The 56,847-nt window shown below is 72.2% G+C and carries 51 protein-coding genes and 1 riboswitch (1 of these 52 cut by a window edge); of the genes, 14 read left to right on the top strand and 37 right to left on the bottom strand.

The features are described 5' to 3' along the window. Positions 1 to 84: 84 nt before the first annotated feature. A complete protein-coding gene (locus E2B92_RS25420; protein WP_185923586.1) occupies positions 85 to 1,035 on the bottom strand; it encodes a 2-hydroxyacid dehydrogenase in 951 nt (316 codons plus the stop codon). Positions 1,036 to 1,082: 47 nt separating this feature from the next. Here E2B92_RS25420 and E2B92_RS25425 point away from each other — a divergent pair, with 47 nt between their 5' ends. The 3 genes from E2B92_RS25425 (at position 1,083) to E2B92_RS25435 (ending at position 3,568) form a co-directional block, all read left to right on the top strand. Beyond that, positions 1,083 to 2,105, top strand: a complete 1,023-nt coding sequence (locus tag E2B92_RS25425) for an aldo/keto reductase (protein ID WP_126885217.1) — start codon at positions 1,083 to 1,085, stop codon at positions 2,103 to 2,105. A 124-nt stretch (positions 2,106 to 2,229) separates the two neighbouring features. After that, entirely contained in the window at positions 2,230 to 3,372 is a 1,143-nt protein-coding gene (locus E2B92_RS25430) for a PQQ-dependent sugar dehydrogenase (RefSeq protein ID WP_126885216.1), read from the top strand. 13 nt (positions 3,373 to 3,385) lie between these two features. Then, complete coding sequence (locus tag E2B92_RS25435; protein ID WP_133087699.1) at positions 3,386 to 3,568, top strand: DUF6191 domain-containing protein; 183 nt, start codon at positions 3,386 to 3,388, stop codon at positions 3,566 to 3,568. Between the two features lie 330 nt (positions 3,569 to 3,898). Here E2B92_RS25435 and E2B92_RS25440 read toward each other — a convergent pair whose 3' ends face one another. The 15 genes from E2B92_RS25440 to E2B92_RS25510 form a co-directional block, all read right to left on the bottom strand. Further along, a complete protein-coding gene (locus E2B92_RS25440; protein ID WP_133087700.1) occupies positions 3,899 to 6,943 on the bottom strand; it encodes a helix-turn-helix transcriptional regulator in 3,045 nt (1,014 codons plus the stop codon). A gap of 70 nt (positions 6,944 to 7,013) precedes the next feature. Beyond that, positions 7,014 to 7,202, bottom strand: coding sequence for a hypothetical protein (locus tag E2B92_RS25445; RefSeq protein ID WP_126889302.1), 189 nt, complete (start codon positions 7,200 to 7,202; stop codon positions 7,014 to 7,016). A gap of 173 nt (positions 7,203 to 7,375) precedes the next feature. Further along, positions 7,376 to 8,080: a hypothetical protein gene (locus E2B92_RS25450; RefSeq protein ID WP_126889303.1), complete on the bottom strand. Its 705-nt coding sequence runs from the start codon at positions 8,078 to 8,080 to the stop codon at positions 7,376 to 7,378. Positions 8,081 to 8,129: 49 nt separating this feature from the next. Continuing rightward, positions 8,130 to 8,681 carry a GNAT family N-acetyltransferase gene (locus E2B92_RS25455; protein ID WP_126889304.1) on the bottom strand — a complete coding sequence of 184 codons (552 nt, stop codon included), beginning with the start codon at positions 8,679 to 8,681 and terminating at the stop codon, positions 8,130 to 8,132. Between the two features lie 18 nt (positions 8,682 to 8,699). After that, positions 8,700 to 11,024, bottom strand: a complete 2,325-nt coding sequence (locus E2B92_RS25460) for an MMPL family transporter (protein ID WP_133087701.1) — start codon at positions 11,022 to 11,024, stop codon at positions 8,700 to 8,702. Between the two features lie 203 nt (positions 11,025 to 11,227). Then, positions 11,228 to 13,291: a phosphocholine-specific phospholipase C gene (locus tag E2B92_RS25465; RefSeq protein WP_126889118.1), complete on the bottom strand. Its 2,064-nt coding sequence runs from the start codon at positions 13,289 to 13,291 to the stop codon at positions 11,228 to 11,230. Between the two features lie 461 nt (positions 13,292 to 13,752). Then, a complete protein-coding gene (gene gatB / locus E2B92_RS25470; RefSeq protein ID WP_126889117.1) occupies positions 13,753 to 15,264 on the bottom strand; it encodes an Asp-tRNA(Asn)/Glu-tRNA(Gln) amidotransferase subunit GatB in 1,512 nt (503 codons plus the stop codon). A gap of 16 nt (positions 15,265 to 15,280) precedes the next feature. Next, complete coding sequence (locus E2B92_RS25475) at positions 15,281 to 15,520, bottom strand: hypothetical protein (RefSeq protein WP_126889116.1); 240 nt, start codon at positions 15,518 to 15,520, stop codon at positions 15,281 to 15,283. Then, a complete protein-coding gene (gatA, locus tag E2B92_RS25480) occupies positions 15,517 to 17,010 on the bottom strand; it encodes an Asp-tRNA(Asn)/Glu-tRNA(Gln) amidotransferase subunit GatA (protein WP_126889115.1) in 1,494 nt (497 codons plus the stop codon). The genes E2B92_RS25475 and gatA overlap by 4 nt, the downstream gene beginning before the upstream one ends. 4 nt (positions 17,011 to 17,014) lie before the next feature. Beyond that, complete coding sequence (gene gatC, locus E2B92_RS25485; RefSeq protein ID WP_126889114.1) at positions 17,015 to 17,311, bottom strand: Asp-tRNA(Asn)/Glu-tRNA(Gln) amidotransferase subunit GatC; 297 nt, start codon at positions 17,309 to 17,311, stop codon at positions 17,015 to 17,017. Positions 17,312 to 17,602: 291 nt separating this feature from the next. Continuing rightward, positions 17,603 to 19,711, bottom strand: coding sequence for a putative bifunctional diguanylate cyclase/phosphodiesterase (locus E2B92_RS25490; protein WP_133087702.1), 2,109 nt, complete (start codon positions 19,709 to 19,711; stop codon positions 17,603 to 17,605). A 226-nt stretch (positions 19,712 to 19,937) separates the two neighbouring features. Then, positions 19,938 to 22,121, bottom strand: a complete 2,184-nt coding sequence (gene ligA / locus E2B92_RS25495) for an NAD-dependent DNA ligase LigA (RefSeq protein ID WP_126883564.1) — start codon at positions 22,119 to 22,121, stop codon at positions 19,938 to 19,940. 22 nt (positions 22,122 to 22,143) lie between these two features. Further along, a complete protein-coding gene (locus E2B92_RS25500) occupies positions 22,144 to 23,148 on the bottom strand; it encodes a methionine synthase (protein ID WP_126883563.1) in 1,005 nt (334 codons plus the stop codon). Beyond that, positions 23,145 to 23,843, bottom strand: a complete 699-nt coding sequence (locus tag E2B92_RS25505) for an SDR family oxidoreductase (protein WP_126883562.1) — start codon at positions 23,841 to 23,843, stop codon at positions 23,145 to 23,147. The genes E2B92_RS25500 and E2B92_RS25505 overlap by 4 nt, the downstream gene beginning before the upstream one ends. A 19-nt stretch (positions 23,844 to 23,862) precedes the next feature. Continuing rightward, positions 23,863 to 24,402 carry a TIGR00730 family Rossman fold protein gene (locus E2B92_RS25510; protein WP_126883561.1) on the bottom strand — a complete coding sequence of 180 codons (540 nt, stop codon included), beginning with the start codon at positions 24,400 to 24,402 and terminating at the stop codon, positions 23,863 to 23,865. Positions 24,403 to 24,453: 51 nt separating this feature from the next. On the opposite strand from E2B92_RS25510, the gene E2B92_RS25515 reads away from it, so the two are divergent. Further along, positions 24,454 to 24,789 (top strand): DUF427 domain-containing protein, encoded by a 336-nt coding sequence (locus E2B92_RS25515; protein ID WP_126883560.1) that lies wholly within the window; start codon positions 24,454 to 24,456, stop codon positions 24,787 to 24,789. A gap of 30 nt (positions 24,790 to 24,819) precedes the next feature. Next, complete coding sequence (locus tag E2B92_RS25520; protein WP_126883559.1) at positions 24,820 to 25,608, top strand: alpha/beta fold hydrolase; 789 nt, start codon at positions 24,820 to 24,822, stop codon at positions 25,606 to 25,608. 43 nt (positions 25,609 to 25,651) lie between these two features. Here the strand turns inward: E2B92_RS25520 and mnmA are convergent, their stop codons facing one another. Continuing rightward, positions 25,652 to 26,776 carry a tRNA 2-thiouridine(34) synthase MnmA gene (mnmA, locus tag E2B92_RS25525; protein WP_126883558.1) on the bottom strand — a complete coding sequence of 375 codons (1,125 nt, stop codon included), beginning with the start codon at positions 26,774 to 26,776 and terminating at the stop codon, positions 25,652 to 25,654. Between the two features lie 60 nt (positions 26,777 to 26,836). On the opposite strand from mnmA, the gene E2B92_RS25530 reads away from it, so the two are divergent. Next, complete coding sequence (locus tag E2B92_RS25530) at positions 26,837 to 27,496, top strand: N-acetylmuramoyl-L-alanine amidase (RefSeq protein WP_126883557.1); 660 nt, start codon at positions 26,837 to 26,839, stop codon at positions 27,494 to 27,496. Here the strand turns inward: E2B92_RS25530 and E2B92_RS25535 are convergent. The 3 genes from E2B92_RS25535 to E2B92_RS33060 form a co-directional block, all read right to left on the bottom strand. After that, positions 27,489 to 28,658, bottom strand: a complete 1,170-nt coding sequence (locus E2B92_RS25535; protein WP_126883556.1) for a cysteine desulfurase family protein — start codon at positions 28,656 to 28,658, stop codon at positions 27,489 to 27,491. The genes E2B92_RS25530 and E2B92_RS25535 overlap by 8 nt on opposite strands. Before the next feature lie 79 nt (positions 28,659 to 28,737). After that, complete coding sequence (locus E2B92_RS25540; RefSeq protein ID WP_126883555.1) at positions 28,738 to 29,010, bottom strand: DUF4190 domain-containing protein; 273 nt, start codon at positions 29,008 to 29,010, stop codon at positions 28,738 to 28,740. A 29-nt stretch (positions 29,011 to 29,039) separates the two neighbouring features. Continuing rightward, the gene (locus E2B92_RS33060) at positions 29,040 to 29,186 is read right to left on the bottom strand and encodes a hypothetical protein (RefSeq protein ID WP_185923501.1); all 147 of its coding nucleotides are present in this window, start codon (positions 29,184 to 29,186) and stop codon (positions 29,040 to 29,042) included. Positions 29,187 to 29,311: 125 nt separating this feature from the next. Here E2B92_RS33060 and E2B92_RS25545 point away from each other — a divergent pair, with 125 nt between their 5' ends. Next, complete coding sequence (locus tag E2B92_RS25545) at positions 29,312 to 29,929, top strand: TetR family transcriptional regulator (RefSeq protein ID WP_126883554.1); 618 nt, start codon at positions 29,312 to 29,314, stop codon at positions 29,927 to 29,929. A gap of 105 nt (positions 29,930 to 30,034) precedes the next feature. Here E2B92_RS25545 and E2B92_RS25550 read toward each other — a convergent pair whose 3' ends face one another. From E2B92_RS25550 to E2B92_RS25595, 10 genes are all read right to left on the bottom strand, one after another. Beyond that, positions 30,035 to 30,853, bottom strand: coding sequence for a thioesterase family protein (locus tag E2B92_RS25550; protein ID WP_126883553.1), 819 nt, complete (start codon positions 30,851 to 30,853; stop codon positions 30,035 to 30,037). Positions 30,854 to 30,879: 26 nt separating this feature from the next. Beyond that, positions 30,880 to 31,554 carry a trimeric intracellular cation channel family protein gene (locus E2B92_RS25555; RefSeq protein ID WP_126883552.1) on the bottom strand — a complete coding sequence of 225 codons (675 nt, stop codon included), beginning with the start codon at positions 31,552 to 31,554 and terminating at the stop codon, positions 30,880 to 30,882. Between the two features lie 178 nt (positions 31,555 to 31,732). After that, positions 31,733 to 32,917: an ABC transporter ATP-binding protein gene (locus E2B92_RS25560; RefSeq protein ID WP_235023973.1), complete on the bottom strand. Its 1,185-nt coding sequence runs from the start codon at positions 32,915 to 32,917 to the stop codon at positions 31,733 to 31,735. After that, a complete protein-coding gene (locus tag E2B92_RS25565) occupies positions 32,914 to 34,005 on the bottom strand; it encodes an ABC transporter ATP-binding protein (protein ID WP_126883550.1) in 1,092 nt (363 codons plus the stop codon). Before E2B92_RS25565 ends, E2B92_RS25560 begins: the two co-directional genes overlap by 4 nt. Next, the gene (locus tag E2B92_RS25570) at positions 34,002 to 35,009 is read right to left on the bottom strand and encodes an ABC transporter permease (RefSeq protein ID WP_126883549.1); all 1,008 of its coding nucleotides are present in this window, start codon (positions 35,007 to 35,009) and stop codon (positions 34,002 to 34,004) included. Before E2B92_RS25570 ends, E2B92_RS25565 begins: the two co-directional genes overlap by 4 nt. An 81-nt stretch (positions 35,010 to 35,090) precedes the next feature. Then, a complete protein-coding gene (locus E2B92_RS25575; RefSeq protein ID WP_185923500.1) occupies positions 35,091 to 36,842 on the bottom strand; it encodes an ABC transporter substrate-binding protein in 1,752 nt (583 codons plus the stop codon). Between the two features lie 85 nt (positions 36,843 to 36,927). Next, positions 36,928 to 37,926 carry an ABC transporter permease gene (locus E2B92_RS25580; RefSeq protein ID WP_126883548.1) on the bottom strand — a complete coding sequence of 333 codons (999 nt, stop codon included), beginning with the start codon at positions 37,924 to 37,926 and terminating at the stop codon, positions 36,928 to 36,930. 293 nt (positions 37,927 to 38,219) lie between these two features. Continuing rightward, positions 38,220 to 39,023, bottom strand: a complete 804-nt coding sequence (locus E2B92_RS25585; RefSeq protein WP_126883547.1) for an enhanced serine sensitivity protein SseB C-terminal domain-containing protein — start codon at positions 39,021 to 39,023, stop codon at positions 38,220 to 38,222. Between the two features lie 36 nt (positions 39,024 to 39,059). Next, on the bottom strand, positions 39,060 to 39,800 hold the full coding sequence (locus E2B92_RS25590; protein WP_126883546.1) for an enhanced serine sensitivity protein SseB: 741 nt from the start codon (positions 39,798 to 39,800) through the stop codon (positions 39,060 to 39,062). Between the two features lie 80 nt (positions 39,801 to 39,880). Continuing rightward, on the bottom strand, positions 39,881 to 40,552 hold the full coding sequence (locus E2B92_RS25595) for an AAA family ATPase (RefSeq protein WP_126883545.1): 672 nt from the start codon (positions 40,550 to 40,552) through the stop codon (positions 39,881 to 39,883). A 190-nt stretch (positions 40,553 to 40,742) separates the two neighbouring features. Further along, positions 40,743 to 40,835: riboswitch (glycine riboswitch) on the top strand. Positions 40,836 to 40,978: 143 nt separating this feature from the next. On the opposite strand from E2B92_RS25595, the gene gcvT reads away from it, so the two are divergent. The 5 genes from gcvT (at position 40,979) to bla (ending at position 46,348) form a co-directional block, all read left to right on the top strand. Further along, on the top strand, positions 40,979 to 42,094 hold the full coding sequence (gene gcvT, locus E2B92_RS25600; protein ID WP_126883544.1) for a glycine cleavage system aminomethyltransferase GcvT: 1,116 nt from the start codon (positions 40,979 to 40,981) through the stop codon (positions 42,092 to 42,094). A 58-nt stretch (positions 42,095 to 42,152) separates the two neighbouring features. Next, positions 42,153 to 42,530, top strand: coding sequence for a glycine cleavage system protein GcvH (gene gcvH / locus E2B92_RS25605; RefSeq protein WP_126883543.1), 378 nt, complete (start codon positions 42,153 to 42,155; stop codon positions 42,528 to 42,530). 13 nt (positions 42,531 to 42,543) lie between these two features. Further along, positions 42,544 to 43,803 carry a serine hydroxymethyltransferase gene (gene glyA, locus E2B92_RS25610; RefSeq protein WP_126883542.1) on the top strand — a complete coding sequence of 420 codons (1,260 nt, stop codon included), beginning with the start codon at positions 42,544 to 42,546 and terminating at the stop codon, positions 43,801 to 43,803. A 188-nt stretch (positions 43,804 to 43,991) separates the two neighbouring features. Next, entirely contained in the window at positions 43,992 to 45,362 is a 1,371-nt protein-coding gene (locus E2B92_RS25615; RefSeq protein WP_126883541.1) for an L-serine ammonia-lyase, read from the top strand. A gap of 53 nt (positions 45,363 to 45,415) precedes the next feature. Further along, on the top strand, positions 45,416 to 46,348 hold the full coding sequence (bla, locus tag E2B92_RS25620) for a class A beta-lactamase (RefSeq protein WP_126883540.1): 933 nt from the start codon (positions 45,416 to 45,418) through the stop codon (positions 46,346 to 46,348). Here the strand turns inward: bla and E2B92_RS25625 are convergent. From E2B92_RS25625 to E2B92_RS25655, 7 genes are all read right to left on the bottom strand, one after another. Beyond that, positions 46,341 to 47,285, bottom strand: coding sequence for a CopD family protein (locus tag E2B92_RS25625; RefSeq protein WP_235023974.1), 945 nt, complete (start codon positions 47,283 to 47,285; stop codon positions 46,341 to 46,343). The genes bla and E2B92_RS25625 overlap by 8 nt on opposite strands. Continuing rightward, on the bottom strand, positions 47,282 to 47,497 hold the full coding sequence (locus E2B92_RS25630; RefSeq protein WP_126883538.1) for an EF-hand domain-containing protein: 216 nt from the start codon (positions 47,495 to 47,497) through the stop codon (positions 47,282 to 47,284). The genes E2B92_RS25625 and E2B92_RS25630 overlap by 4 nt, the downstream gene beginning before the upstream one ends. A gap of 87 nt (positions 47,498 to 47,584) precedes the next feature. Further along, positions 47,585 to 48,766, bottom strand: coding sequence for a YncE family protein (locus tag E2B92_RS25635; protein WP_126883567.1), 1,182 nt, complete (start codon positions 48,764 to 48,766; stop codon positions 47,585 to 47,587). Between the two features lie 403 nt (positions 48,767 to 49,169). Continuing rightward, positions 49,170 to 49,673: an ATP-binding protein gene (locus tag E2B92_RS25640; protein ID WP_126883537.1), complete on the bottom strand. Its 504-nt coding sequence runs from the start codon at positions 49,671 to 49,673 to the stop codon at positions 49,170 to 49,172. A 243-nt stretch (positions 49,674 to 49,916) separates the two neighbouring features. Further along, on the bottom strand, positions 49,917 to 50,684 hold the full coding sequence (locus tag E2B92_RS25645; protein ID WP_126883536.1) for an enoyl-CoA hydratase/isomerase family protein: 768 nt from the start codon (positions 50,682 to 50,684) through the stop codon (positions 49,917 to 49,919). Positions 50,685 to 50,768: 84 nt separating this feature from the next. Continuing rightward, the gene (locus E2B92_RS25650; protein ID WP_126883535.1) at positions 50,769 to 52,001 is read right to left on the bottom strand and encodes a L,D-transpeptidase; all 1,233 of its coding nucleotides are present in this window, start codon (positions 51,999 to 52,001) and stop codon (positions 50,769 to 50,771) included. Positions 52,002 to 52,164: 163 nt separating this feature from the next. Beyond that, positions 52,165 to 53,400: a L,D-transpeptidase gene (locus tag E2B92_RS25655; RefSeq protein ID WP_126883534.1), complete on the bottom strand. Its 1,236-nt coding sequence runs from the start codon at positions 53,398 to 53,400 to the stop codon at positions 52,165 to 52,167. A 563-nt stretch (positions 53,401 to 53,963) separates the two neighbouring features. Between E2B92_RS25655 and glgX the strand changes: the two genes are divergently transcribed. Continuing rightward, positions 53,964 to 56,240, top strand: a complete 2,277-nt coding sequence (gene glgX, locus E2B92_RS25660) for a glycogen debranching protein GlgX (RefSeq protein WP_185923499.1) — start codon at positions 53,964 to 53,966, stop codon at positions 56,238 to 56,240. Positions 56,241 to 56,320: 80 nt separating this feature from the next. Further along, positions 56,321 to 56,847 carry the start of an ABC transporter ATP-binding protein gene (locus E2B92_RS25665; RefSeq protein WP_126883532.1) on the top strand. 1,255 nt of this gene lie beyond the right edge of the window, so the window shows 527 of its 1,782 coding nt (coding positions 1-527); its start codon is at positions 56,321 to 56,323; the stop codon falls past the right edge of the window.

The raw sequence follows: 56,847 nt of genomic DNA on the forward strand, positions 1-56,847 counted from the left end.
ACTCAGGGACAGGGGTGCTCTACGCTCCGTGACGATCATCAGTGTTATGGGCACGGAGGGCGGCCAGATCGCTGCGGAGCGTGTTCAGCCGGTGGTGAGGACGATGTTCCGCAACGGCGTGCGCTCGGCGAATCGGGTGAGTTGTGCGGCGACGAGACGCTTCGCGCGGGGCATGAAGGCCGATGTGCGGCCGCCGGCGTGGGGGCTGATCAGGACACCTGGAGCGTGCCACAGCGGGTGCCCCTGGGGCAGCGGTTCGGGGTCGGTGACGTCGAGCGCGGCCCTGATCCGGCCGCTCCGGGTCTCCTCCAGGAGCGCCTTGGTGTCGACGACGGGGCCGCGCGCGACGTTCACCAGGAGGGCCCCGTCCTTCATCCTCGCCAGGAAGGCGGCGTCGGCGAGGTGCTGGGTGTCGGGCGTCAGCGGCGTGGACAGAATCACCACGTCCGCGTGCGGGAGGAGGGCGGGCAGGTCGGCGAGCGCCTGCACCGGACCGCGCTCAGTGGTGCGCGCGGAGCGCGCGACGCGCGCCACCCGCGCGCACTCAAAGGGCGCGAGCCGGTCTTCTATCGCCGCGCCGACCGATCCGTACCCCACGATGAGCACGGACTTGTCGGCGAGCGCCGGGTAGAAGTCGGCCCGCCACTCCTCGCGGTCCTGCCCCCGGACGAAGTCGGGGATGCCGCGCAGGGAGGCGAGGACCAGCGCGATGGTCAGCTCGGCCGTGCTGGCCTCGTGGACGCCCCTGGCGTTGCACAGGGTCACGCCGGGCGGCAGGACGCCGAGCCCGGGGGTCACGTGGTCGATGCCGGCCGACAGCGTCTGGACGACCCGCACGGAGGTCATGGCGGCCAGCGGGCGCACCGAGATCTCGCTGCTCTTCATGTAGGGGACGACGTAGAAGACGCAGTCGGCGGGGTCGGCCGGGAAGTCGGGGCCGCCGTCCCAGAAGCGGTAGGTGAAGCCGGACTCGGCGGGCGAGGGGAGCCCGTCCACCTCGTCGGCCGGAATGGGGAGCCACACGTCAGCAGTCATGGTCAGGAGGTTAGTTTGGGGAGCGGCACGAGGAGGGGTACGGGGAGTTGGAGCGCAGGACGATCGGGGCGACGGCGCTCGAAGTAGGGGCTGTGGGACTCGGCTGCATGCCGATGAGCTGGGCCTACAGCGCGTCGCAACAGCGCGGTGACCGCTCCGTGCGCACCGTGCACGCCGCGCTCGACGCCGGGGTGACGCTGCTGGACACGGCCGACATGTACGGACCGTTCACCAATGAGCTGCTGCTGGGCCGGGTGCTCAAGGAGCGGCGGGCGGACGCGTTCGTGTCGACGAAGTGCGGGCTGCTCGTCGGGGAGCAGCACATCGTGGCCAATGGGCGGCCCGGTTATGTGCGGCGGGCGTGCGACGCCTCGCTGCGGCGGCTCCAGACCGATGTCATCGACCTGTACCAGCTCCACCGCGCCGATCCCGAGGTGCCCGTCGAGGAGACGTGGGGCGCGATGGCGGAGCTGGTGACGGCGGGCAAGGTGCGGGCGCTGGGCCTGTGCGCGATGGCCGTACGGTCCCCGCGCCGGATCGCGGCGGGGGCGGTCCGGGCGGATCTGTACGAGGGAACGATTCGGCAGCTCGAGCGGGTGCAGCAGGTGTTCCCGGTGAGCGCGGTGCAGGCCGAGCTGTCGGTGTGGTCCCGGGAGGCGCTGCCGCGGCTGCTGCCGTGGTGCGAGTCGCGGGGCGTGGGGTTCCTGGCGGCGATGCCGCTCGGCAACGGCTTCCTGACCGGGACGCTGACGCCGGGCGGCGGGTTCGAGCCGCAGGACCTGCGGGCCCGGCACCCCCGGTTCACGGCCGAGATGATGGCCGCGAACCAGCCGATCGTGGTGGGGCTGCGGCGGGTCGCGGAGCGGCACGGCGGGCAGACGGCCGGGGTGACACCGGCACAGGTGGCGCTGGCGTGGGTACTGGGGCGGGGCCGGCACGTCGTACCGGTGCCGGGGACCAAGCACGAGCGGTGGGCGGTGGAGAACGCGCGGGCGGCCCGGCTGTCGCTGACGGACGAGGACCTGGCGGAGATCGCCGCGCTGCCGCCGGCCAGGGGGTCGTGGGACTGATCCACGCCGCCCGGCCGGGATCTTCGGCGGGACACGGGAACCTGATCGGCGTGGGCGGTGTATCAAGAGTGAACAGGGAGCTCGCACCGCCGTTGAAGGGATCGGAACTGTGCAACGTCCTGCTGTGACGGCCGTGTTGGCCGCCGCCCTGGTGCTGGCGGCCGGATGCTCGCCGGACGGGGGCGGCCCCGCCCCGGACGGCCCGAGCGCCGCCTCTCCGCCTGCCACGTCCGCGTCGCCCACGGGCTCGCCCTCGCCGTCCGCGCCGCCCGCGAAGGGGGCGGTGACGGTGGTGTCCACGCTCGCCGAGGGCCTGCCGTCCCCGTGGGGGCTGGCCGCCCTGCCCGACGGCGACCTGCTGGTCTCCTCGCGCGACGAGGGGACGATCACCCGGATCGACGGGGAGAGCGGCGCGAAGACCGTGATCGGCTCGGTGCCGGGGGTGGCGCCGGCCGGCGAGGGCGGCCTGATGGGCCTGGCGCTCTCGCCGTCGTACGCCTCGGACCACCTGGTGTACGCCTACTTCACCACCGAGTCGGACAACCGCGTCGCCCGCATGCTGTACGACGAGAGGAGACCGGCCGGCCAGCAGCTCGGGGCTCCCGACACGGTCCTGCGGGGCATCCCCAAGGGCACGGTCCACAACGGCGGGCGGATCGCCTTCGGCCCGGACAAGATGCTGTACGCGGCCACCGGCGAGACGGGTGAGACCGGTCTGGCGCAGGACAAGGAGTCGCTGGGCGGGAAGATCCTGCGGATGACGCCGGACGGGCAGCCGGCGCCCGGCAATCCCTTCGCCGGCTCGGTCGTCTACTCGTACGGGCACCGCAACGTTCAGGGACTCGCCTGGGACGCGGACAAGCGGCTGTGGGCCGCCGAGTTCGGCCAGAACACCTGGGACGAGCTGAACCTGGTCGAGCCCGGCAAGAACTACGGCTGGCCGGAGGTGGAGGGCAAGGGCGGCAGGGCCGGCTTCGTCGACCCGGTCGCCCAGTGGAGGACCGCCGATGCCTCCCCCAGCGGCATCGCCGTCGCGGAGGGCTCGGTCTGGATGGCCGGGCTGCGGGGTGAGCGGCTGTGGCGCGTCCCCCTGGCGGGGGCGGAACCTTCGGCGGACCCCCAGGCGTTCCTCGAAGGGCGGTACGGCCGGCTGCGCACGGTCGTGGCGGCGGGCGGGAACAAGCTCTGGCTGGTGACCAGCGAGACGGACGGGCGGGGCACACCGGAAGCGGGCGACGACAAGATCCTCCGGCTGGAGGTGAAGTGAGGGGCGGAAGCCAGTGTTCAACCTGTTGGAGCAGCTCTTCGCGCCGGGGCGCAAGCACACGCACGACGAGCGCCGGCGGCTGGAGCTGACCCGGGAGGACCTCGGCGACGCCGACCCGGCGCGGGGCCCCATAGACCTCGCCTCGGGCACGGTCACCGTCCGCGCCCCCCGCACCCCGGGCGCCCCCGCCGCCTGACACCCGGCGGGGTGCCGGTGGCCGGACGGTGCGGGTGGGCTCCCGGCGGGTCGGGTGCCGGTGGCCGGACGGTGCGGGTGGGCCCCCGGCGGGTCGGGTGCCGGTGGCCGGGCGTCGGGCTCGGCCGGACCTGGGTCGGGTGCCGGTGGCCGGACGGTGCGGGCTCGGCCCAGCCTGGGTCGGGTGCCGGTGGCCGGGCGGCGGGCTCGGCCGGACCTGGGTCGGGTGCCGGTGGCCGGGCGGCGGGCTCGGCCGGACCTGGGTCGGGGGCCGGTGGCCGGGCGGCGCGGGCGGGCGCCCGGCCGGGGCGGGTGCCCCTGCCGGGGCGGGTCAGGCGGGTACCTCGGGGAGGAGGCGGAGGCGGTGGGCGAGGGCGGCGGCTTCGCCGCGGCTCGAGACGCCCAGCTTGGCGAGGATGTTGGAGACGTGCACGCTCGCCGTCTTCGGGGAGATGAACAGTTCCTCGGCTATCTGGCGGTTGGTCCGCCCCACCGCGACCAGGCGCAGCACGTCCTGTTCGCGGGGCGTGAGGCCGAAGCCCTCGTCGTCGGGCTCCGGGGCGGCGGCCACCGGCGGGCGCAGCGACAGCCGGGCGCGGGCCGCGAGCAGCTCCACATCCTCGCGCAGGGGGCGGGCGCCCAGGTGGACGGCGACCAGGTGCGCCTCGCGCAGCAGCTCGGTGGACCGGTCACGCCGGCCGCCCCGGGCGAGCAGCGCGTCCGCCCAGCGATGGCGGGCGCGGGCCAGCTCGTAGGGCCGCTCCAGCGGACCGAGGAGGTGCACGACCTCCGCCCAGCGGTCGGCGTCGTCGCTCCCCTCGGCGCGCGCCAGCTCGGCGGCGACGAACAGTGCGTGCGCCTGCCACACCGGGACCGGCGTGGCGAGCCGCCTGGCGTACGAGCGGATCAGCGCCACCGCCTCGGCGCGCCCCTCCGCCGCGCCGGGCAGCCCGCGCGCCTCCGCCTCCGCCGTCGCGGCGATCAGCAGCAGCGGCCAGGCGTACCGGTGGCTGCCGACCGGGAAGCCGTCGCGGGCCTCCGCGGCGAAGCCGGCCCGTACGTCGGCGAGCCGGCCCTCGGCGGCGGCGACGCCGAGCTGGACGTGGGCCAGCGGCAGCAGGTACTGGAGCATCGGGTCGTGCTTGCCGTAGGAGTCCCGGGCCAGCTCCAGGTGCTCGGCGGCGACGGACAATTCGCCGCGCAGCCAGGCGAGCTGGGCGCGCCGGAGGTGCGCTCCCCCGCGCGGCTTGGTGCTGTAGGCGATGCGCTGGAGCCGCAGCGCGCCCTCGCTCGCCTCGTCCCAGTGGCCCAGCGATATCTGTGACTCGACGAGGTTGGTCATGACCCAGCCCTCGTTGTCGCGCAGGCCGCACTCGCGGGAGAAGGCCAGCCCCTCCTGGGCGACCCGCACCGCCTCCCGGGACCGCCCGACGGCCTCCAGGCAGGAGGGGATGTTGACGTAGGCGCGCCCGGCCTCGTTGCGCACGCACAGCTCGCGGGCGCGGCCGAGGACCGCGTACATCTCCGCGAGACCGTCCTCGATGTCGCCCGCGTCGACCATGAGACTGCCGAGTGTGAGGCGGGCGTTGAGCTCCACCGCCTCGGCCCTGACCAGGCGGGCGTACTCCACGGCCCGTTCGGCCGCGGCGAGGCTCTCTGGGCCGGGCGCGTGCAGCATGCCCCAGCCGGCGGCCACGGCGAGGACCTTCGCGTGGACGGCGGACGGCGGCAGGCCGCGCACCAGCTCCTGCGCGGTGGCGATCTCGGCCCAGCCGTCCCCCCGGCCCAGGTTCGACATCAGCCGGGACCGCTCGGTCCAGAACCAGGCGGCGCGCTCGGGGTCGCGGCCCCCGGAGGCGCTGGACGGGTCGTCCTCGTCGTCGAGGAGGCGCAGCGCCCGCTTGACGATCTTCAGGGCCCGTTCCCGCTCGCCGCACAGCCGGGCCGCCACGGCGGCCTCTGCCAGCAGGTCGAGGTATCCCAGGGGGGTCGTCTCGGGGCAGCCGCACGCCGGGTACGCCTCGGCGTAGTCGATGGGCCGCAGGGACGCGCGGACGTCGGCGGGCACGTCGTCCCACAGCTCCATGGCGCGCTCCAGCAGGCGCAGTTGCTCGGCGTGCGCGTGGCGCTTGCGGGCCTCCACGGCGGCGCGCAGGACGACGGGCAGCGCCTTGGCGGCGTCGTGCGCGTGGTACCAGTAGCTGGCGAGCCGGGTGGTCCGCTCGTCGGCCCGGACGAGCGTGCAGTCGGTCTCCAGGGCCTCGGCGTAACGCCGGTTGAGCCGGGACCGCTCGCCGGGCAGCAGGTCGTCGCTGACGGCCTCGCGCACCAGGGAGTGGCGGAAGCGGTACCCCTCGCCGTCCGGCACGGCGAGCAGGATGTTGGCGTTGACGGCGGCGCGCAGCGCCTCGATGAGGTCGTCCTCGGGGAGCCGGGCCACGGCGGCGAGCAGGCCGTACTCGACCGTGGAGCCGCCCTCGGCGACGATCCTGGCGACCTTCTGGGCGTCCTCGGAGAGCCGCTCCACGCGGACCAGCAGCAGGTCGCGGAGGGATTCGCTGAGCCCGCCGGGCTCACAGCCGTTCTCCTGGCAGACGACGAGTTCCTCGACGAAGAAGGCGTTGCCGTCGGAGCGGCGGAAGATGTCGTCGACGAGGGCGGGCGCGGGCTCGGCGGCCAGGATGCCGGTGAGCTGGCGGTGCACCTCGGTGCGGGTGAACCGGGGCAGTTCGATCCGGCGGACGGTGCGCAGGCGGTCCAGCTCGGCGAGCAGGGGCCGCAGCGGGTGGCGGCGGTGGATGTCGTCGGCACGGTAGGTGGCGACGACCACGAGCCGGCCGCGGGTGACGGTGCGGAAGAGGTAGGCGAGCAGGTGGCGGGTGGAGGTGTCGGCCCAGTGCAGGTCCTCCAGCGCGAGGACGACCGTGCGGTCGGTGGCGATGCGCTCCAGGAGGCGGACGGTCAGCTCGAACAGCCGGGCGGTGCTGTCCTCGTTGTAGGACTCGGGTCCGGCCGCGTCGCCCAATTCCGGCAGGAGACGGGCCAGTTCGCCCTCCTGTCCCTCCGCGGCGGCGGCGAGCTCGCCGGGGAGGGTGCGGCGCAGGGCGCGCAGCGCGGTGGAGAACGGCGCGAACGGCAGTCCCTCCGCGCCGATTTCGACACAGCCGCCCACCGCGACGACGGCGCCCTGGGCGCACGCCTCGCCGAGGAACTCCTCCAGCAGCCGGGTCTTGCCGACGCCCGCCTCACCGCCTACGAGCAGCGCCTGCGGCTCTCCCGCGGTGGCGCGGGAGAGCGCTTCGGTGAGGGCGGTCATCTCGCCGGCTCTGCCGACGAACACCGGGCTTACGGACCTGTTTTCCACGTCGCCGAGCATCGCACAGCCCTGTGACGACGTGGCACCGGTTATCGGCGGCACGGCCATGGCGCGGGCCCTCGCCCGTTCCTCAGGCCGCTGTCACGAAGCGGTCGGGGTCCGTATGCACCCGCCCTTCGGGGGCGTTGTGCCCGGACCGGCGGTCGTGGGCGCGGCGGGCCCTGCGGGCGGCCCGGGCGAGGCCGGCGAGCCGCCGGGCCTCGGCCTCGCGGAGGAGGTCGGCGTGACGGGCGGCGTGGTGGAGTTCGAAGCCGAACATCGGGTTCTCCCTGGTGGTGTCGTGGCGTTTCGGTGACGCCTCAACTCTCGCTTCCCAGGGGGTGCGGCCGCATCGGGAGACTGCCGCATTGTGGGCGGGTGGGGGTCCTTAGGCGCGCCCGAGGGGTGCTCAGTACGCGGGTGCCGGGTGCCGTGGCGCGCCTGAGGACCGCCTCAGGAGCCGGTGGTGGGCAACGGCAGGAACAGGTCGGCGTACATGCCGGCGGACAGGAGCAGTCCCAGTGCGCCGAGGACGGCTCCGGCGAGGCCGACCGCCCGGACCCACAGGGGGCGCTGCGGGCGGGTGAGCACGAGGAGGCCGGTGATCAGGGCGATGACGGCGAACAGGCCGTTGACGAGGGCGGTGGTGTGCCAGGCGTCCCCGTAGATCTCGGAGATCTGCTGGGCGGGGGTCCCGGTCCGGGAGGTGGTGATCTGGCCGATGAGCGTCTCGCGCTCGGAGGCGACGCGTCCCATCCAGGTGCCGGTGAGGGAGGCGATGCCGAGTGCCGTGGCGACGACGGCCGCCGCGGCGGCGGCGAGGCCGGTGGCCGGCTCCTCGCCGGCGCCCTCCGGCTCGTGGAGCTCCGGGGACTCGTGCGGCTCCTGGTGCTCCGGCTCGTCGCCGGCCTCCGTGGCGCCGGGCGCGGTGTCGGGCTCCGTGGCGCCGGGCGCGGTGTCGGGCTCCGTGGCGCCGGGCGCGGTGTCGGGCTCCGTGGCGCCGGGCGCGGTGTCGGGCTCCGTGGCGGACGTGGTGCCCGGCGCGGTGTCGGACGTGGCGCCGGGCTCGGTGGTGGGCTCCGTGGCGGACGTGGCGCCGGGCTCGGTGTCGGCGCCGGTCTTCGCCGGTGTCGTGGTCTGCGTCTTCGTGGGGTTCATGCGCGGCACGCTAGGTGCCGTTTCTGAGAGACCCCTTAACAGCCACCGCTCACCGCGCCTCGCGCCACTCCGGCGCCAGGACGGACCAGACCTCCATGTCGTGGCGTACGCCCCGGTAGGGGTAGCTCTCGCGGAGCACGCCCTCCTTGGTCATGCCGAGCCGCTTGGCGACGTTGATGCTGGCGGTGTTGGCGGACGAGACCTGCCACTCGACGCGGTGCATGCCCCGCTCGCGCACCGCCCAGTCGATCAGGACGCGGACCGCGCGGGTCACCAGCCCCCGGCCGGACACCGACGGCTCCAGCCAGCAGCCCGCCTCGCACGTACCGGTGGCGGTGTCCATGACGCGCAGGAGGACGCCGCCGACGAGGGTGCCGTCCAGCCAGATGCCGAAGATCCGGCCCGTGTCCGCGGCCGCCTTGTCGGCGTACGCCTGGAGGAAGGCGCGCGACGAGGGGAGGTCGGTGCAGACGGTCGGGAGGGCGACGTACTGGCCGATGTACTCCCGGCCCCGGTCCATGTGGGCCAGGAACTCCTCGGCCCGCCACGGCTCCAGCGGCCGCAGCTCGGCGCCGTCGTCACCCAGGGATATCGCGAACACCGGCGTGGACCTCCTCGGCTATGGCACGAGCTGTCCGTCGTCGCTCGAGCGCTGCCAGGGGATCTTCGCACGGTCGGTGTCGCGGCACTCGGGGTTTTCGATGCTGATGCGCGGCAGGACGCGGTCCAGCCAGGCGGGCAGCCACCAGTTGGCTCCGCCGAGCATGTGCATCAGGGCGGGGACCAGGAGCGTACGGAGGACGAACGCGTCCAGGGCGACGGCGGCCGCCAGGCCGATGCCGAACATCGCGATGACCCGGTCGCCGGACAGCACGAAGGCGAGGAAGACGGCGATCATGATGACCGCGGCGGAGTTGATCACCCGGCTGGTCTCGGCGAGGCCCACCCGCACGGCCCGCCGGTTGTCGCCCGTCTCCAGCCACTCCTCGTACATCCGGCTCACCAGGAACACCTGGTAGTCCATGGAGAGCCCGAAGAGCACGGACACCATGATCACCGGCAGGAAGGGCTCGATGGGCCCGGCCCGGCCGAGGCCGAGCAGTTCGCTGCCCATGCCCCACTGGAAGATCGCGACGACCACGCCGAAGGCGGAGGCCACGGCGGCCACGTTCATCAGCGCCGCCTTCAGCGGGATGCCGATGGAGCGGAAGGCCAGCAGGAGCAGCAGACAGCCCAGGGCGATGACGACGCCCACGAAGAGCGGCAGCTTGCCGATGATGACCTGGGCGAAGTCGTCGTAGCCGGCGGTGACGCCACCGACGTACACGTCGAGGGAGGTGCCCTGCCCGGCGGTCGGCAGCACGTCGTCGCGCAGCCGGTCGACGAGGTCGCTGGTCGCCTTCGACTGCGGCGCGGAGTCCGGTACGACGGTGAGGACGGCCGTGTCGCCGCCGCCGTTGTACGTGACCGGGCTGACCGTTTCGACGCCCTTGGTGGCGCGCAGGGCGTCGGGGAGCGCGGCGAGGGCGACCCGGTCGTCGGCGCCGTCGAGCTCGGCGACGAGCGTGAGGGGGCCGTTGACGCCGGGGCCGAAGCCGTCGGCGAGCAGGTCGTACGCCTTGCGGGTGGTCGTGGTGGCGGGGTTGTTGCCCTGGTCGGAGGTGCCCAGGTGGAGGCCGAGCGTGGGCAGGGCGAGGACCAGCATGACGACGGCGGCCACCGCGCCCAGCAGCTTGGGGTGGCGCTCGACGAACGCGGACCAGCGGGCGGCGAACCCGGTGGGCAGCTCGGGCTGCGGGCCGTGCTCGACGAGCCGGGCGCGCTCGCGGCGCGACAGGGCGCGCATGCCGATGAACGACAGCAGCGCGGGCAGCAGCGTCACGGACGCGGCGACGGTGAGGACGACGGTGAGGCAGGCCGCGATCGCGACGCCGTTGAGGAAGCCGAGCCGGAGGATCAGCATGCCCAGCAGGGCGATGCAGACGGTGGCTCCGGCGAAGACGACGGCCCGGCCGGTGGTGGCGACGGCGTTCCGGGCGGCCTCGGCGACCGGGAGGCCGCGCTTGAGGCCCTTGCGGTGCCGGGTGACGATGAACAGCGCGTAGTCGATGCCGACGCCCAGGCCGATGAGCATGCCCAGCATGGGGGCGAAGTCGGCGACCGTCATGACGTGGCCCAGCAGGCCGATGCCCGCGTAGGCGGTGCCGACGCTGACCAGGGCCGTGGCGATGGGGAGCAGGCTGGCGGCGAGGGAGCCGAAGGCGAGGAAGAGCACCACGGCGGCGACGGCCACGCCGACGATCTCGGCGGTGTGGGAGGCCGGTGCTTCGGTGACCGCGACGGCGCTGCCGCCGAGCTCGACCTGGACGCCGTCGCTCGCGGCGGCGCGGGCGGTGTCCACCAGGGCCTCGATCTGGGCGGGCGGGATCTCGTCGGCGGGCCGGTCGAAGGCGACCGTGGCGTAGGCGGTGCGGGCGTCCGGGCTGATCTGCCCGGGTGCGGAGTCCTTCGTCGCGGTGCCCGCGGCGGAGTGGGCGTCGGCGGGGGCGCCCTGGGGCGCGCGGGGAGCCGGGGAGTCCTGGGGCGCCGGGGAGTCCTGTGCGGCGGCCGTGGGGAGCGTGTCGTACGGGCCGGTGACGGCGGCGACGCCGGGCAGCTCGGCCACGTCGTCGAGCATCGCCGTCATGCGGTTCTCGACGGCGGCGGCGCGGACGCTGCCCTCCGTGGTGTGCCACACGATGGTGTCGCGTTCACCACCCTGGCCGGGGAAGCCCTCCTCGAGGAGCGCGGCGGCGCGTCCGGACTCGGTGCCGGGGACCTCGTAGTCGTTGGAGTACGCGGAGCCGGCGATCCCGGCGGCCGCCGTGACACCGGCCAGGGCTCCGAGCCAGAGCAGGACGGCGGCGAGGCGGTGCGTGATGCACCATCGGGCGAGGGCTGCCAACGGGTCTACTCCCTGGGTGGTTCGTGGTCTCTATCGGGGATTGCCCGTAAAGAACGCATGACCTACGTACCGCCACTCTGGCAGCCTAAAGAGATCGATTGTCCGTTTCGTGGCGATCCTCACAGCCGCAATATGACGGCGCGCTGAAGCCCAGGCCAATGATTCTGGGCCTCAGCGCCGGAGTCCCGCCCCGCGCTCCCGGCTCAGCCGGAGACGCTCGCGCGCCCGTTCTCGATGTGGCCCATCAGCCGCCGGCGGAAGCCGTCGGGTCCGGTGATCTCGACGTCGTACCAGCCGTGCGCGTCGGCGGCGGAGTGGACGACCGTGCGGCTGCGGCCCGCCTTGACGGTCACCCGGCGGGTCCAGTCGTCCAGGTCGGCCTCGTCGACGTAGCCGAGGGGGCGGACGGTGAAGGTGACCGGCCGGTCACCGGTGGCGGCCAGCGTCAGGTGCAGGTCGCGCTCGCGCGGATCGACGCGCGAGGCGACCTCGGCCCCGCCCGCCGCCGGGCCGGCGAACTCGCGGCGGAAGCCGTTCGGGCCGGTGATCGTGAACCGGTACGCCTCGCGGGTAAGGGGCACCCTCCATTGCGCCGTGCCCCTTACATCGCGGTGCTGCGGCACGGCGAACTCCCCGGCGTACGGGTACAGCGCGAAGGGCACGCTCGCCTTCCCCGTGTTGCTGAGCGTGACCTCCACGGCACCCTCGCCCAGGCGCCCGTGCGCGTCAGGCTGGTACGGCAGGGGCCGCGCGGGCCGGGTCCCGGGCTCCTGGACGGGCATGTGCTGCACCAGCGGCGGCTGCGGGCGCCAGCGGCCGGTGAACGGCGGAATGCCGCCCGGCCGCTCCACCTCCGGCTGCGGGCGGCCGCGCCGGAAGTCGAACGCGGAGGTCAGGTCGCCGGTGACGCGGCGCCGCCACGGCGTGATGTTGGGCTCCTCGACGCCGGTCCAGGTCTCCAGGAAGCGGACCACCGAGGTGTGGTCGAACACCTCCGAGCAGACGTAGCCGCCCACCGTCCACGGGGAGACGACCAGCAGCGGCACCCGGATGCCGAGCCCCGTCGGCAGGCCCTTCCACCGCTCGTCGGTGTCACCGGCGGGCGGCACGGGCGGCGGGACGTGGTCGAAGAAGCCGTCGTTCTCGTCGTAGTTGATCAGCAGGACGGTGTGGCGCCAGACGTCCGGATGGGAGCCGAGCGCGTCCAGCACCTTGTAGACGAGGGTGGCGGAGGCGATCGGGGACGAGGACCCGGGGTGCTCGGAGTCGACCGCGGAGGGTACGAGGTAGGACACCTCCGGCAGGGTCCCGGCGGCGACGTCCGCGCGGAACGCGTCCGCCAGGGTGCCGGTCTCCACGCGTCGCAGCCCGCGCTCGAAGAGCGAGCGCTCCGCCGCGGTCAGCGTGGCGACGCCCTCCTCCAGCGCGGCGAGGAGCCGGGCCCGCTCGGCGGCGTCGGTGGTGTCGCGGACGGCCGCGTAGAAGGACTCCATGTAGGTGTGGCCACCGGTCGCGGCCAGGGCCTTGCGGGCGATCTTCTTGAAGGTGGTGAAGAACTCGATGTTGTTGTCGGTGAAGTTCTCCCACTCCGTGTACGTCTTCCAGGTCCGGCCCGCCTTCTCCAGCCGCTCGGCGTACGTCGGCCACGGGTAGCCGGGGTGGGTGCCCTCCGCGTACGCCGCGTTGGTCACGGCCCGGGTGCCGTCGGCCTCGTACCCCGTCCAGCCGCTCCACAGGTGGTTGCGGTTGGGGCTCGTCGAGGTGTGGATCGACGAGTGGTAGGCGTCGCAGACGGTGAAGGTGTCCGCGAGCTCGTAGTGCAGCGGGATGTCACGGCGGTCGTAGTACGCCATCGTCGCGGCCGTCTTGGCGGAGACCCAGCCGTCCATCCACCCGTCGCGCCACGCCCTGGCACCGCCGCCCCAGGAGTGGTCGAGGTCCCCGATGTACTGGAGGTCCTTCTTCTGCGCCTCGGCGGCACCGCGGACGGGGAACGGCAGCACGGTACGGCCGAGCGGCCCGGGCTGCTCGAACACCGGCCTGCCGGAGGGCAGTTCGACGGCGTTGCGGTCACCGAAGCCGCGAACGCCGCGCAGGGTGCCGAAGTAGTGATCGAAGGATCGATTCTCCTGCATCAGGATCACCACGTGCCTGACCGCCCGCAGCCCGCCGGAGGGCGGGGCGGCGGCCATCGCGGCCCGCAGCGAGGGCGGCAGCAGCGATCCGGCCGCGGCGGCGCCGAGAGCGCCTCCGCCCAGCGCGAGCATCCTCCTGCGCGAGACCTCCCGCGGCTCGCGCGCCTCCTGGGTTCCCCGCGCTTCCCGCTGCCCTGAAGTGTCCGGTGACAAGCTCGACCTCCCGTCGACGGCTCAATGGTTCGCCCGCGATCCATTGAGTGGTACGGCCCGGACGGTAGTGAGACCGGGTGTCGACGGGAAGACCTGGTGACGACAGCACGGTGAATGTCCAAGCGACGGACCGGAGAGTCCAAACGATTCGCCCCCCTCCGCCCCGCTTCGCCGGAAAGGGCCATGGCCACAACTCGCCAGGTGCGCATGAGCCGCGAAGGCCGGGGCAGAAGCACCAACGCTCCCCCCACGGGACGGCACCAGGCCCCGCCACACCCCTCCCCCCGGTGGCGGGGCCTTCGCCCTCCGGGGCCATGACTCGGCCCCCGTACGCGGGACGTCCTGCGTACGGGGGCCGAGTGGTGCCTGCCGGGCCGGTGTCAGCCCTCGACGCCGAGCCTCTCCAGGATCAGCTCCCGCACCCGGGCCGCGTCGGCCTGGCCGCGGGTGGCCTTCATGACGGCACCGACCAGGGCGCCGGCCGCGGCCACCTTGCCACCACGGATCTTGTCCGCGATGGCGGCGTTGGCGGCGATCGCCTCGTCCACGGCCGCGCCCAGCGCGCCTTCGTCGGACACGACCTTCAGGCCGCGCTTCTCGACGACCGTGTCCGGGTCGCCCTCACCGTTCAGGACGCCCTCGATGACCTGGCGGGCCAGCTTGTCGTTGAGGTCGCCGGACGCGACGAGCTCGGCCACCCGGGCCACCTGCGCCGGGGTGATGGGCAGCTCGTCCAGGGCCTTGCCGGACTCGTTGGCGTTACGGGCCAGCTCGCCCATCCACCACTTGCGGGCCTGGTCGGCCGGGGCGCCCGCCTCGGTCGTGGCGACGATCAGGTCGACCGCGCCCGCGTTGAGGATGGACTGCATGTCGTGCTCGGAGACGCCCCACTCCTCGCGCAGCCGGTTGCGGCGCACGCGCGGCAGCTCGGGCAGCTCCTTGCGGAGCTCCTCCACCCATTCGCGCGACGGGGCGACGGGCACGAGGTCGGGCTCCGGGAAGTACCGGTAGTCCTCGGCCTCCTCCTTCACCCGGCCGGACGTCGTGGAGCCGTCGTCCTCGTGGAAGTGGCGGGTCTCCTGGACGACCGTGCCGCCCGCGTTCAGCACGCCCGCGTGGCGGCTGATCTCGTACCGGACGGCCCGCTCGACCGACCGCAGCGAGTTCACGTTCTTCGTCTCCGAACGCGTACCGAACTTCTCCACGCCCTGAGGACGCAGCGACAGGTTCACGTCGCAGCGCATCTGGCCCATCTCCATGCGGGCCTCGGAGACGCCGAGCGCCTTGATCAGCTCGCGCAGCTCGGCGACGTACGCCTTGGCGACCTCGGGAGCACGCTCACCGGCGCCCACGATCGGCTTGGTGACGATCTCGATCAGCGGGATGCCGGCGCGGTTGTAGTCCAGCAGCGAGTGCGAGGCGCCGTGGATACGGCCGGTCGCACCACCCACGTGCGTGGACTTGCCGGTGTCCTCCTCCATGTGGGCGCGCTCGATCTCCACGCGGAAGACCTCGCCGTCCTCGAGCTGGACGTCCAGGTAGCCGTTGAAGGCGATCGGCTCGTCGTACTGCGAGGTCTGGAAGTTCTTCGGCATGTCCGGATAGAAGTAGTTCTTCCGGGCGAAGCGGCACCATTCGGCGATCTCGCAGTTGAGCGCGAGGCCGATCCTGATGGCGGACTCGACGCCGACCGCGTTGACGACCGGGAGCGAGCCCGGCATGCCGAGGCAGGTGGGGCAGGTCTGCGAGTTGGGCTCGGCGCCCAGCTCGGTGGAGCAGCCGCAGAACATCTTGGTCCTGGTGCCGAGCTCGACGTGCACCTCGAGCCCCATGACGGGGTCGTAGGCGGCGAGGGCGTCCTCGTACGACACCAGCTCAGTGATGACGGTCACGGTGAAACTTTCCCTCTCAGCCGAACAGGACGTCGTCGTCACCGATGCGCTTGAGCTCGCGCACCAGGATGGCGAGGCCCGTCACAATGGCGGCGGCCGACACGGCGGCGTCGAGCAGCAGCAGCGCGTCGCTCTCGCCGCGCGCCTTGCGGATCTGCTTGACCACGCTCACCGCGCCGAACGCGGTGGTGCCGATGGACAGATACGTACCGGCCTTCGACTTCTTGAAGCCCTTGGCCTTGGTCAGTGCGCTCACAGCGACGGAGCCTCCTCCAGCAGCGGGTGGCCCCAGCGTGCCACGAAGGCGGCCTCGACGGCCGCGCCGACCTTGTAGAGCCGGTCGTCCTTCATGGCGGGGGCGATGATCTGCAGACCGACCGGGAGGTTGTCCTCCGGAGCCAGACCGCAGGGCAGCGACATGGCCGCGTTGCCGGCCAGGTTGGTCGGGATGGTGCACAGGTCGGCGAGGTACATCGCCATCGGGTCGTCGGCGCGCTCGCCGATCGGGAAGGCCGTGGTGGGCGTCGTCGGCGAGACGATGACGTCGACCTGCTCGAAGGCCTTCTCGAAGTCGCGCGTGATCAGCGTGCGGACCTTCTGCGCGCTGCCGTAGTACGCGTCGTAGTAGCCGGAGCTGAGCGCGTACGTACCGAGCATGATGCGGCGCTTGACCTCGTCGCCGAACCCGGCCTCACGCGTGAGGGCGGTGACGTCCTCGGCCGACTTCGTACCGTCGTCGCCGACCCGCAGGCCGTAACGCAGACCGTCGAACCGGGCCAGGTTGGAGGAGCACTCCGACGGCGCGATCAGGTAGTACGCGGAGAGCGCCAGGTCGAAGGACGGGCAGTCCAGCTCGACGACCTCGGCGCCCAGCTCCTTGAGCAGCTCGACCGACTCGTCGAACCGCTGGACCACGCCCGCCTGGTAGCCCTCGCCGCGGAACTGCTTGACCACGCCGACGCGCATGCCGCGCACCGACCCGTTGCGGGCGGCCTCGACGACCGGCGGGACCGGCGCGTCGATGGACGTCGAGTCCAGCGGGTCGTGCCCGGCGATGACCTCGTGGAGCAGCGCCGCGTCCAGCACGGTCCGCGCACAGGGCCCGCCCTGGTCGAGGCTGCTGGAGAACGCCACCATGCCGTAGCGGGAGACCCCGCCGTACGTCGGCTTGACGCCGACCGTGCCGGTGACGGCGGCGGGCTGCCGGATGGAGCCGCCGGTGTCGGTGCCGATGGCCAGCGGCGCCTCGTACGACGCCAGCGCCGCGCTGGAGCCACCGCCCGAACCGCCGGGGATCTTGGTCAGGTCCCAGGGGTTGCCGGTGGGCCCGTACGCGCTGTTCTCCGTCGACGACCCCATGGCGAACTCGTCCATGTTGGTCTTGCCGAGGATGACGACGTCGGCGGCCTTGAGCTTCTTGGTCAGCGTGGCGTCGTAGGGCGGGATCCAGCCCTCCAGGATCTTCGAACCGACGGTCGTCGGCATGTCCTGGGTGGTGAAGATGTCCTTGAGCGCCAGCGGTACGCCGGCCAGCGGGCCGAGCTTCTCGCCCCGGGCGCGCTTCTCGTCCACGGCACGGGCCTGGGCGAGGGCGCCTTCACGGTCGACGTGCAGGAAGGCGTGCACCTTCTCGTCGACGGCGTCGATCCGGGCCAGGTGGGCCTCGGTCACCTCGACGGCGGTGAGCTCGCCGGACGCGATCTTCTCGGCGATCTCGGCGGCGGTGAGCCTGATGATGTCCGTCATGGTCTTAGTCCTCCCCCAGGATCTGCGGCACCTTGAAACGCTGCTGCTCCTGGGCCGGGGCGCCGGAGAGCGCCTGCGCGGGGGTGAGCGACGGACGGACCTCGTCCGCGCGCATGACATTGGTCAGCGGCAGCGGGTGGGAGGTCGGGGGTACGTCTTGATCGGCGACCTCGGAGACGCGGGCGACCGCGCCGATGATGTCGTCGAGCTGTCCGGCGAAGTGGTCGAGCTCTTCGTCCTTCAGCTCCAGACGTGCCAGCCGGGCGAGGTGGGCGACCTCCTCGCGCGTGATGCCAGGCATGCAGCGATCCTCAGGGGTGAGTGTGATGGTTTTGGCCCAATCCTATGGGGCGGGGCGCGCTACCCGTTAAACGGTTTGCCCCACGCCCCCCGGTGGGCGGTGTCCCACCACCCACGACCCGCGCCCGGCGTCCCACCGGGGCCGTCCCCGTGCCCCACCACCCACCGAGCCGGTGGGGCACCCCGCCGACCGCGAGGAGGCGAGCCCGGAGGGGCCACGCCCCCACCCACCGGCGTTACCCGCCGAAACGGCACCACCCACGTGGGCACCGGGACAAGAGCACCGCCCCGGTTACTGCACCACCTGGTCAGCGTCCTGGGGGGCCGGGGGGAGGGCGCGGGGCGGGCGGTGCCAGCCGGCCTCGCCGCGGGCGCGCAGCCACGCCGTGGTCTCCGCCGGCGGCATCGCCGCGGCGACCAGCCAGCCCTGCACCGCGTCGCACCCCAGGTCCCGCAGCCGCTCCCACGTCTCGTCGTCCTCGACGCCCTCGGCGACCACCAGCAGCCCCAGTGAGTGCGCCAGGTCGACGGTGCACCGGACGATCTCGGCGTCCTCGTTGTCGACCGCCAGCCGGGCGACGAACGAGCGGTCGATCTTCAGCTCGCTCACCGGGAGCCGCCGCAGGTGGACCAGCGAGGAGTAGCCGGTGCCGAAGTCGTCGAGGGACATCTTCACGCCGTGGCCCGTGAGCCCCGCCAGGGTGTCGGCCGCGCGCTGGGGGTCCTCCAGCAGGACGTGCTCCGTTATCTCGAGCTGGAGCGCGCCCGCCGGGACCCCGTGGCGGGCGAGCCGTGCGGCGACCGCGCCGGCGAACCCGGGGGTGTGGACGTCACGCGGGGAGACGTTCACGGCGACGGGGACGTTCAGGCCCTGGGCGCGCCACTTGGCGACCTGGGCGAGCGCGGTCTCCAGGACGTACTCCGTGAGGTGCGGCATCAGCCCGGAGGACTCGGCGATGGCGATGAACTCGTCGGGCGGGACCTTGCCCCGCTCCGGGTGCACCCAGCGCACCAGCGCCTCCAGCCCGGCGACGTGTCCGTCGAAGCCGACCTTCGGCTGGTAGTGGAGCTCGACGTCGCCGGCGTCCAGGGCGCGCCGCAGGTCGCCGAGGAGGCCGAGCCGGTCGGGGGTGTTGGAGTCGCGCTTGGACTCGTACACCTCGACGCCGGTGCGGTCGCGCTTGGCCTGGTACATCGCCACGTCCGCCCGCTGCAGGAGCCCTTCGGCGTCCAGCGCGTGGTCGGGGAAGACGGCGACGCCCGCGCTGGCCTCGAGGACCAGGGTCAGCCCGTCGAGGTCGAGCGGTGAGGACAGTTCGGCGGCGAGCTGCCGGGCCACCCGCTGGGCGCTGGTGGTGGAGTCGGCGGTGGGCAGGAGGACGGCGAACTCGTCGCCGCCCAGTCGCGCCGCCTCCGCCCCGCGCGGGAGGGCGAGGCGGAGCCGGTCGGCGATCTGGAGCAGCAGCCGGTCACCGGCCAGATGACCGAGCGTGTCGTTGACCGACCGGAAACGATCGAGGTCGATCAGCACCAGCGCCGCCCGGAGGCCCGCGCCCTCGGCCTCCTCCAGCGCGTTCCAGGTGCGCTCCAGCAGCCACTGACGGTTCGGCAGCCCGGTCAGCGGATCGCGCAGTTGTTCCTCCGCCCGCGCCCGGGCGATCCACAGCGTGGAGTCCAGGGCGATCAGCGGGATGGCGAACAGCGGCAGCACCACCGGCAGGGAGACCGCGACGACGCAGATCAGCGGCGCGATGCCGAGCAGCGCGACCGCCACCAGGCCCTGCCGCAGCAGCGCCGTGCGGGCGGCCGTCGGCAGCCCGCCGCTCTGCGGGGCCAGGGTGTACCACAGCAGCAGCCGGGTCACCACGAGGTACGCGGTGGCCGCCAGCGCCACTTCCGGCACCGCCTCGATGCCCCATTCGAGTGGCTGCCACGGGCGTTCGACCGTCGGTACGTCCCCGAAGGCGGCGAGGACCAGGGCCGCCGCCCCGATGCCGAGGATGTCCGCCGCGCCGTGCAGGAGCCCCTGGCGCCAGCGGTGCCGCCGCGCCGCGCCGACCAGGACGACGACGGCGAGGCTGACCAGTCCGGCGGGCACCCACCCGTACAGGAGCAGGACGGCCAGGGTGAGCGCGGCACCGGAGCCGGTGCCGCCCCACCACCGGTCGCGGCCGAGCGCGACGAGGTGGCCGACGATGATGCCGGTGAGCACGGCGAGCGACCAGCCCGCCGTGGAGCCGGGGAACAGCGCGTGGCCGCCGCTCACGGCCCCGTACAGCCCGGCCAGCAGGACGAAGGCGGCGACGGCCACCACGGCGGTCGGGAGCCCGGCGGCGATGCCCGCGCCGGCCACGTACGCACGCGGCCGTGAGACCGGGGCGGCACTCTCGGTCGGTTTCATTCCGTCCCTCTCACAGCCGGCGGTGCCGTTGCCTCGCGATGGCCCGTAGTCATGCCGCCGCGGCCGGAATCCACCCTGCGGCCGCGCACGACAGGCGCCATCTCAACAGTAGGCCGCGGAAGGCTCCGACGGGCAGCGCTCTACAGCTCTTGCCCGAATGCGGCCCGGCCACCCTTATCCATCTGATATGCGCTGAACGGGTGACCTCCAACCGGCGTTCCCCGGCCTATTGTTCGAGCGGGACGGCCGCCTCCCGAGCCGCGTCCGGCCCCTGTTCCAGCAGGATGTGGAAGCCGTCCTCGTCCAGAACCGGAACCTTCAACTGCATCGCCTTGTCGTACTTGGAGCCAGGGCTGTCACCCACAACAACGAAGGCGGTCTTCTTCGAAACGGAACCGGTCACCTTGGCTCCGCGGCTCTGGAGGGCCTCTTTTGCGCCATCCCTGGTGAATTTCTGGAGGGTTCCGGTGACGACGACGGTCAGTCCCTCCAGCGGACGCGGCCCTTCGTCCTTGCCCGCGCCCTCCTCCTCCATCCGCACTCCGGCCGCCCGCCACTTGCGCAGGATCTCCCGGTGCCAGTCCTCCTCGAACCACTGCTTGAGCGACGCCGCGATGGTCGGGCCCACGCCCTCGACGGCCGCCAGCTCCTCCTCGCTCGCCTGCTCGATCCGCTCGATCGAGCGGAATTCGCGCGCCAGCGCCTCCGCGGCCACCGGTCCCACGTGACGGATCGACAGACCCGTGATGACCCGGGCCAGCGGCCGCTGCTTGGCCGCCGCGATGTTCTCCAGCATGGCCAGGGCGTTCTTGCGCGGCTCGCCCTGCTGGTTGGCGAAGACCGTGACGACCTTCTCCTCGCCCGTCTTGGGGTCGCGCTTGGGCAGGCCGCTGTCCTGGTCCAGGACGTACGCCTTGATGGGCAGCAGCCGCTCGATGGTGAGGTCGAACAGGTCGCCCTCGTCCACCAGCGGCGGCTCGGCCGGCTCCAGGGGCTTGGTCAGCGCGGCCGCCGCCACATAGCCGAAGTTCTCGATGTCGAGGCACTTGCGGCCGGCGAGGTAGAACAGCCGCTCACGCAACTGCGCCGGGCACGTACGGCCGTTCGGGCAGCGCAGGTCGACGTCGCCCTCCTTCATCGGCCGCAGCGGCGTCCCGCACTCCGGGCACTCCCCCGGCATCACGAACTCCCGCTCCGTGCCGTCCCGCAGGTCGGCGACCGGCCCGAGGATCTCGGGGATGACGTCACCGGCCTTGCGCAGCACGACCGTGTCCCCGATGAGGACGCCCTTGGCCTTCACCACGTCCTGGTTGTGCAGCGTGGCGAACTCGACCTCCGAGCCGGCCACCGTGACCGGCTCCACCTGCGCGTACGGCGTCACCCGGCCCGTCCGGCCAACACCCACCCGGATGTTGACCAGCTTGGTGTTGACCTCTTCCGGCGCGTACTTCCAGGCGATCGCCCAGCGCGGCGCACGGGAGGTGGAGCCGAGCCGGCCCTGGAGCGGGATCTCGTCGAGCTTGACGACCACGCCGTCGATCTCGTGCTCCACCGAGTGGCGGTTGTCGCCGAAGTACGTGATGAACTCGCGTACGCCGCCGATGTCACCGACCACCTTGTTGTGCCGGGCGGTCGGCAGGCCCCACTCGCGCAGCAGCCCGTACGCCTCGGAGAGCCGGGCGATCTCCAGGCCGTCCCGCGCGCCGATGCCGTGCACCACCATGTGCAGCGGGCGGGTGGCGGTGACCTTCGGGTCCTTCTGGCGCAGCGAACCGGCCGCCGCGTTGCGCGGGTTGGCGAACGGCTTGTCACCGGCCGCCACCAGACGGGCGTTGAGCTCCTCGAACTTCTCCATCGGGAAGTACACCTCGCCCCGGATCTCCACCAGGTCCGGGATGCGGTCGCCCCTGAGCCGGTCGGGCACGTCCGCGATGGTGCGGATGTTCGGCGTGATGTCCTCGCCCGTGCGGCCGTCGCCGCGCGTGGCCGCGCGCGTGAGGCGGCCCTTCTCGTACGTCAGGTTCACGGCCAGGCCGTCGACCTTCAGCTCGCACAGGAAGTGGTACGCCGAGGTGCCGACCTCCTTGGCGACACGATCCGCCCAGCCGGCCAGCTCCTCGTCGTCGAAGGCGTTGTCCAGCGACAGCATCCGCTCGCGGTGCTGGACGGCCGTGAACTCCGTCTCGTACGACCCGGCGACCTTCTGGGTGGGCGAGTCGGGCGTCCGGAGCTCCGGATACTCCTCCTCCAGCGCCTCCAGCGAACGCAGCAGCGTGTCGAACTCGGCGTCGCTGATGACCGGCTGGTCCTTCACGTAGTACCGGAAGCGGTGCTCCTCGACCTGTTCGGCAAGCTGCGCGTGCTTGTCCCGTGCCTCCGCCGGCACGACATCGTGCTGTTCGACAGCCACCGTCACTCCTCCGTCACTGACGTCACTCAGGGTTGTCCGCGAGCGATCTCGCCGCCTTGACGCAGTGGGCCAGCGCGGCGCGGGCGTACACGGGCGAGGCGCCCGCCAGCCCGCACGACGGGGTGACCACGAGCGACTCGGCGAGAGTCCCCGGATTCAGCCCCAGCCTGCGCCACAGCGTCCTGACACCCATGACGCTACCGGCAGGGTCTGACAATGGGCCGTCGGTGGACCCCACGACGCCCGCGAACAGCGTCGTGCCGCCCTCGACCGCCTCCCCGATCGCCTCCTCGTCACGCTCGGTGAGCAGCCCGAAATCGAACGAGATGCCCGCCGCGCCGGCGCGCCGCAGCAGCCCGAACGGCACCTCCGGGGCGCACGAGTGCACGATCACCGGCCCGTCGTGCGCGGCCATGACGTCCCGCAGCGCGCCCTCCACGACCTGCCGGTCCACCGCCCGGTGCGTCCGGTAGCCGCTCGCGGTCGGCACCCGCCCGCGCAGCACCGCGGTCAGGGACGGCTCGTCGAGCTGGAGCACGACCCGGGCGCCCGGCACCCGGCGCCGCACCTGCGCGAGGTGGCCGCGCAGCCCCTCCGCCAGCGAGGCCGCGAGGTCCCGGCAGGCACCGGGGTCGCCCAGCGCGGCCTCGCCACCGCGCAGCTCCAGGGCGGCGGCCAGCGTCCACGGCCCCACGGCCTGCACCTTCAGGGGCCCTTGGTACCCCTGCGTGAACTCCTCCAGGGCGTCGAGGTCCTCGCCCATCCAGGACCACGCCCGCCGGGTGTCGCGACCGGGCCGGTCGGCGACCCGCCAGCCGCTCGGCTCCACGTGCGCGTACATCTCGACGAGCAGCCCGAGGGTCCGCCCGATCATGTCGGCGCCCGGACCGCGGGCGGGCAGCTCCGCGAGGTGCGGGAAGTCCTCGAAGGTCCCGGTGACCGTCTTGGCGGCCTCCCGCGCGTCGCCGCCGGGCATGGACCCGACGCCGGTGGCCGGGCCCCAGTTGACGTCCTCGTTCCGGCTCATCGTCCCGGCCGCACCGTCAGGTCGTTGATCTCCGCGTCGCGCGGCAGGTCGATGGCCGTGAGGATCGCCGTGGCGACCGACTCGGGGTCGATCCAGCGCGACGCGTCGTACTCCTTGCCCTCCTGCTGGTGCACCTTGGCCTGCATGGGGCTGGCCGTGCGGCCGGGGTAGACGGACGTGACGCGCACCCCGCCCGCGTGCTCCTCCTGGCGCAGCGAGTCGGCCAGCGCCTTGAGGCCGTGCTTGGAGGCGGCGTACGCGGACCACTCGGCGTGGGCGTTCAGGCCGGCGCCGGAGTTGACGAACACGACGTGCCCCTGGGACACCCGCAACTGGGGCAGGAGCAGCCGGGTGAGCTCGGCGGGCGCGACGAGGTTGACGTCGAGCTGGTGCCGCCACGCCCTGGTGGTGAGGTCGCCGACCCGCCCGAGGTCGACGACGCCCGCGATGTGCAGCAGCGAGTCGAGCCGGTCGGGCAGGGTCTGGTGGGAGAAGGCCCAGGAGAGCCGGTCGGGGTTGGCGAGGTCGCCGACGAGCGTGCGCGCCCCGGGGAGGCTGTCGGCCAGTTCCTTGGCGCGCCCGGCGTCACGGGCCAGCAGGACCAGGTCGTCGCCGCGCTCGTGCAGGCGCCGGGCGACGGCCGCGCCGATGCCGGACCCCGCCCCGGTGATCATGTGAGTAGCCATACGGGCCATGCTCGCATCCGGGAGGCGGCTACCGGATCCCGGCGCTCTCCTCCAGGTAGGCGAGGGCGGAGACCCCGTCCTCCGCGAAGAAGACCAGGTCGGTCAGCGGCAGCGGAAGGAAGCCCTCGGCGTCCATGCGCCGGAACTGCTCCTTGAGCCCGTCGTAGAAGCCCGCCGCGTTGAGCAGGACGACGGGCTTGGTGTGCTTGCCGTGCTTCTTCAGTTCCAGGATCTCGGTGGCCTCGTCGAGGGTGCCCGTGCCGCCGACCATGATGACGACCGCGTCGGCCTTGGCGAGCATCAGCGCCTTCCTCTCGGCGAGGTCCCTGGCGAAGACCATCTCGTCCGCGCCGGGCCGTGCCTTGGCGGCCAGGAAGTCCACGGACACGCCGACGAGCCGGCCGCCCGCCTCCTGGACCCCGTCCGCCACCACCTTCATCAGACCGGCGTCGCTGCCGCCCCACACCAGGGTGTGCCCACCCTTCCCGAGCAGTTCGGCGAACTCCCGCGCGGGAACGGTGTAGCGCTCGTCGAGGTCGGCGGCGGAGAGGAAGACGCAGATGTTCATGGGACCCACGGTACGGGGAATCCGGCGCCCGGCACGGTCGTTGCACCGGCCATGACGACTGGACACCGCATCACCGTCGAGCCGGGCACGGAGCACGTACGCGTCGTCCTCGGCGGACGGGTGGTCGCGGAGAGCCACCGGCCCGTGGTGCTGCGCGAGACGGGCTGCCCCGTGCGGTACTACCTGCCGGAGGCGGACGTACGGATGGACCTCCTGACCCCCTCGCCGTCGCGGACCTACTGCCCGTTCAAGGGCACGGCGTCGTACTGGTCGCTGGACGGCGCGAAGGACGCGGCGTGGGCGTACCCGGAGCCCAAGGACGAGGTGGCCGGGATCAAGGGGCACCTCTGTTTCTACGAAACAGAGGTGGTGCGAGGCGGGCGATGAGTTTCCCGCCGCGCCGGGGTCTGCCCCCGTATGGAGACCTGGAGCAGGACGATCACGTCGGCCGACGGCACGCCCCTCGCCTGCCAGTGGCGCGGCGAGGGACCGCCGGTGGTCCTGGTGAGCGGGGCGCTGAGCACCGGTGCCGGTGAGGCGCCGCTCGCCGGGCTGCTGGCGCCGTACTTCCGGACGTACACCTACGACCGGCGCGGGCGGGGCGGCAGCGGCGACGCCGGGCGGTACGCCGTGGAGCGGGAGATAGCCGACCTGGCGGCGGTCGTCGCGGAGGCCGGCGAGGGCGCGGGCGTGTTCGGGATGTCGTCGGGCGGCGCGCTCGCCCTGGAGGCGGCCGCGGCCGGGGTCCCGATCCCCCGGCTCGCCCTGTACGAGCCGCCCTACCGCGCCGACCCGGCGGACCGGGAGGCGTACGCCGAGCGGACCGCGCGCCTGGAGCGGCTGGTGGCCGACGGGCGGTTCGGCGACGCGCTGGCGCTGTTCCTGGCCGACACGCCACCGGCCGAGCTCGCCGGGCTCCGTGCCTCGCCCCTGTGGTCCTCGCTGGAGGCGGTGGCCCACACGCTGCCCCACGACCACGCCGTGCTCGGCGACGGCCTGGTGCCCGCCGAGCGCCTGGCCGCCGTCTCCGGGCGCGTGCTGGTCGTGGACGGCGGCGCGAGCCCCTCATGGCTGCGCGAGACGGCCCGCGCGGTCGCCCGGGCGGTACCGCGCGGGCGCCACGGCACGCTGACGGGCCAGACCCACGCGGTGGCGCCGCACGTCCTGGCACCGGTGCTGAGGGGCTTCCTGTCCGCGACGGACTGACCGGTGCCGGACCGAGCCGAACCGGCCGGGGCCAAGGCGCCGGTCAGGCCGGGACCGACGCCCGCCGGGTCGTCGTGGCGATGGTCGCCGAACCGACCACCCGGGTGTCGTCGTAGAGGACGATCGCCTGCCCGGGGGCCACGCCGCGGACGGGTTCGGCGAAGGTGACGCGCAGCTCGCCGCCCTCCAGGGTGGCCGTGACCGGGGTCTCGCCGCCGTGGGCGCGGAGCTGGGCCGTGTAGGCGCCGGGGCCGGAGGGGGCGGTGCCGCACCAGCGGGGCTTGATGGCGGTCAGGGCCGTGACGTCGAGGGCCTCGGCGGGGCCCACCGTCACGGTGTTGTTCACGGGCGAGATGTCCAGGACGTACCGGGGCTTGCCGTCCGGGGCGGGGTGACCGATGCGCAGGCCCTTGCGCTGGCCGATGGTGAAGCCGTAGGCGCCGTCGTGGGTGCCGACCTTGGCACCGGACTCGTCGACGATGTCGCCCTCGGCCCTGCCCAGGCGGGAGGCGAGGAAGCCCTGGGTGTCACCGTCGGCGATGAAGCAGATGTCGTGGCTGTCGGGCTTCTTGGCCACGGCCAGACCCCGCCGCTCAGCCTCCGCGCGGATCTCGTCCTTGGTGGTGAGGGTGTCGCCCAGCGGGAACATCGCGTGCGCGAGCTGCTTCTCGTCCAGGACGCCGAGGACGTACGACTGGTCCTTGGCCATGTCGGAGGCCCGGTGGAGCTCCCGGGTGCCGTCCTCGCGGGTCACGATCGTCGCGTAGTGGCCGGTGCAGACCGCGTCGAAGCCCAGCGCGAGGGCCTTGTCCAGCAGCGCCGCGAACTTGATCTTCTCGTTGCACCGCAGGCACGGGTTGGGGGTGCGCCCCGCCTCGTACTCGGCGACGAAGTCGTCCACGACGTCCTCACGGAACCGCTCGGCCAGGTCCCACACGTAGAACGGGATGCCGATCACGTCGGCCGCGCGGCGGGCGTCGCGCGAGTCCTCGATGGTGCAGCAGCCCCGCGCGCCGGTGCGGAAGGACTGCGGGTTCGCGGACAGGGCGAGGTGCACCCCGGTGACGTCGTGGCCCGCCTCGGCGGCGCGGGCGGCGGCGACGGCGGAGTCCACGCCGCCGGACATGGCGGCGAGCACACGGAGGGGGCGCTGGGGAGTCTGAGTCATAGCCCTACCAGGGTACGGGCCCCGGGAACCATGCTCACGTGCGTATGCGTTGACGATCACATGGACGCGAAGAGGCGGGGGACGGTGGGCCGTCGCGCGGTGCTGATCGGCGGCGGGGCGGCCGTCGTGGGCGCGGCGGTGCTGGCGCGTGACGAGCTGCGCCGGGCCTGGTACCGGGTGCCGGGGGTGGAGAAGGAGCGCGTGGCCGGTGAGCTGGACCACGCGGGCGCGCAGTGGACGGCGGCGTCACGGGCGAACTGGCGGTACGCCGACCGTCCGGACGACTTCACGATCGACCGGGTCGTCATCCATGTCGTCCAGGGCGACTTCCCCACCGCCCTGAAGGTGTTCAAGGACCCGGAGCACGGCGCGGCGACCCACTACGTCGTCCGCAAGGACGGGCACATCGCGCAGATGATCCGGGAGCTGGACGTGGCGTTCCACGCGGGCGACCGGGACATGAACGAACGGAGCATCGGCATCGAGCACGAGGGGTTCGTGGACCGGCCGCAGGACTTCACGGACGCGATGTACGCCTCGTCGGCGCGGCTGACGGCGGGAATTTGCGCGCGGTACGGCATACCGGTGGACCGCGAGCACATCATCGGCCACGTGGAGGTGGAGGGCACCGACCACACCGATCCGGGGCCGCACTGGGACTGGGAGAAGTACATGCGGCTCGTACGGGCCGCCTCCCGCCCGCCGTCCGCCGCTAGCTGAGGCCCGCCGTCCGGGCGCGCTCCACGGCCGGGCCGATCGCCTTGGCGACCGCCTCGACGTCGGCGCGCGTCGAGGTGTGGCCGAGCGTGAAGCGCAGCGTGCCGCGCGCGAGGTCGGGGTCGGTGCCGGTGGCCAGGAGGACGTGGCTGGGCTGGGCGACGCCGGCGGTGCACGCCGAGCCGGTGGAGCACTCGATGCCCTGGGCGTCCAGGAGCAGCAGCAGCGAGTCGCCCTCGCAGCCGGGGAAGGTGAAGTGGGCGTTGGCGGGCAGGCGTCCGCCCGGGGCCGGGTCGCCGCCGAGGATCGCGTCCGGGACGGCCGCGCGGACGGCGTCGACCAGGTCGTCGCGCAGGGCGCCGATCTCGCGGGCGTACTCCTCGCGGCGCTCGGCGGCCAGGCGCCCCGCCACCGCGAAGGCGGCGACCGCCGGGACGTCGAGCGTGCCGGAGCGGACGTGGCGTTCCTGCCCGCCGCCGTGCAGCACCGGCACGGGGCTGTACTCGCGGCCGAGCAGCAGCGCCCCGATGCCGTACGGGCCGCCGATCTTGTGGCCGGAAACCGTCAGGGCGGCGAGGCCGGAGCCGGTGAAGCCCACCGGCACCTGCCCGAAGGCCTGGACGGCGTCCGCGTGCAGCGGGACGTCGAACTCGGCCGCCACCGCGGCCAGTTCGGCGACCGGCATGAGGGTGCCGATCTCGTTGTTGGCCCACATCACGGTGGCGAGGGCGACGCTCGACGGGTCGCGCTCGATGGCCTCCCGGAGTGCCTCCGGGTGCACGCGCCCGTACCGGTCGACGGGCAGGTACTCGACGGTGGCGCCCTCGTGCTCGCCGAGCCAGTGCACGGCGTCGAGGACGGCGTGGTGCTCGACGGGGCTGGCCAGCACCCGGACGCGGCGCGGGTCGGCGTCCCGGCGGGCCCAGTACAGGCCCTTGACGGCGAGGTTGTCCGCCTCGGTGCCGCCAGAGGTCAGGACGACCTCGCTGGGGCGTGCGCCCAGCGCCTCGGCGAGGGCCTCACGGGCCTCCTCGACGGTACGGCGGGCCCGGCGGCCGGCGGCGTGCAGCGAGGACGCGTTGCCCGTCACGGCGAGCTGGGCGGTCATCGCCTCGATCGCCTCCGGCAGCATGGGAGTGGTCGCGGCGTGGTCGAGGTAAGCCATGGTGCAACGATTCTACGAGCCCCCCGCCCGCGGAGGATCAGCGCCGTATCGGCCGACTCGCACCGGCGCCCCGGCACCGTCAGGCGATGCTCCAGGAGACGGTGCCGTCCAGGGTGACCAGTGTGGCGAGGACGGCCAGGTCGGCGACGCCGAGTCCGAGGCCGAGCAGGGCCCGCCCGCGGCGCGCGGTGCCGCGCCGGAGGGCGAGCACGGCGAGGCCGATGGCGATGGGCCCGAGCAGGATGTTCATCACCAGCAGGCCCACCAGCCCCAGGACGAACGCCGCGACGGCCATCCCGTCGGCGTCACGCACCCGGTCGCGGGGGCGGGGAGTGGAGGTGGCGAGTTCCATGGCTGTCTCCTCAGCGGTCGACTGTGACCTCAGCGGTGCTGTCGTTCCCGGACGGCGAAGATCAGCAGCCAGGTGCCGATCACGGCCGCGGCGACGAGGGTGACCGGGACGGGCACGTGCGCCACGGTCCCGAGGACGACACCCAGCATCAGCAGGGCGGCGACGATGAAGAACATCGGATGACCTCCCTCGGTCTTCAGAGGTTCAGGGGGACACTCTTACGGAACACTTGTTCACTGACTACCCAGTCTAACGGTCCTCAGTCTGGAACAGTCCGGAGAACGGTTGTTTACTGAATGGCATGAGTCACACGTCCGGGATCCGACAGGCCCAGAAACAGAAAACCCGTCAGGCCCTCCTGGACGCCGCCCTCCGGCTGCTGGAGGAGCAGAGCCTGAGCAGCCTCGGCCTGCGCGAGGTCACCCGCGCGGTCGGCGTCGCCCCGGCGGCCTTCTACCGCCACTTCCGCGACACCGCGGACCTCGGCGTCGCCCTTGTCGACGAGGCCCTGGGCAGCCTGCACGGCACGATCCGCACGACCCTGGCGGCCACCGGTGACACCGACGAACGCATCGCGGCCACCGTCGAGTTGATCGGCGGACTGGTACGCGAGTACCCCGCTCACGTCCGGTTCATCGCACGGGAACGGCACGGCGGCGTGGCGCCCGTGCGGGAGGCCATCGGCGGTCAACTCGAGCGCTTCGCGCGGGAGGTGGCCGACGAGCTGGCCGGCCACCCCGAGAGCGCGGGCTGGGAGCGGGACGACCTGCTCATGCTCGCCGGGCTGTACGTGGACCACATGGTGATGACCGCCTCGGCGTTCCTGGCCACGCCCCGGGACGACTGGGACCGGGTGGCCGGGACCGCACGGCGACGGCTGCGACTGGTGAGCCTGGGCAGCCGTCACTGGCTGGACTGACACCCGGCGCGCACGGAGGCGGAAACCCCGCCGCCCGCCGCGCCGGTCACACGGCCGGCGCCCGGGGCGGAACCCCCGCCCGCCGCGCCGGTCACGTCCCGGGCGTCAGCCCCGGGGTGCGCGCGCGAGTTGGCGGGACTGGGCGACCAGCCGGTCGGCGCTGTCCCAGACCTCGGCGTCCTCCTCCAGGAAACCGCCGGCGAGGTTGCGCGTGGTGATGGAGACCCGCAGCGGGCCGGGGGCGGGGCGGCAGCGTATGTGCGCGGTGAGCTCCACGGTCGGCGTCCAGCCGGTGAGGCCGAGCTCGAAGGAGGTCGGGGGCAGGGCGTCCACGGTGAGCAGCAGGGACAGCGGGTCGGGCTCGCGGCCGTCGGCCAGGCCGAACCAGCCGCGCATCTCACCCTTGCCGGACGGGGCGCCGACGGCCCACCCGAGGGTGGTCGGGTCGAGCTTGATGTCGAGGCGCTCGGTGATGGCGGAGGAGCCGGGGATGGGCGCCGGGCCGTCGGACGGGCCCAGGCAGTGCTCGCGCGGCGGGATGGCGGGCGGCTTGGCCGTCGTCCGCACGTCGTCGGAGAGGGAGTCCAGGTCGCCGTAGGAGGCGAGGACCCGGATGCGCTCGACCTCGGTGCCGTCCTCCGCGTACTGCACGAGCGACGCCTGGCCGGTGGAGAGCGTGCGGCCGGTGCGGACTGTCTCGGTGCGGATCACGGCCGGGCCCGGCACGGACGGCGTCAGGTAGTGCGCCGAGATGGTGAACGGGTCGGGGTGCGGCAGCGCTTCACCGAGCGCACGGCCGAGCAGGGCGAGCAGGTAGCCGCCATTGACCGCCTGGATGATCGTCCAGCCGGCGGAGAGCTCCGCGTCGTAGACGCCGGGCTCCCGGAGGGTCACCGCGGTGTCGCGGTCGAACTCGCTGTCCATGCCCGGCACAGTACAACAGGAAATTACTAAGCGGTAGCTTTTTCGGGTGTCTCGGTCGCGGTGGACCGGCGGTTCCAGGCGCGGGGGGCCCGCCAGTGGTAGCGCATGGCGAGGAGGCGCAGGAGGAACGTCGTCAGGGCGGCGAGCGCGCTGGTGAAAGGGTTCAGCATCTCGAAGCGGATGCAGAGCGCGACCATGGTGGCGCCCACGATGGCCGGCACGGCGTACAGGTCGCGGTCCCAGCGCAGCAGCGACGGCACCTCGTTGGCCAGCACGTCGCGCAGCACGCCGCCCCCGACGCCGGTGGCCAGGCCGAGCACGGCGGAGAAGGTGAGACCGAGGCCGTGCTCGTACGCCTTGGTCGTCCCCGCCACGCAGAAGAGCCCGAGCCCGGCGGCGTCGAAGACGTTCACCGCCGCCTGGGTCCGCTCCACGACCGGGTGCAGGAAGAAGACGAGCACGGTCGCGACCAGCGGCATGACGAAGTACCCCAGGTCCGTGAAGGCGGCGGGCGGTACGGCGCCGATGACGAGGTCCCGGAACAGCCCTCCGCCCAGGGCGGTGACCTCGGCGAGGACGGCGATGCCGAAGACGTCGAAGTTCTTGCGCACGGCGAGCAGGGCGCCGGAGATCGCGAACACGAAGATGCCCGCGAGGTCGAGCGCGTGTTGCACGGAGGGGGTGAAGAATTCCTGGAGCACCGCCCAATTGTGCCGGTTCCCCCCGGGGGCTCCGCCCCGCCGGACGGCTGCCCCCGCGCGTCGCCGGCCCAGGCACGGACCACCGCGCCGGACGGCTGCCCCCGGAGCGCCCCGGAGGAGACACCCCCGCGCAACCAGCACCCGGACGGGGTGGCCCCGAGGGGCCACCCCGCGCGGGTCAGGGCTTCTTCGGGTCCTCGCCCTTCGGGGACGGCTCCTTGGACGGGGCCGGGACGGCCGCGGCCGCCGGGGCCGAGGGCTCCGGCGAGGACGACGCCTCCGCGGCCGACGGCTTCACGGCCGGGACGATCGTGATCGCCTCGCCCGACGTGGCCAGGGGCGCGTCGCCCGGGGCCTGGTCCTCGGCGTTCTCCGGGTGGTGGCAGGCCACGCGGCGGCCCGGGGCCAGCTCCAGCAGCGGGGGTTCCTGGGCGGCGCACACCCGCGTGGCCTTCCAGCAGCGGGTGTGGAACCGGCACCCGCTCGGCGGGGCGATCGGCGACGGCACGTCACCCTTCAGCAGGATGCGCTCGCTCTTGGCCCCCCGCCGCCTCGGGTCCGGCACCGGGACCGCCGACATCAGGGCCTTGGTGTACGGGTGCATCGGCGCCTCGTACAGCGGCGTGCGGTCCGACAGCTCCACGATCTTGCCGAGGTACATGACCGCGATCCGGTCCGAGACGTGCCGGATGACCGACAGGTCGTGGGCGATGATCACGTACGTCAGGCCCAGCTCGTCCTGGAGGTCGTCCAGCAGGTTGACCACCTGCGCCTGGATCGACACGTCCAGCGCCGAGACCGGCTCGTCGGCGACGACCAGCCGCGGCCTCAGCGCCAGGGCACGGGCGATGCCGATGCGCTGGCGCTGGCCGCCCGAGAACTCGTGCGGGTAGCGGTTGTAGTGCTCGGGGCTCAGGCCCACCCGCTCCAGGAGGCCCTGGACCTCCTTCTTGACCCCGCCCTCCGGTTCCACGCCCTGGAGCCGGAACGGCGCGGAGACGATGGTGCCGATGGTGTGCCGCGGGTTCAGCGAACCGTACGGGTCCTGGAAGATCATCTGGATGTCGCGCCGCAGCGGCCGCATCCCGCCGGTGCTCAGGTGCGTGATGTCCGTGCCGTCGAACTCGACCTTGCCGCCGCTGGGTTCCAGCAGGCGGGTGATCAGCCGGCCCATCGTCGACTTGCCGCAGCCGGACTCGCCGACGACGCCGAGCGTCTCGCCCCGGCGCACCTCGAAGTCGATGCCGTCGACCGCCTTGACGGCGCCGACCTGCCGCTGGAGCAGGCCCTTCTTGATCGGGAAGTGTTTGACCAGGCCCTCCACCTTGAGGAGGGTCTCGGACGTCGCTTTGGTGTCGGTCACAGCTTCGGCGCAATCTCTTCGGTCCAGATCCGCGTGCGCTCCGCCTGGTCCATGTGGCAGGCGGAGAAGTGGCCGGAGCCCACTTCACGCAGTTCCGGGCGCTCGGTGCGGGTGATCCCGCCCTTGGGCACGTCCGCGTACGGGCAGCGCGGGTTGAAGGCGCAGCCGCTCGGGACGTTGATGAGGGACGGCGGCTGGCCCTTGACCGGGATGAGGCGGTCGGTCTGGTCCCGGTCGATGCGGGGCATCGATCCGAGCAGGCCCCAGGTGTAGGGGTGCTGCGGCTCGTAGAAGATCTTGTCGACCGGGCCGCGCTCCACGCACCGGCCGCCGTACATCACCAGGATGTCGTCGGCGATCTCGGCCACCACGCCGAGGTCGTGGGTGATGATGACGACCGCCGAGCCGAACTCCTTCTGGAGGTCCCGGATCAGGTCCAGGATCTGCGCCTGGACGGTGACGTCCAGCGCGGTCGTCGGCTCGTCGGCGATCAGCAGCTCGGGGTTGTTGACCAGCGCCATCGCGATCATCGCGCGCTGGCGCATGCCGCCGGAGAACTCGTGCGGGTAGGAGTCCACCCGCTTGCCCGGCTCGGGGATGCCCACGCGGTCCAGCAGTTCGACGGCGCGGGCGCGGGCGACCTTCTTGGTCACCTTGTTGTGGATGCGGTACGCCTCCACGATCTGGCTGCCGACCGTGTAGTACGGATGCATCGCGGACAGCGGGTCCTGGAAGATCATCGCCATCTCGCGGCCCCGCAGCCGCCGCACCTCGTCGGGGTCGGCGCCCACCAGCTCCTTGCCGTCGAGCCAGATCTCCCCGCTCATGCGCACGTTCTTGCCGCGCGCGCCGAGCCGGTGCAGGCCCATGATGGCGAGCGAGGTGACGGACTTGCCGGAGCCGGACTCGCCGACGACGCCGAGGGTCTTGCCCTTCTCGAGCTGGAAGGAGAGCCCGTCCACCGACTTGACCAGGCCGTCGTCGGTCGGGAAGTGCACCTTGAGGTCGCGTACGTCGAGGAAGGCACGCGGCTCGCTGGTGCCGGGGCGGTCCTCCACCACGGCACCGGTCTTGGACAGTTCGGTCATGACACCCTCACGCGCGGGTCGACGACGGCGTACAGAAGGTCAACCACGAGGTTGAGGAAGACGACGAAGAACGCCGCGAGCAGGGTGACGCCGAGGATCGGCGGCAGGTCGTTGGCGACGATCGACTGCACCGCGTACTCACCGATGCCGTGCAGCGAGTACACCGACTCCGTGATCACCGCGCCGCCGAGCAGCAGGCCGATGTCCATGCCGAAGACGGTGACGATCGGGGTGAGCGCGGCCCGCAGGCCGTGCTTGGCGACCACCCGCCGCTCGCGCATGCCCTTGGCACGGGCGGTGCGGATGAAGTCCTCGCTCATCGCCTCGAGCATCCCGGAGCGGGTGAGACGGGCGTAGATCGCCGCGTACAGCAGGGCGAGCGAACACCACGGCAGGAAGAGGGTGTTGGCCCACTGCGAGGGGTTCTCGGTGAACGGGACGTACGTCCGGCCGAAGATCTCCAGCTTGTAGCTGAAGAGCAGCAGGAAGAGCTGGGCGGTGAAGAAGATGGGCAGGGAGACGCCGGCGAGGGCGCCGCCCATGGCGGCCCGGTCGAAGAACGAGCCGGGCTTGAGCGCCGAGATGACGCCGACGACGATGCCGGAGACCAGCCAGAGCACGGCCGCGCCGATGGCCAGGGAGATGGTGATCGGCAGCCGGTCGACCAGCTCCGGCCACACCTCCAGGTTGTTCTTGAAGGAGTAACCGAAGCAGGGCATGTCGCACCGGACGGTGGTGGGGCCCCGCTCATAGGTGGCGCCGGTGACGATCCCCTTGATGAAGTCCCAGTACTGGATGTAGACCGGGTCCTCGAGGCCGAGGTTCCGCTTGACGGCCGCGATGTCCTCGGGCGTGGGGTTCTTGCCGATGTACTGCTGGGCGAGCTGATCGACCGTCTGGCCGGCCAGCTTCGGCAGGATGAAGAAGATGCCGAAGGTGACCGCCGTGACGACCAGCAGCAGGATCACTGCCGCGATCAGTCGGCGGATGATGTACGAGATCACGGGGACCGGCGCCGGTGCCCGCGGGCCGCACCGAGGATGCGGGGGCCCGCGGGCACCAATGCCTTCACCTGCCTTCCGGGGCTACTTCTTCGTGGTGCCGATGTTGAGGTAGTCGTACTGACCGCTCCAGGCCGCCGAGGCGACCATGTTGGTGCCGTGCGGCGAGCGGTAGTTCAGGACCTTGAAGTACGACAGCGGGACGATGGCCGCCTGCTCCATGACCTTCTTGTCGACCTCGACGTACGCCTTGTTGCGCGCGCTCTCGTCGGTGTTGGCGATGGCGTCGTCCAGCAGCTTGTTGATCGCCGGGTCGTTCAGCTCCGACAGGTTGGTGTTGCCGGACTGGCCGATGGCCTTGCCGTGCACGATCTGCTGGAGGTAGCCGTAGCCGGTCGGCCAGTCGGCGCCCCACTGCATCATGATCAGACCGATGTTCTGCTTCTTGGTGAAGGAGGGGACACCGGCGTAGTCACTGAAGTACTTGCTGCCCGGGTACTGCTTGATCTTGGCGTCGATGCCGACCTTCTTCAGCGACGCGACGACGGCCGTGGCGGCGTCGATCTCGGGCTGGCGCTCACTGCGGGCGGAGATGAAGGTGGAGATCTTCTCCTGGCCGCAGGCCTTCAGGTGCTGCTTGGCCTTGGCGGCGTCGCCCTTGTTGCCCTCGCTCGGGTACAGGTCGAACTTCTCGTGGCCCGGGAGGTCGTTCGGCATCACGGTGGTGGCGATGTCACCGCGGATCGGGCCGCCCATCGCGGTCTGCACGGAGACCTTGTCGATGGCGTACTGCACGGCCTTGCGGCACTCGACGTTGTCGAACGGCTTCACTTTGGTGTTGATCGCCGTGTAGACGAGCCGGCCGCCGTAGGTGTTGTCGGTGTTGGCCTTCAGGTCCGCCTTGGCCAGGATCTGCGCCTGCGTCTGGGCGTCGACGCCACCGCCCTTGAGGTCGGCGGTGATGTCGCCGGACATCAGGTCCTTGTCGATGGTGGCCTGGTTGACCTTGAGGTTCAGGACGATCTTGTCCGGGTACTGCTTGCGCAGCGGGTCGGTCTTGGCGTCCCAGTGCTCGTTGCGGACGAGCGTGACCTGCTTGCCGTCCTGGTAGGTCTCGAACTTGTACGAGCCCGAGGACAGGATCGACTTGGTGTAGTCGGCGCCCTTGTCCTTGGCCTTCGGCACCGGGGCGGTCTGCGGGGCGCTGACCAGGTAGTCGAAGTCCGCGAAGGGCTTGTTGAGCTTGAAGACGATGGTGTGGTCGTCCGGGGTCTGGATGGACTCCAGGCCCTTGTCGCTCTTGTCCTTGTACGGACCCTTGTACTTGGCCGGGTCGGCGAGGAGCTGCTGGAAGTAGTTCGGGCCGTTGGACAGCACGTCACGCGCGAAGTTGGAGCGCTCGACGGCGTACTTGACGTCCTTGGCCGTGACCGGCGTGCCGTCGGAGTACTTGACGCCCTTGCGGATCTTGTACGTCCAGGTCTTCCCGCCGTCGCTGGGCGTGCCCATGCCCTCGGCGAGGTCGGCGACGAGCTCGTTGCCCTTCTCGCCGGGGCCCGGCTTGAAGGTCGTCAGCGGACGCGCGTACAGGCGGCTGAAGTTGTAGATGAACGAGTAGTACGTGTTGCCCGGGTCGAACGACTCGGGGGCGTCGGCCATCGCGTAGGTGACCGTTCCGCCCTTCTTGTCCGAGGCGTTGACGACACCGGTCGTCGCCGCGTTCGCCTTGGCGTTGCCCTTGTTGCCCGAGTCGCCGTCGTCCGCCTTGCTGCAGCCCGCGAGGAGCAGGCTGGCACTGCTGACGACCGCGATCGCGGCCACTGCTGACCTTCGCATTTTCGTCGAACTCCCCTTTGTTTTCGGAAACATGTCGGGACAAAACCGGCCCGGTGGTGCGGCCGCGCGGATGACGTGGCAGACGTCAGCGGCTGCGCGGGTCGAGAGCGTCCCGAAGGCCATCACCGAGCAGGTTGAAGGCCAGTACGGTGATGAAGATCGCGAGGCCGGGGACGAGCATGAACTGCGGATCGACTTCGAAGAAGGTCACCGCCTCCCTCAGCATGCCGCCCCACGAAGCCTGCGGTGGCTGGATTCCGACGCCGAGGAAGCTGAGCGACGCCTCGAAGATGATGTTGGTCGGAATGAGCAGTGTCGCGTAGACCGTGATCGGCCCCACGAGGTTCGGCAGCAGCTCGCGGAAGAGGATGTACGGGCCGCGGGCCCCCATCCCGCGCGAGGCGTCGATGAACTCGCGCTCCCTCAGGGCGAGGGTCTGGCCGCGCACGATGCGCGCCATGTAGGGCCAGTTGAAGAACCCGATGACGAAGATGAGCACGCTGATGTGCAGCGGCAGGCCCTCCAGACCGAAGGCACCGCCCTGGAGCGTCGCCGAGATGGCGATGGCGAACAGCAGCAGCGGGAACGCCAGGAAGGTGTCCATCAGCCGGCTGATGAAGGTGTCCACGCGGCCGCCGTAGTACCCGGCGACCAGGCCGAGCACCACGCCGATCACGTTGGACAGGACCGTCGCGCCGAAGGCGACGACCAGCGAGACCCAGGAGCCCTCGAGGATGCGGGCCAGGATGTCGCGGCCGAACTTCGGGTCGACGCCCAGCGGGTGGTCCCAGCTCATCCCGCCGAACCCGCCCTTGGGGAGCGAGGTGTTGGGATCGACCAGGTCCTGCTGGAAGGCGTTCGGGTCCAGGCCGAGCAGCGCCTGGAGCGGCCGGGAGAGCACGGCGACCAGGATGAGCAGGATGACGATCACTCCGCCGGTCACGGCCATCTTGTCCCGCTTGAAGCGGGCCCAGGCGATCTGACCGAGTGAACGACCTTCGATCTGCTTGGACTTGACGCCTTCAAGTACGGCCTCAGGCGCCGCCTCGGCCTGTGATCCGGTGGTCTCAATGGGTGCGGTCATCGTCCCTCGTGCTCGCCCGTGCCGACGGTCGCCGACAGTGCTCGACGGACCGCCCGGATCTGCGGCGCGGTCCGTTCAGGAGGTGCGCGAATGCACTGCACGCATGTGCGACGCCCCCTGGTTGGGGGGAGTCTTCAATGGGTTCACGATCACCCGCCAGACCTCATCGGGAATGTTTGCGCAACCGTGATGCGGGTCTGCGGCTTCCGTTATCCGGACGTAGTGATCGGCTCAGCGGACCAACTCGGCCGCTATGGAAGCGAAACGGACAGGCCGGGACGGCGGCCGCCGTGTCAGGCGCGGGGCGGGTAGCCGTACCCGGTGCCGGGCACGACGGGCGCGGTGGCGTGCGCCTCGCGGTCGTAGAAGGGGCGGGCGTTGGCCCGCAGCCACATCGTCACCGGGTCGTGCTCGTCGGACATCGCGACCGTCGACACGGGCAGGCCGTCGGGGACGGCGGCGATGGACTGCCGCATCATCGCGTGGACGGCCTCGACGGCCGCCTGACCGGTGTCGTACAGGTCCAGGCCGATGGCGAGGTACGGGGTGCCGAGGGCGGGCTGCACCCAGGCGCGGCGCAGCGAGCGGACGGCGGAGGTGCGGTGCGCGTTCTGCGTGAGCAGGGCGTAGAACTGCGGGATCTGAATGCCCGGTTCGGACAGTTTGAGGGGGCCCGCGGGCATCCGGTCCAGGCCGGTGGCGATGCGCCGGAGGTCCGGCCACGGGATGCCGACGCCACCGCCCGGAGCGTGCGGATTGAGCCAGATGCCCCAGCGGTCGGGGTAGAGGGCGCGGGCGATGTCACGGCCGCCGATGACCTCGTGGGCGCGGTTCCAGCCGGAGACGGCGAGCTCCTGGGCGGAGGTGACGCACGGGGCGTACCCGTGACCGTCGACCTCCATGTTCCCGTACTGGGCGTCGGGCGAGCCGGCCCGGCCGTGCCAGAGCAGCATCCACAGTTGGCCCTCGGCGAGGGCGTGCAGGAGCGCCTCGTAGGTGTCGTAGCGTCCGGGCGTGACCTGGCCCAGCAGGTGCTCGACCTGCCCGGCCGCGTGCCCGGCCGCCGCTCCGGCCGCCGCGGTGCCTGACGCGCTCACCCTGGGTCCCGCCCCTCTTCCGTCCACCCGACCAGCTTATGCGTGCCCGCGCTGGTAGAAGGGCCGTACCTTCTCCAGCATCCAGTCGCCCACCGGGTCCTGGGCTATGTCGAGCAGGACCAGGTTGACCGGCCAGGGCACCTGGACGCGGCCCAGCGCCCGGCCGAGGGCGTCCATCGGTACGTTACGGTCGGCGCCCTCCCAGGAGGAGAGCTGGACGCCGATGAAGAGGGTGGGCCCACCGCCCTCGATGCTGGCGAGGCACCGGCGGGCGGTGAGGACCGTACCGGCGGCGTCGAACTCGGCGGACGCGGCGGACAGCAGGTCGACCGGGTCCTCCTGCCAGTCCGGCTCGAAGAGCCGCACCCGGGCGCCGCTCGCGGGGCCGTCCAGCGGGGTGCGTCCGGCCCGGCACAGTTCGGCCACGGCCGGCGGGGGCAGCGGGGCGCCGACGGCACCGCCCGGGTTGACGGCGATGCCGAGCTGCGGGGGCAGGCCGCGCGCGAACTCGACGGCCGGGGCGACGGCGTACGCCATGTGGGGGCCGACGCAGCTCGTGAACTGCTGCTCGGAGCTGTAGACCGGGACGTACCCCTGGCCGTCGAGCTCCAGGGTGGGCAGGTCGAGGTTCGGGCTGTCGGGGCCCCCGCCGTTGGGCAGCGGCACCCAGACGTCGCTGCGGCCCAGGACTTCGAGGAGGCGGCCTCCGGCCGCGGGGTTGCCGAGCGAGGCGGCGAGCACCTCTTCGAGCTCGTTGCCCGGCCATGCGGTGTCCACTGGTGCTTCCGGTCCTTCCCGCGCGTGCGTGCTGTCGCTGCTGAGCACCCTAACGCGGGCCGCGGGCGCGCCGGCCGGGGTCAGCCGAAGGCGACCCGCGTCAGCGCGGACGCCGCCGACCGGTCCAGCAGGATCGCGGAGGCGCACCCGCGCGGCACGACGCCCCGCTCGGCGTCCCGCACCAGCCGGCCCACCGCCCCGCGGTGCCGTGCGAAGGCGTACCCGGACACGCCGCGGCCCCGCTCCCGCTGGCCCTGCCGGGCCGTGCCGGGCGTGACGTCCAGCAGGACCAGGTGCAGGGCCGTGCGGCGCCGCGCCGCCTCGCGGGCGAGCCAGCGCCGCACCCAGGCCTGGGTGCCGCAGTCGTGGACGACGACGCTCTCGCCCGAGCGCAGCGCCCGCCGCAGCCCCGCGTAGTGCGCGAGCCGGACGAGGGGGCGATAGACCGCGTACGGCAGGAAACCGGGCATCCGGCGCTCCCAGCGCTCCCGGGCGTCCTGCGAGTCGATCCCGCGCCCCTGGGCCGTCCGGGCGATCAGGGTGGACTTGCCGCTGCCGGGCAGGCCCGAGACGACCACCAGGTCGCCCTCCGGGAACGTCAGCGCCCGTGGGCCGCGCCCGCCCCGGGCGCGCAGGTCGCGCACGACCGGCAGGGCGGGGGCGGTCGCCGCCGCCCGGCCCGGCACGGAAGGCATGGGCTGCGCGGGCACGCCCGCGGTCGTCGCGTACGCCCCGGTCCGCTGCACCGTCATCGCTACTCCCCCTGCTAGGGCCTGTCCGGCGCCCCGGCGGTCCCTGGGTCGGCTTCTGACGACCCTTGCCCAAGAAGTGTAAAGAAAGGGTAATAAGCCACAAGCGATTTGCCGACGAGACCCCGCGTGCAATGATGTGCGCGCCGACGCGACGCACGCCGTTGCGCCCCACAACCGCATACCGGCCGTTCGAATCCGCGCGGGAGAGTCCCGGGTCCCGCCCGGGCGCCGAAGGAGCAAGTTCCTCCCTTGAATCTCTCAGGCCCCGTACCGCGTGGATGAGGCAGATCTGAAAAGCGGGCCGCCGCGGCGGCCCCACCCAAGGTGCAAGCCGAAGACCGTCCCCGTACGGTCACGGTGAACCTCTCAGGTTCCGATGACAGATGGGGAGGATCGTCTTCGAGCCATGCCCTGGGAGCCACATCCATGAGCACTGCCCCCCGCCTGACCGCCCTCGATGCCGTGCATCGCGCGCTGGGCGCCACCATGACCGACTTCGCGGGCTGGGACATGCCGCTGCGGTACGGGAGCGAGCGCGACGAGCACAACGCCGTCCGCACGAAGGCCGGTCTCTTCGACCTCTCCCACATGGGTGAGATCACCGTCACAGGACCGCAGGCAGCGGACTTCCTGAACTTCGCGCTCGTCGGCAACATCGGCAGCGTCGGTGTCGGCCGCGCCCGCTACACCATGATCTGCCAGGAGGACGGCGGCATCCTCGACGACCTGATCGTGTACCGGCTCGGTGAGACCGAGTACATGGTCGTCGCCAACGCCTCCAACGCGCAGATCGTCCTCGACGCGCTCACCGCCCGCGCCGCCGGCTTCGACGCCGCGGTGCGCGACGACCGCGACGCCTACGCGCTGCTCGCCGTCCAGGGCCCTCAGTCCCCCGGCATCCTGAAGTCGCTGACCGACGCCGACCTGGACGGGCTGAAGTACTACGCCGGGCTGCCCGGCACCGTCGCCGGGGTCCCCGCGCTGATCGCCCGCACCGGCTACACGGGCGAGGACGGCTTCGAGCTGTTCGTCGAGCCGCGGCACGCCGAGACGCTGTGGCAGGCGCTGCTGGAGGCCGGGGAGCCGGTGGGCCTCATCCCGTGCGGGCTGTCCTGCCGCGACACGCTGCGCCTCGAGGCGGGCATGCCGCTGTACGGGCACGAGCTGACGACGTCCCTGACCCCGTTCGACGCGGGCCTGGGCCGGGTGGTCAAGTTCGAGAAGGAGGGCGACTTCGTGGGCCGCGAGGCGCTGACCGCCGCCGCCGAGCGCGCCGAGGCCGCCCCGCCGCGCACGCTCGTGGGCCTGATCGCCGAGGGTCGCCGGGTGCCGCGCGCCGGGATGTCCGTGGTCGCGGACGGCACGGTGATCGGCGAGGTCACCTCGGGCGCCCCGTCGCCGACGCTGGGCAGGCCGATCGCCATGGCCTACGTGGACGCGGCGCACGCCGCGCCGGGCACCAGCGGGGTCGGCGTCGACATCCGCGGTACTCATGAGCCGTACGAGGTCGTCGCGCTCCCCTTCTACAAGCGCCAGAAGTGACCACCCGCACCACCACCCCGTTCACCAGCACTCCCCCGCGTACAGGAGAATTCCCGTCATGAGCAACCCCCAGCAGATGCGCTACAGCAAGGAGCACGAGTGGCTGTCGGACGCCGAGGACGGCGTCTCGACGGTCGGCATCACGGAGCACGCGGCGAACGCGCTCGGCGACGTGGTGTACGTCCAGCTCCCGGCAGTGGGCGACACGGTGACCGCGGGCGAGACCTGTGGTGAGCTGGAGTCGACCAAGTCCGTCAGCGACCTGTACTCCCCGGTGACCGGTGAGGTCGTCGAGGCCAACCAGGACGTCGTCGACGACCCCTCGCTGGTGAACACCGCCCCGTTCGAGGGCGGCTGGCTGTTCAAGGTACGCGTCGCGGAGGAGCCGAAGGACCTGCTCTCCGCCGACGAGTACACCGAGTTCTCCGGCAGCTAAGGACCCCTCCCCGATGTCGCTTCTGAACACCCCTCTCCACGAGCTGGACCCGGACGTCGCCGCCGCCGTCGACGCCGAGCTCCACCGTCAGCAGTCCACCCTCGAGATGATCGCCTCGGAGAACTTCGCTCCGGTCGCGGTCATGGAGGCCCAGGGCTCCGTCCTGACCAACAAGTACGCCGAGGGCTACCCCGGCCGCCGCTACTACGGCGGCTGCGAGCACGTCGATGTCGTCGAGCAGATCGCCATCGACCGCATCAAGGCGCTCTTCGGCGCCGAGCACGCCAACGTCCAGCCGCACTCGGGCGCCCAGGCCAACGCCGCCGCGATGTTCGCGCTGCTCAAGCCGGGCGACACGATCATGGGTCTGAACCTCGCCCACGGCGGGCACCTGACCCACGGCATGAAGATCAACTTCTCGGGCAAGCTCTACAACGTCGTCGCCTACCACGTCGACGACGCGACCGGCCAGGTCGACATGGCCGAGGTCGAGCGCCTGGCCAAGGAGTCCAGGCCGAAGCTGATCGTCGCCGGCTGGTCCGCCTACCCCCGCCAGCTCGACTTCGCCGCCTTCCGCCGCATCGCGGACGAGGTCGGCGCGTACCTGATGGTCGACATGGCCCACTTCGCGGGCCTGGTCGCCGCCGGTCTGCACCCCAACCCGGTGCCGCACGCCCACGTGGTCACCACCACGACCCACAAGACGCTGGGCGGCCCGCGCGGTGGCGTGATCCTGTCCACCGCCGAGCTGGCCAAGAAGATCAACTCCGCGGTCTTCCCGGGCCAGCAGGGTGGCCCGCTGGAGCACGTGATCGCCGCCAAGGCGGTCGCGTTCAAGGTCGCCGCGAGCGAGGACTTCAAGGAGCGCCAGCAGCGCACCCTGGACGGCGCCCGCATCCTGGCCGAGCGGCTGGTCCAGCCGGACGTCACCGAGCACGGCGTGTCGGTCCTGACCGGCGGCACCGATGTGCACCTGGTGCTGGTCGACCTCCGCAACAGCGAGCTGGACGGCCAGCAGGCCGAGGACCGGCTCCACGAGGTCGGCATCACCGTCAACCGCAACGCGATCCCGAACGACCCGCGGCCCCCGATGGTCACCTCGGGCCTGCGGATCGGCACCCCGGCCCTGGCCACGCGCGGCTTCCAGGCCGAGGACTTCACCGAGGTCGCCGACATCATCGCCGAGGCGCTGAAGCCGTCGTACGACGCGGACGCGCTCAAGGCCCGGGTGTCGGCCCTGGCCGCGAAGCACCCGCTTTACCCTGGTCTGTAGTCTCTGAAGGGATTACGTACGGACCCGGACGTTACGTACGTAACAGACCGACATGCGGGGCACCGCGCACACTGTCCAGTGAGTGCGGTGCCCCGTCCCTTGCCCGCCCCGCACCACCCGTGCCCCACCCGCGTTGCCCCTGCACCACCCCGGCAGACAGCGACGTCTTCCAACCAAGGAGTCTCCCCGTGGCCATCTCGGTCTTCGACCTGTTCTCGATCGGCATCGGCCCGTCCAGCTCCCACACGGTCGGCCCGATGCGGGCGGCCCGGATGTTCGCCCGCCGGCTGAAGAACGAGGGCCTGCTCGCCCCCACCGCCTCCATACGCGCCGAGCTGTACGGCTCGCTGGGCGCGACCGGCCACGGCCACGGCACCCCCAAGGCGGTCCTCCTCGGCCTGGAGGGCAACAGCCCCCGCACGGTCGACGTCGAGACCGCCGACGAGCAGGTCGAGCGGATCAGGACCGGCAAGCGGATCAACCTGCTGGGCGCCCACGAGATCGGCTTCGACTTCGACGAGGACCTGGTCCTGCACCGCCGCAAGGCGCTGCCTTACCACGCCAACGGCATGACCCTGTGGGCGTACGACGCCGACGGCGCCGCCCTGCTGGAGAAGACGTACTACTCGGTCGGCGGCGGGTTCGTCGTGGACGAGGACGCCGTGGCGGGCGAGAACCCGATCGTCCCCGACGACACCGTGCTGAAGTACCCCTTCCGCACCGGTGACGAGCTGCTGCGGCTCACCAAGGAGACCGGCCTGTCGATCTCCGCCCTGATGCTGGAGAACGAGAAGGCCTGGCGCACGGAGGACGAGATCCGTGCGGGCCTGCTCGACATCTGGCGCGTGATGCAGGCGTGCGTGGACCGCGGCATGTCCCGCGAGGGCATCCTCCCCGGCGGCCTGAAGGTCCGCCGCCGCGCCGCGAACACCGCGCGCAAGCTGCGCTCCGAGGGCGACCCGCTGGCGCTGTCCATGGAGTGGATCACGCTCTACGCCATGGCCGTGAACGAGGAGAACGCCGCCGGCGGCCGGGTGGTCACCGCTCCCACGAACGGCGCCGCCGGCATCATCCCGGCGGTCCTGCACTACTACATGAACTTCGTGCCCGGCGCGGACGAGGAGGGCGTGGTCCGCTTCCTGCTGGCCGCGGGCGCGATCGGCATGCTCTTCAAGGAGAACGCCTCGATCTCCGGCGCGGAGGTCGGCTGCCAGGGCGAGGTCGGTTCGGCCTGCTCGATGGCGGCGGGCGCGCTCGCCGAGGTGCTGGGCGGCAGCCCGGAGCAGGTGGAGAACGCGGCCGAGATCGGCATGGAGCACAACCTGGGCCTGACCTGCGACCCGGTCGGCGGCCTGGTCCAGATCCCGTGCATCGAGCGCAACGGCATGGCGGCGGTCAAGGCCGTCACGGCGGCGCGCATGGCGATGCGCGGCGACGGCAGCCACAAGGTCTCCCTGGACAAGGTCATCAAGACCATGAAGGAGACGGGCGCCGACATGAGCGTGAAGTACAAGGAGACGGCGCGGGGCGGCCTCGCGGTCAACATCATCGAGTGCTGACACGCCCGCCGGAACGTTTCCTTCCGGCGTGGTGACCATGGTGGGCTCGTCCCATGACGCAGAACGAGATCACCCCGACGTTACGCGGCCGGGCCACCCGCCGCGCCCTGCTGACCGCCGCGGCGGGCGCCGCCGCCCTGCTGGCCACCGGCGCGTCCGGCGCGTCCGCCGCCGCCCCGCGGGCCGGGACGCCCGGTGCGGCCGCCTTCGGGCGGCTGCGCGCGCTGGAGCGGCGGCACGGGGCCCGGCTGGGCGCGGTGGCGCGCAACACGGTGACCGGCGCGACGGTGCTGTACCGGGCGGACGAGCGGTTCCCGATGTGCTCGACGTTCAAGACCCTCGCCGCCGCGGCCGTCCTCCGGGACCTCGACCGGCACGGCGAGGTGCTCGCCCGGCGCATCCGCTACACGGCGGCGGACATCGTGGTGAACTCCCCCAGGTGCGAGGAGAACCTCGCCACCGGCATGACGGTCGCCGAGCTGTGCGACGCGACCATCCGCTTCAGCGACAACACGGCCGCCAACCTGCTGCTGCGGGAACTGGGCGGGCCGACGGCCGTCACCCGGTTCTGCCGCTCCCTGGGGGACGGCACGACCCGTCTCGACCGCTGGGAGCCCGAGCTCAACACCTGCGAGCCCTGGCGCGTCGAGGACACGACCACGCCCGCCGCCATCGCCGGCACCTACGAGCGGCTGGTGCTCGGTGACGCGCTGGAGCGGGGCGACCGCGAGCGGCTGACCGGCTGGCTGCTGGGCAACACCACCAGTACGCACCGCTTCCGGGCGGGGCTGCCGGAGGACTGGCGGCTGGCCGACAAGACGGGCGGCGGCTCCTACGGCACCAACAACGACGTCGGTGTCGCCTGGACCCCCGAGGGCGCCCCGGTGGTCCTCGCGGTCCTGACGACCAAGCCGGTGCAGGACGCCCCCTCCGACGACCTCCTGGTCGCCCGCGCGGCCTCGGTGCTGGCCTCCGCCGTCACCTGAGCACCGCCGGGTGCACGCTGAGCCAGTGGGGGTCGGGCACCACCGTCAGGACGGCCGACAGCACCACGGCCCCCGCCAGCACCGCCAGCTCGGTGCGGGCGGGGGCCGTCGCGTCGCCGCCCCGGCGCAGCGCGCGGCGCGCGATCACGGCCAGCACGCTGGCCGCGGCCACCACCAGGAGCTTGACGATCAGCACCCTGCCGTACGCCGTCGCGAACACCACCTCGGCCGGAAGGCGGCGCAGCGTCGAGCAGGTGCCGGTGACGGCCAGCGCGACGTAGAGCCATCCGGCGAGCCGGGCGTACCGGGCCAGGACATCGCGCCCGCCGCCGCGCAGCCGCGCCGTCCGCAGCACGTGCAGCAGCCCGCCGGCCCACAGACAGGCGGCGGTCAGGTGGACGATCGTCAGGGCGGTGCCGAGCTCCGGGGTGTACGGCTCGGGGTGCGCGCGCAGCGCCTCCGCGCCGACGACCAGGGCCAGCGGGGCCACCGCCCAGGTGGAGCGCCCCAGCGCGGCGCACCCGGCGGCCAGGGCGAAGCCGTTGGCCATGGCCAGCAGCAGTCCGCCGTCCCGGGTGCCGTACGTGGCCGTGAGGTCCAGGTCGCTGACCCGGGCGAGCAGCACGATCTGCCCGGCGGAGGCGGCGGCCCCGCCGAGGGCGGCCCACACGGCCCAGGAACGGGGCGTGCGTCCGGGCCCGGCCAGCCCGGCGCCGGCCAGTTCGCCGATGTGCAGGGCGAGGGCGGCGAAGACCGCGACGCGCAGCAGGGTCGTCGTGCCGGCCGCCGGGATGCGCAGCTCCCCCGTGCCGTGCGCGGCGATCCCGGCGCCGAAGAGCGCCACGGCCACCGCCGCGAGGGCGCCGAGGGCGAGGGCGGCACGAGGACGGCGCCGCCCGGATCGCCGGGCGGCGCCGTTCTCCGTGTGTGCGGTCACGCCTTGGTGAGGTGCGCCCAGAACTCGTCGAAGGTGAGCAGCCCGTCGCCGTTGCCGTCCTGCGCGTTGATCACGGCCTGGGCAACGGTCTCCGTGACGTTGAAGTCGCCGAGCTGCGCCATGACGCTCTTGTACTCGGCGGCCGAGATGAGCCCGTCCCCGTTCACGTCGTACCGCTCGAACGCCTTGCGTGCCGCCTCGATGTCCGCCACTGGTCCACCCCTTCTTGGTGCATAACTGACGCCGGTCAGATTATCGGCAGGGGGTGGGGGGCCGGTCCGGGGGCCCGGCAGGGGCCGTCAGCGGAAGACGCCGGTGTGGCCGAGCGAGTAGCGGCCGGGCTGGGGGTAGACGGCGAGGCCGTGCGGGCCGCCGCCGACCGGGATGCGGGCGAGCTGCCTGCCGGTCGTGGTGTCGATCGCGTACACCTCGGAGTCGTACCGTCCCGACAGCCACAGCACCTTGCCGTCGGCGGAGACCCCGCCCATGTCGGGCGAACCGCCGTCCGGCAGCCACCACTTCTTGGTCAGCCGCTTGCGTGCGAAGTCGTACACGGAGACGGAGCCCTCTCCCCGGTTGGGGATGTACATCTCCCTGGAGTCCCGTGAGACGTACAGGCCGTGGGCGCCCTTGCCGGTCGGCAGCAGGCCGGGGGTGGCGAAGGAGTCGCCGTCCAGCACCCACACCCCGTGCGCCATCATGTCGGCGACGTAGAAGGTCTTCCCGTCGGGTGAGACCTTGACGTCCTGCGGCATGGCGCCCTGGAAGGGCAGCTTCTGCTGGGCGACCACCTTCATCCGCTCGGTATCGACCTTGAGCAGCTCGCCGGAGAACTCGCAGCTCACGATGAAGTACCGGCCGTCGGCCGAGAAGTCGGCGTGGTTGACGCCGTAGCAGGTGACCGGTTCGGTGTGGCGGCGCTCCATGGTGTGCGGGTCGCGGAAGACCAGCTCGCGGTCGAGGGAGGCCATCACGACGGCGTACCTGCCGTTGGGCGTGAAATACAGGTTGTAGGGGTCGTGCACCTCGACGTCCTTGCCCCGGGTGCCGGTCGCGGGGTCGATGGGGGTGAGCGTGTGGCCCCGGTTGTTGTTGACCCAGAGCGTCTTGAGGTCCCAGGACGGCACGACGTGCTGCGGCTGGGCGCCGACGGGGATGGTCTCGACGACCTTGTACGTCGCCGGGTCGATGACCGAGACGGTGTTGGACAGGGTGTTGGGCACGTACACCCGGGAGGGGAAGCCCTTGACCACCGCGGACAGTCTGCCGGGGCGGTCGGCCGCGTAGACGTCCTTCGGGTCGAGGACGGGCGGCATGCCCGCCAGGCCCGCGGGAGCGGCCTTCGTCGGTACGGCGGCGGCCCGGCCGCCGCGTGCCTCGGGCCGGTCGCCGCCGCTGCCGCAGCCCGGGAGCGCCGCCACCGCGGCGAGCAGCGCGGTGGCCGCGAGGAGGCTCGTGGATCGCTTCGTCAGGTGCGGCATGGTCACGCGCCCCATTAAGGGTGCCGGGCCCCGGGCCGCGCTCCCCCGGCCCGCCCCGGCGCACCTCCGCCGATCGGTTCCGATGAGGTGTCCAGTCGATGAATCAACCATCGGACCCCATATTTATTCATGGTTTACGAGGTCCGTGGCTCATCTCACCTGCGATTCATTCCCTCGCTGGCCCGATTTGCTGATTCTGTCCCGGTTTGGTCTTTTGGTGGCAAGGCCCCCCGTCTGCCATAGTCGGAGACACACGACCCCCATTGACCCGGGCCAGGTCGTTTCCGCGACCGTGGATACACCCCCAAGTCCACGGCGCCCACACGGAAGCCCCCGAGGGAGCCGCACCACGGCGCCAGGGGGCTTCCTCGCGTCAGCGGTCGGAGACTCGGCGGACGGAGACTCAGCGGTCGGAGACCCGCATCTCGAACCAGGTGGTCTTGCCGCGCGGCAGCAGGTCCACGCCCCACCGGTCGGAGAGCTTGTCGACGAGGAAGAGCCCGCGGCCGCTGGTGTCCAGCTCGTGGACCGGCATCAGGCAGGGCAGCCCCCGGGAGGGGTCGCGCACCTCGATCCGGATCCAGCCGCGGCGGCGCAGCATGCGGAGCCCGAAGACCCGGGCGCCGGTGTGCCGGACGGCGTTGCCGACGAGCTCGGAGACGAGCAGGATCGCGTGTTCGGCGATCTGCGGGGAGAGCGCCCACTGGCGCAGCACCACGCACTGGGTGAGCCGGCGGGCCGTCGCGGCCGATTCAGGGCGGGACGGCAGCCGCACCTCCTCCTCCGTCGGATTGCCGAACAGTTCGAGCGCCTTGAGCGCCTGTTCGTCGTCCGCGGCGGGCACCCACCGCGCGGCGGTAGCGCTGCCGCGCTGCCCCGGTTGCTCCACACCTTCCAGCCCCGCCATGCCCACCATGATGGCCGCCCGGCGGCCTCCGTGTGGCCGTTCCGGCGGAATAGATGCCCCGGAGCGAGCGCTTCCCGGGGCACCTTTCGGCATATGACCCTGGCACCGAAGGGGTGTCAAAGGGTGGCTGACCTGCGACGACAGGGCCGGCACGGAAAAGTGCCGCGCCCTCGCGCCCCATATCCCTTAAGGCCCCTTTAAGGCTGCCCTAAACCACCCACACGGCTGACAACTCGTGTTCCCCTACAGGAACTTGGCCTTGCCCGGCCCCTCCTCGACGAAGCTGCGCATACCGCGCTCACGGTCCTCGGTGGCGAACAGCCCGGCGAACCAGTTGCGTTCGACCGTCAGGCCCGTGTCGATGTCGGTCTCCAGACCCGCGTCGACGGACTCCTTGGCCGCGCGCAGCGCCAGCGCCGGCCCCTGCGCCAGCTTCGCGGCCCAGGCGTGCGCCTGCTCGTACACCTCGGCCGCCGGGACGACCCGGTCGACGAGCCCCATCGCGAGGGCCTCGTCGGCCTTCACATGACGGCCCGTGAAGATCAGGTCCTTCGCCTTGGACGGGCCGATGAGGCGGGCGAGGCGCTGCGTGCCGCCCGCGCCGGGGATGAGGCCCAGCAGGATCTCGGGCTGGCCGAGCCTGGCGTTGTCGCCGGCGATGCGGAAGTCGGCGCAGAGCGCCAGCTCGCAGCCGCCGCCCAGCGCGTACCCGGTGACGGCGGCGACGACGGGCTTGGGGATGCGGGCGACGGCGGTGAACGAGTCCTGGAGGGCCTTGGAGCGCAGCACCATGGCCGCGTGGTCCATCGCCTGCATCTCCTTGATGTCCGCGCCGGCCGCGAACACCTTCTCGCCGCCGTACAGCACCACGGCCCGGACGTCGTCGCGCCGCGACGCCTCCTCGGCGAGCTCGCGCAGCCGGTCCTGGGTGGCGATGTCCAGCGCGTTCATCGGCGGGCGGTCCAGGCGGATGGTGCCGACGCCCGCGGAGACTTCGAGAGTGACTGTCATAGGGGGCAGGTTAACCGCCGTTAATGACGAAGGGCCCGGTGCCGTCGGTCACATCCGACGCACCGGGCCCTCACACATCTGGCGTTACTTGATCCACTCCGACCAGGGCATGTTCCACCCGTTGAGGCCGTTCTCCGGCTGGATCTGCTTGTCCTTGGAGTTCTTCACGACCACCACGTCACCGATGATCGAGTTGTTGTAGAACCAGGCGGCCGGCGTGGAGCCGTCGTAGGCGCCGCGCACGTCCCGCAGGCCCACGCAGCCGTGGCTGACGTTCGCCGAGCCGAAGGTGCCGCTGGAGGCCCAGTAGTTGCCGTGCACGAAGGTGCCCGAGGTCGACAGGCGCATCGCGTGCGGGACGTCCTTGATGTCGTACTCGCCACCGAAGCCCACGGTGGCGCCGTTCATCCGCGTCACCTTGTACTTCTCGCTGATGACCATCTGGCCGTTGTACGTGGTCGTGGCCGGGGCGCCCGCGGTGATCGGGATCGTCTTGATCAGCTTGCCGTCGCGGACGACCTTCATGGTCTTCTCGCTCGCGTCGACCGTGGAGACCTGGCCGCGGCCGATGGTGAACCGCACCGTCTTGGCCTGCTTGCCGTACACGCCCGGGCGGCCCTCGACGCCGTCCAGGTTCAGCCGCACGGTCACCTTGGTGCCCGCGGCCCAGTACTTCTCCGGGCGGAAGTCCAGGCGGTCGTTGCCGAACCAGTGGCCCTCGATCGGCACGGACGGCTCGGCGGTCACCTTGATGGCCCGCTCCACGGCCTCGGGGTTGGTGATGCCCCGGGTGAAGTTGATCGACACCGGCATGCCGACTCCGACGGTGGAGCCGTCCTCCGGCGTGTAGTGGCCGATGAAGGTGTTCTTCGGTACGAGGGTGGTGAAGGTGGTGTCCTTCGCCGACTCACGCCCGTCCGCGTCCTTGGCGACCGCGTGCACCTTGTACTTGGTGCCGCCGGCCAGGTGCTGGACCGGCTCCCAGGCGGCGCCGTCTGCGGTCAGCTTCCCCTCGACCTTGTTGCCCTTGGAGTCGGCGACCGTGACCGTGGTCAGCTTGCCCTTCTCGGCGGTGACCTTCAGGGCGCCGCTCGTGGCGACCGACGCGGCGCCGTCCTTGGGCGCGATGGTCACGACGGCCTGCGAGGCCGCGTTCTCCACCTTGCCGCCGTCCTCGGGCTTCTCCCCGCCCTTGGCGCCGCCGGCGGAGTCGGAGCCCCCGCACGCCGTCACCAGCAGCAGCAGTGCCCCCAGCACCAGAGCCAGCAGGCCCTTGCCCGCCCCCGCCGGCGCACCCGATATCGGCCGCACGTTCACTTTGCTGTTCTCCCCTCGCACGGCCTGGCACCGCCACGGCCCGCACCCCCGCACGCCCCACTCACGCGTGCACCGCGATAGATAATCACACCGCAGGCGCGGCGGAGCGCCCGCGCATGTCACCGTTCAGTCCCAAACGACGGACGATGAGGGGCAGCGAGGGTCAATGCAGGGCGGAACCGGCCTTCCACTGGTTCCAGTCCATGTTCCAGCCGCCGAGGCCGTTGTCGGGAGACACCTTCCGGTCGGTCGAGTTGACCACCTCCACCACGTCCCCGATCAACGTCCGGTCGAAGAACCAGCCCGCCGGCGCGTCCGGGTCCCCGCCCTTCACGTCGCGCAGCCCGACGCACCCGTGGCTGACGTTGGCCGTGCCGAAGGCGGACGGCGGCGCCCAGTAGTTGCCGTGCAGGAACGTGCCCGAGTCGGTCAGCCGCATCGCGTGCGGGACGTCCTTGATGTCGTACTCGCCCTTTCCGTCCTTGTTCTTGAAGCCGACGGTGGCGCCGTTCATCCGCGTCACGTCGAACAGTTCCGTGACCACCATCTTGCCGTTGTACGTGGTGGTCTTGGGCGCCCCCGCCGTGATCGGCAGGGTCGTGACGAGCCTGCCGTCGCGCCGCACCTCCATGGTGTGCTCCTCGGCGTCCACCACGGAGACCTGGGAACGGCCCACCGTGAACCCGACGGTCTTGTGCTGGATGCCGTACACCCCCGGCGCCGCTTCCACGTCCCGCAGCCGCAGGCCGACCGTGACCTCGGTGCCCGGCTTCCAGTACGCGCGCGGCCGGAAGTCCAGGCGCTCCTTGCCGAACCAGTGGCCCACCACCTCCACCGGCGGCCGGGAGGTGACGCGGATGGCGCGTTCGACGGCCGCGCGGTTCTCGATCGGCCGGTTGAAGGAGAAGGAAACGATCATGCCGGTGCCGACGGTGGAGCGGTTCTCCGGCTTGAAGTAGCCGATGAACCGGTGTTCGGGCACCGCCGTGGTGAACGTGGTGTGCCGGGCCGAGCGCCGCCCGTGCGCGTCCAGCGCCACGGCCTCCACGCTGTACTTGGCGGCCAGCGCGAGCCGCACGCCCGGCGCCGGGCGCCAGCGCAGGCCGTCCTCCGAGATGGCGCCCGGCACCCGGACCGGCTGCGCGTCCTCGACCTTGACGACCTTGACCCGCTCCAGCCGCCCGCTGGGAATCCGCACCTCCACCCGGCCGTCCGGGGCCACGCCCTTCGCCCCGTCCTCCGGCGTCACCCGGATGACGTCGTCGGGTGCCCGGCCCTTGCCGCCCATGCCGAGGTCCAGGCCGCCGTCACCGGTGCACCCGGCCAGCCCCGCCATCAGCCCTGCACATGCCACGGCAGCGGCCACGCAGAGCCCTGCCCGCTTCAGTACGTGTCTCACGATGCGACCAACGACTGCCACCCTCCAGGGGAAACGTGAGTGCGGGTCATGTTGGGACGGGGGCAGTCCGGGCAGAACAGGGGGGAGGACCACAAGCGGGGCCGCGGCCGGGACGCCGCGGCCTCGTGGCGAGTGAGCCGAAGGGGCGCGACGGTGTCGAGAGGGAGAACGCGCGCAGGGCCGTGAGGAACGAGCGGCCCGAGCACGATCGACCGTCGACACCGGCCAAAGCGCCCCGGAGGCGAACCGAGCCGGGCAAAGGAGCGAGTGAGCCGAAGGGGCGCGACGGTGTCGAGAGGGAGAACGCGCGCAGGGCCGTGAGGAACGAGCGGCCCGAGCACGATCGACCGTCGACACCGGCCAAAGCGCCCCGGAGGCGAACCGAGCCGGGCGTAGGGGCGAGTGAGCCGAAGGAACGGGCGAGTGAGCCGAAGGGGCGCGGCGGTGCCGAAAGGGAGAACGCGCGGAGGTTCCGAGGAACGAGGAACCGAGCACGATCGACTGTCGACACCGCCTTGGGCGCCCCGGAGGTGAACCGAGCCCTCGAAAAGGGGAGCCGGCAGGTGTCGAGCGCAGCCGAGCAGCAGGCAGTGCAGGGTGCGGTGGGGGACGCACTGCTGGACGGGAGGCCCGCCCCCGCGGGGGCACGGCGCCAGGGGCTGAACGGGGTGCACCGGGCTCCCGGTGCGCCCGCCCCGCCCGTGTGGCCGGGCGCGCCCACGCCGCTGGGCGCCCGGTTCCGGGCGGGGCCGGGAGGGGCGACGGGGACGAACTTCGCGCTCTGGTCGGGCGGGGCGGAGGCGGTGGAGCTGTGCCTGTTCGACGAGGACGGCACGGAGACCCGGGTGCCGCTGACCGAGCTGACGCACGAGATCTGGCACGGTTTCGTGCCGGGCGTGCGGCCCGGGCAGCGGTACGGCTACCGGGTGCACGGCCGCTGGGACCCGTGGACCGGCGCCCGGTGGAACCCGGCGAAGCTGCTGCTGGACCCGTACGCCAGGGCGGTGGACGGTGATTTCACGCTGCCGCCCGAGGTGTACGGGCATGTGCGGGACTGGCCCGAGCAGCATGTCGCCGACACCGTGCGCGACACCCGTGACTCGGCCCCGTACGTCCCCAAGGGGGTCGTCGTCCATGACGACGACGACTGGTGCGACGACCGGCGCCCCAAGACGCCCTGGGCGGACTCGGTCATCTACGAGGTGCACGTCCGCGGCTTCACCATGCGCCATCCGGGTATTCCGGAGGAGCTGCGCGGGACGTACGCGGGCCTCGCGCACCCGGCCGCGATCGAGCACCTGGTGTCGCTGGGGGTGACGGCGGTGGAGCTGCTGCCGGTGCACCAGTTCGCGCACGAGGACCACCTGCTGCGGCGGGGCCTGCGGAACTACTGGGGCTACAACTCCGTGGGCTACTTCGCGCCGCACGCCGCGTACAGCGCGTCGGGCACGGCCGGGCAGCAGGTCGGCGAGTTCAAGCGGATGGTGAAGGCGCTGCACGCGGCCGGTATCGAGGTGATCCTCGACGTGGTCTACAACCACACGGCCGAGGCGAGCGAGCTCGGGCCCATGCTGTCGCTGCGCGGCATCGACAACCGGGGCTACTACCGGCTGGCCGCCGACGCCCGCCGGTACGCGGACTACACGGGCTGCGGCAACACCCTGCACGTGGTGCAGCCGCACGTGCTGCGGCTGATCACCGACTCGCTGCGCTACTGGGTGACGGAGATGGGGGTGGACGGCTTCCGCTTCGACCTGGCGGCGGCGCTGGCCCGCTCGATGCACGATGTCGACATGCTCTCGCCGTTCCTGGCGGTGATCGCGCAGGACCCGGTGCTGCGGCGGGTGAAGCTGATCGCCGAGCCGTGGGACGTCGGCAGTGGCGGGTACCAGGTGGGGGCCTTCCCGCCGCTGTGGACCGAGTGGAACGACCGCTACCGGGACGCCGTGCGGGACTTCTGGCGGGGCGCGCTGCCCGACGTGCGGGACCTGGGCTACCGGCTGTCGGGGTCCAGCGACCTGTACGCGTGGGGCGGCCGGCGGCCGTACGCCTCCGTCAACTTCATCACCGCGCACGACGGCTTCACGCTGCGGGACCTCGTGTCCTACGAGCACAAGCACAACGAGGCGAACGGGGAGGGCAACCGGGACGGCACGAACGACAACCGGGCCTGGAACTGCGGTGCCGAGGGCGAGACCGACGACGAGCGGATCAACGCGCTGCGGCGGCGGCAGGTGCGCAACCTGCTCACCACGCTGCTGCTGTCGACCGGCGTGCCGATGCTCGTCGCGGGTGACGAGATGGGCCGCACCCAGGGCGGCAACAACAACGCCTACTGCCAGGACAACGAGACGGGGTGGGTCGACTGGTCGCTGCCGGAGCGGCCGGGGCCCCGGGGGCTGCTGGAGCTGACCACCCGGCTGCTGCGGCTGCGCCACGCCCATCCGGTGCTGCGCCGCCGGGCGTTCTTCTCGGGCCGGCCGCAGGGCGCGGACGGGCTGCGGGACCTGGCGTGGTTCACGGCGGCGGGTGCGGAGATGACGGAGGCGGACTGGTACGCCCGGACGGCCACGGTCGCCATGTATCTCTCGGGGCGGGACATCCCGGGCCGGGACGCCCGCGGGGAGCCCGTCACGGACGACAGTTTCCTGGCGGTGCTCCACGCGGGCGCCGAGCCGGTGGACTTCCGCCTGCCGGGGCCTCCGTGGGCGGACGCCTACGAGCTGGTGGTGGACACCTCGCGGGAGGACCAGTCGGGGCCGCCGGGCACGGTGCACCCGGGTGGGGAGGTGGTGACGGTGCCGGCGAGGTCGGTGCTGCTGCTGAGGGTGTGCGGCTAGCCCCCGGTCTTGTCCGCGGTCCTTTCGCCGGCGGAAAAACGCGTGAGCGATGTCAGTGGTGAACCGTAGGCTCGCTCCTGATGCCGAAAAAGGATGCACCGACCAAGGACCGCTCGACCGTTCGCGTACTGCTGCGGCTGTGGCCGTACGTGCGCCCGGTGCGTGCCCGGGTGGGCTCGGCCGCGGTGGTCGCGGTCGTGGCCTCCTGTCTGGGCCTGGTCATCCCGCTGGTGCTGAAGTGGATCGTCGACGGGCCGGTGGCGCGGCGGGATCCGGGCGGGGTGTGGCTGGGGGCGCTGGTGGTGCTGGCGCTCGGGATCGCGGAGGCGGTGCTGTTCGGGTTGCGGCGGTGGCTGGTGGCGCGGCCGCTGGCGGGCGTCGAGGCGGCGATGCGGGCCGATCTGTACCGGCATCTCCAGCGGCTGCCGATCGCGTTCCACGACCGGTGGCCGTCGGGGCAGCTCCTGTCGCGGGCGACGACGGACCTGTCGCTGATCCGGATGTTCCTGGCCTTCCCGATGACGTTCCTGTTCGTCAACGGGGTGACGGTGGTGGTCGGCTGCGGGCTGCTGCTGGCGCAGGACTGGACGCTGGGGCTGGTGCTGCT

The sequence above is a fragment of the Streptomyces sp. WAC05374 genome, assembly GCF_004353505.1.
In the GTDB taxonomy this organism is placed as follows: Bacteria; Actinomycetota; Actinomycetes; order Streptomycetales; family Streptomycetaceae; genus Streptomyces.

What these genes read in the sequence shown, in the direction of transcription:
- E2B92_RS25645 (WP_126883536.1), bottom strand. Translation starts at nt 50,684, where the DNA reads ATGACAGTCACTCTCGAAGTCTCCGCGGGCGTCGGCACCATCCGCCTG.
- E2B92_RS25575 (WP_185923500.1), bottom strand. Translation starts at nt 36,842, where the DNA reads ATGCGAAGGTCAGCAGTGGCCGCGATCGCGGTCGTCAGCAGTGCCAGC.
- gatA (WP_126889115.1), bottom strand. Translation starts at nt 17,010, where the DNA reads ATGACGGACATCATCAGGCTCACCGCCGCCGAGATCGCCGAGAAGATC.
- E2B92_RS25445 (WP_126889302.1), bottom strand. Translation starts at nt 7,202, where the DNA reads ATGTTCGGCTTCGAACTCCACCACGCCGCCCGTCACGCCGACCTCCTC.
- E2B92_RS25550 (WP_126883553.1), bottom strand. Translation starts at nt 30,853, where the DNA reads ATGGACAGCGAGTTCGACCGCGACACCGCGGTGACCCTCCGGGAGCCC.
- E2B92_RS25465 (WP_126889118.1), bottom strand. Translation starts at nt 13,291, where the DNA reads ATGCTCGCGCTGGGCGGAGGCGCTCTCGGCGCCGCCGCGGCCGGATCG.
- E2B92_RS25595 (WP_126883545.1), bottom strand. Translation starts at nt 40,552, where the DNA reads ATGACGGTGCAGCGGACCGGGGCGTACGCGACGACCGCGGGCGTGCCC.
- E2B92_RS25580 (WP_126883548.1), bottom strand. Translation starts at nt 37,926, where the DNA reads ATGACCGCACCCATTGAGACCACCGGATCACAGGCCGAGGCGGCGCCT.
- gcvH (WP_126883543.1), top strand. Translation starts at nt 42,153, where the DNA reads ATGAGCAACCCCCAGCAGATGCGCTACAGCAAGGAGCACGAGTGGCTG.
- glyA (WP_126883542.1), top strand. Translation starts at nt 42,544, where the DNA reads ATGTCGCTTCTGAACACCCCTCTCCACGAGCTGGACCCGGACGTCGCC.
- E2B92_RS25540 (WP_126883555.1), bottom strand. Translation starts at nt 29,010, where the DNA reads ATGGAACTCGCCACCTCCACTCCCCGCCCCCGCGACCGGGTGCGTGAC.
- E2B92_RS25450 (WP_126889303.1), bottom strand. Translation starts at nt 8,080, where the DNA reads ATGAACCCCACGAAGACGCAGACCACGACACCGGCGAAGACCGGCGCC.
- E2B92_RS25635 (WP_126883567.1), bottom strand. Translation starts at nt 48,766, where the DNA reads ATGCCGCACCTGACGAAGCGATCCACGAGCCTCCTCGCGGCCACCGCG.
- E2B92_RS25530 (WP_126883557.1), top strand. Translation starts at nt 26,837, where the DNA reads ATGGACGCGAAGAGGCGGGGGACGGTGGGCCGTCGCGCGGTGCTGATC.
- E2B92_RS25490 (WP_133087702.1), bottom strand. Translation starts at nt 19,711, where the DNA reads ATGAAACCGACCGAGAGTGCCGCCCCGGTCTCACGGCCGCGTGCGTAC.
- E2B92_RS25515 (WP_126883560.1), top strand. Translation starts at nt 24,454, where the DNA reads ATGACGACTGGACACCGCATCACCGTCGAGCCGGGCACGGAGCACGTA.
- E2B92_RS25535 (WP_126883556.1), bottom strand. Translation starts at nt 28,658, where the DNA reads ATGGCTTACCTCGACCACGCCGCGACCACTCCCATGCTGCCGGAGGCG.
- E2B92_RS25565 (WP_126883550.1), bottom strand. Translation starts at nt 34,005, where the DNA reads ATGACCGAACTGTCCAAGACCGGTGCCGTGGTGGAGGACCGCCCCGGC.
- E2B92_RS25505 (WP_126883562.1), bottom strand. Translation starts at nt 23,843, where the DNA reads ATGGCCCGTATGGCTACTCACATGATCACCGGGGCGGGGTCCGGCATC.
- E2B92_RS25520 (WP_126883559.1), top strand. Translation starts at nt 24,820, where the DNA reads ATGGAGACCTGGAGCAGGACGATCACGTCGGCCGACGGCACGCCCCTC.
- E2B92_RS25545 (WP_126883554.1), top strand. Translation starts at nt 29,312, where the DNA reads ATGAGTCACACGTCCGGGATCCGACAGGCCCAGAAACAGAAAACCCGT.
- gatC (WP_126889114.1), bottom strand. Translation starts at nt 17,311, where the DNA reads ATGCCTGGCATCACGCGCGAGGAGGTCGCCCACCTCGCCCGGCTGGCA.
- bla (WP_126883540.1), top strand. Translation starts at nt 45,416, where the DNA reads ATGACGCAGAACGAGATCACCCCGACGTTACGCGGCCGGGCCACCCGC.
- E2B92_RS33060 (WP_185923501.1), bottom strand. Translation starts at nt 29,186, where the DNA reads ATGTTCTTCATCGTCGCCGCCCTGCTGATGCTGGGTGTCGTCCTCGGG.
- gcvT (WP_126883544.1), top strand. Translation starts at nt 40,979, where the DNA reads ATGAGCACTGCCCCCCGCCTGACCGCCCTCGATGCCGTGCATCGCGCG.
- E2B92_RS25500 (WP_126883563.1), bottom strand. Translation starts at nt 23,148, where the DNA reads ATGAGCCGGAACGAGGACGTCAACTGGGGCCCGGCCACCGGCGTCGGG.
- E2B92_RS25510 (WP_126883561.1), bottom strand. Translation starts at nt 24,402, where the DNA reads ATGAACATCTGCGTCTTCCTCTCCGCCGCCGACCTCGACGAGCGCTAC.
- mnmA (WP_126883558.1), bottom strand. Translation starts at nt 26,776, where the DNA reads ATGACTCAGACTCCCCAGCGCCCCCTCCGTGTGCTCGCCGCCATGTCC.
- E2B92_RS25420 (WP_185923586.1), bottom strand. Translation starts at nt 1,035, where the DNA reads ATGACTGCTGACGTGTGGCTCCCCATTCCGGCCGACGAGGTGGACGGG.
- E2B92_RS25440 (WP_133087700.1), bottom strand. Translation starts at nt 6,943, where the DNA reads ATGCTCGGCGACGTGGAAAACAGGTCCGTAAGCCCGGTGTTCGTCGGC.
- E2B92_RS25640 (WP_126883537.1), bottom strand. Translation starts at nt 49,673, where the DNA reads ATGGCGGGGCTGGAAGGTGTGGAGCAACCGGGGCAGCGCGGCAGCGCT.